This is a genomic window from Zhengella sedimenti (genome assembly GCF_046506625.1).
In the GTDB taxonomy this organism is placed as follows: domain Bacteria; phylum Pseudomonadota; class Alphaproteobacteria; order Rhizobiales; family Rhizobiaceae; genus Zhengella; species Zhengella sedimenti.
The window spans coordinates 1-57,671 of record NZ_JBKFFP010000008.1 but is presented as its reverse complement, the minus strand read 5'-3'; the positions used below and the strand labels follow the sequence as shown (position 1 = coordinate 57,671).

Genomic DNA, 57,671 nt, shown 5'->3' with positions numbered 1-57,671 from the left:
GCGCATCGACGTGACGGTCTCGTCGCTTGGCGATGCCACCTCGCTGGCCGGCGGGTCGCTGGTGATGACGCCGCTGCGCGGCGCCGACGGCGAGATCTACGCCGCCGCCCAGGGCCCGCTCATCATTTCCGGCTTCAACGCGCAGGGTGCGGCCGAACAGGTGACGCAGGGCGTGCCGACGTCTGGCCGCATCCCCAACGGCGCCATCGTGGAACGTGAGATCCCGGCCCGTTTCGAGGACGAGCACAGCCTCGAACTGATGCTGCGCAACCCGGATTTCTCCACCGCCGTCGCCATGACCGATGTCATCAACGCCTTCACCTCGAAGCGCTACGGCATGCGGGCCGCGCGCGAGATCGATTCCCGCACCATAGCGCTCACGCGGCCGAAAAAATCCTCCGCGGCGCGGTTCGTCGCCGAGATCGAGAACCTGCAGGTCGTTCCGGATGCGCCTGCCCGCGTCGTCATCGACGAGCGCACCGGCACCATCGTCATCGGCCAGGACGTCCGGATCTCCCAGGTCGCCGTCAGCCACGGCACGCTGACAGTGACCATCACCGAGACACCGGAGATCGTCCAGCCCAACCCCTTCTCCGAAGGCGTGACCGCCGTCCAGCCCTCCACCCTGGTAACAGCCACGCAACCCGATTCCGTCGTCGCCATCGTCAACGGCGCCAGCCTGCAGGCGATCGCCAGCGGCCTGAACCAGATGGGCGTCAAGCCCACCGACACGATTGCCATCCTGCAGGCGATCAAGTCGGCCGGTGCCCTCCAGGCGGAGCTCGTCCTGCAATGACGGCCGGCCTGCGCCCCTCCATCGGCTTGGCGGCCCTCCTGGCCGCGGGGCTTGCCGGTTTTCCCGGCGCCGCCCGGGCGCAGGAGATCCGCGATGTTTCGGTCGACGGCTCGCAAGCCGCAGGCGATGCGGCGCGCTATTGCACCAACATCACCCAGGAGATGCAGGAACTGCGCTACCGCATCAAGGAAGAGAAGTTGCGGCAGTTGCAGTCCGAGGTGGAAGCCAAGCTTGCCGAGCTGGACAGCAAGCGCCGGGAACTGGAGGAGTGGGTCGGCCTGCGCGACGGTTTTGCAAACCGCGCCACCGAGGCCCTTGTCGAGATCTACCAGAAGATGCGCCCCGATGCCGCCGCCGCGCGCCTTGAGGAGATTTCCCCGCAGCTTGCTTCCTCGATCCTGCTGGCCCTGCCTGCGGCAAAGGCAGGCGTCATCCTCAACGAGATGGAGCCGAAGCGCGCGGCTGCCGTCACCATGATCCTGGCCGCCGCCGCGCGCAAGGATGACGGAACATGACAAGCCGCCCCTTCCTGCTGATCCCCGTGCTCGCGGCCGCCCTGCTGGCTGTTTCCGGCTGCAGCCAGACGGTGCGGGAAATCGGGCGCGCGCCCGACATGACGCCTGTCGGCGCCGGGGTCGAGGACGGCATGCTGGCCTACAAGCCCTGGCCGGACAAGCCGGCCTCCAGCACCTCGCGTTATTCGCTGTGGGACGACCGCGCCCACAATCTCTACAAGTCCAGCCGGGCGCTCAGCGAGGGCGACGTGCTGACCGTGCTCATCTCGATCAACGACAACGCGAAGTTCCAGAACCGGTCGGAGCGGTCACGCACCAATTCCCGCGATCTCGGCCTGTCGGGCAGCTATGACGTCAGTGGCGCCGGAGGGTCGGCGTCGGCCTCGGGCACCGTGACCGGCGGTTCCGATTTCGCCGGCGACGGCAGCACCATCCGGTCCGAAAACCTGAACCTGTCGGTCGCCGCCCTTGTCACCCGGGTCCTCGCCAACGGCAACCTGATCATCCAGGGCAGCCAGGAGGTCCGGGTCAACCACGAGCTTCGCATCCTCACCATCGCCGGCATCGTCCGGCCCGACGACATCGGCCCGGACAACACGATCCGCTACGAGCGCATCGCCGAGGCGCGGGTGACCTATGGCGGCCGCGGCCGCCTCACCGAAGTGCAGCAGCCGTCATGGGGGCAGCAGGTCACCGACCTGATCCTGCCATTCTGAGGACGCGGACATGGATGCCGAAACCGCCCAGGAACCCAAGCCCTCCCTCGTCATGGGACTGATCGTCCCGCTGGTCGTCATCGTCCTGTTCGGCGCCGGTGCCGGCTGGGGTCTTGGAACCTTCATCCTCGCGCCCAACATGCCGGAACCGGCTGCGGCCGGCGCAGCGGACCACGCCGCCGGTGACGCTGCCGCGCATGACGGGGAGAAGGCCGCGGGCGCAACGGAAAAGGCGGGCGCGGGACCGCAGGTGCAGGTGCTCGATCCCATCGTCACCAACATCGCCGTGCCCTCCGAGACCTGGATGCGTCTCGAACTGACCCTGCTGCTCAACCAGCCGCTGGAGCCGCATGTGCAGGACTACATCCACCAGGACCTCCTGGCCTTCGCCCGCACCCTGCGGCTCGACTACATCGACACGCCGACCGGCTACCTGCAGTTCCGCAACGACCTTCTCGATCGCGCGCGCCTGCGCGCCGGGCCCGGAAAGATCGAGCAGGTGCTGATCAAGACAATGCTGTTTGAATGAAGCGCGCGCTGATCCCGGTCCTCGCCCTGTTCCTGGCTGTCCTGCTGGCCCCGCCCGCCTTCGCCCAGGACGGAGGGCTCGGCAATGCCCTGTCCAATCTCGCCCAGGCCAGCGAGATCGAGGGCCAGACGGCCGGCCAGATCATCCAGCTCTTCGGCCTGTTGACGGTCCTGGCGGTGGCGCCGGGAATCCTGATCACCGTCACCAGCTTCACCCGCTTCATCATAGTCTTCTCGATCCTGCGCTCCGGCCTTGGCCTGCAGACGACGCCGGCGAACCTGATCCTCATCAGCCTTGCGCTCTTCATGACCTTCTATGTCATGCAGCCGGCCGCCGACCGGGCCTGGAACGAGGGGCTTCAGCCCATGATGAACAATGAACTGTCACAGCAGGAGGCGCTGGAACGCATCAGCGCGCCGTTCTACGACTTCATGCTCGAGAATGTCCGCGACGAGGACATCGCCCTCTTCGTCGGACTGGCGCGCGAACGCGATCCGGCCTACGAGCCGGGCGACCGGCCCGGTTGGCGCGTGCTCGTTCCCGCCTTCATGGTTTCCGAACTCAGGCGGGGTTTCGAGATCGGTTTCCTGGTCATCCTGCCCTTCCTCGTCATCGACCTTGTCGTCGCCACCATCACCATGGCGATGGGCATGATGATGCTGCCGCCGACGGTCGTGGCGCTCCCCTTCAAGATCCTGTTCTTCGTCCTCATCGACGGCTGGAACCTGCTCGTCGGGTCCATGATCCGTTCGTTCAACTGACCCTGCCCGCCACGATTCCGTCACGAAATCGCCCCTATTCCTCGCCATTGGGTTGAGGCCCCGCGATCCCTTTCGCGGGTTTCGCCGCGCGGAAAAAGGCGGATTTCGGCTTTTTCCGGCATTTTCGGGTGCGTTACTGAAAAGTTTATTTTCCGGGCCTATTCTTCGGGGACCAGCATTGTAAGTGTGTAAGCCATGAGTTCCTCCGCACCCCGAACGGCGACCCTTCTGGCGACGGCCCTGTCGCTTGCGCTGCCCGCGCCCGCCTTGGCGCTGGAACTGTTCGGCGTGACCATCTTCCAGTCCCGCGCCGACAGGGACGAGGAGGCCGTGATCGGCGACCCGCAGTCCTATTCGGTCGATTTCGTGGTCGAGGGCGACGACGGCGACGTCGAGGAAGCTCTGAAGAACGCCTCGGGCCTGTGGCGCGGGCGCGAGGACCCGGCCTCGGGAGCGGCGGGCCTGATTGCCAAGGCCCGTGGCGATTACCGTGCCCTGCTCGGCGCGCTCTACCGTCAGGGCCGCTACGGCGGCGTCATCGCGATCACCATTGACGGGCGTGATGCCGCGCGGCTGGAACCGGATGCCGTGTTCCCCGATCCAGCCGCCGTTTCCGTGCGCGTCACGCCCGGTCCCGTCTTCACCTTTTCCGGCGCCGGCGTGATCAATGCCGCGCCCCCGCCGGTGGACGAGGGGGACGAGGTGGAAGCGCCTGCGCAACAAGGCTATGCGCCCGGCGAAGTGGCCCGATCGACCGCGGTCAAGGATGCGGCCGCCCTTTCGCTGGAAGCCTGGCGCCAGCAGGGCCATGCCAAGGCCCGGATCGCCGACACGGCCATCGTTGCCGATCACGATACCAACACGGTGGATGCGGCGCTGACCGTCGAGCCCGGGCCGAAGGCCTTCTACGGCATGCTCGCCGTGGAAGGGACGGGCCGCATGGACCCGGAATTCGTGGCCTGGATGGCCGGCCTCGAACCGGGGGCGGAGTACGACCCGGACGACCTTGCGCGCGCTTCCAAACGGCTGGCGCGTCTCGATGTCTTCACCTCGCAGCGTTTCGTCGAGGCCGACGCCATCGGCGATGACGGCATCCTGCCGGTCTCGCTCGTCGTCCAGGAGCGCAAGCCGCGCCGCATCGGCGTCGGTGCGACCTACTCGACGACCGATGGCCTCGGCGTGGAAGGCTACTGGCTGCACCGCAACCTGTTCGGCAGGGCGGAACGGTTCCGTGTCGAAGGCAAGGTCGCCGGCATGGGCCGCACCTCCGATCCGCGGGATTTCGACTACCGGCTGGCCGCGACCTTCACCAAGCCCGGCTTCATCACCCGCGACACCGATCTCTCCGTCACCGCCGAGGCCGAGCGCGAGGTCCTGCCGGCCTACAAGCGGACGGCCGGTGGCGGCGAGGTGCGCCTGACCCATCTCTTTTCCGAAACGCTGAGCGGTTACGGCGCCGTCTTTGGCGAATATGCCCGATACAACGACGTCTTCGGCACCCGCGACTTCACCACCGCCGGGGCGCGCGCCGGGCTGGTCTGGGATACCCGCGACAACGAGACCGACGCCACGAAGGGCTTCTACCTTTCCGGTGAAGCCGAGCCCTTCCACGAATTCACCTATGCCAACACGGCCGTGAAGGCGGTCGGCGAGGCCCGCGCCTATGTCGCGCCCGGCGACGGGCAGCGCGTCGTGCTCGCCGCGCGCATCAAGGCCGGAATGCTGGCAGGCATGCCCATTGCCGAAACGCCGCCCGACAAGCTGTTTTTTGCCGGTGGCGGCGGGTCCGTGCGCGGATACGGCTACAAGTCGATCGGCGTTCCCACGCCGCTCGGACTTGTCGGCGGCCGCTCGCTGTTCGAGACCTCGGCGGAAATCCGGTTCAAGGCCACCGACACCATCGGCATTGTCGCCTTCGCCGACGGCGGCGCCGTGGGACCGCGCGCGACGCCGGATTTCTCGGACATGCGCTTCGGGGCCGGCCTCGGCCTTCGCTACTACACCGCTCTCGGCCCGATCCGCCTCGATGCCGCCGTTCCGCTGAACCCGCGTCCGGGCGACAGCAGTTTCGCCGTCTATGCGGGGATTGGACAGGCCTTCTGATGCGCGCGCTTTTCATCGCCCTCTTCGCGGTTTTCGCGCTTGTCGCCGTCGCCCTCTCGCAGCAGTCGCCCGAGGAGGAGAAATCCTACTTCCTGCGCTATGTGGAGGACACGATCTCCAGCGACAACCGTCGCATCTCGATCACCGGCATCGATGGCGTCCTGTCTTCCGATGCCTCCATCGGCGCAATCACGGTGGCCGACCGCAAGGGCGTCTGGCTGACGATCACCGACGCGAAGATCACGTGGACGCGTTCGGCCCTGCTCACCGGGCGCCTGGTCATCGACCGGCTGTCGGCGGCCAGCATCGCCATGACGCGCATGCCGGTACCCGACGAGAGCCTGCCGTCGCCCGAGGCTGGCGGATTCAGCCTTCCGGAACTGCCCGTCTCGGTGCGTATCGGCAATCTCGCGGTGGGAGAGGCGACGTTCGCCGAGGCCGTTTTCGGCGAAGCCGCGACCCTCTCGCTCAACGGCGCGGTTGCCCTGGCCGATGGTTCGCTGGATGCCGGCCTCGCCATCGAGCGCCTGGACGGACCCGGCGGGACGCTGGCCCTCGACGCGTCCTTTTCCAATGACAGCCGGGTGCTCGCCATCGACCTCCGGGCCAGCGAACCGGCGGACGGCGTCCTCGCAAACCTGTTGAACCTGGAAGGCCGGCCCGCCGTCGATCTTTCCGTCAAGGGCGAAGGCCCGCTATCGGACTTCGCAGCCGACATCGCGCTTGCGGCCAATGACGAGGAAATCCTGCAGGGCCGCGTGGCGGTCAACGAAACCGGGGATGCGACCGGCTTCACCGCCGATCTCGACGGACGCGTCGCCGTTCTGGCGCCTGCCGAACTGCGCGCCTTCCTTGGCGAGCGCACCAGCCTTTCCCTGTCCGGAACCGTGCCTGCCGATGGCGGCGTCCTCGTCGAGCGCTTGCGCACGCGCGGCGGCGCCCTTTCGCTGGATGCCAGCGCACGGGTCCTGCCGGACGGATTCCTGCGCCGCCTCGATCTCACCGCCGCCATCGACCCGGTGACGGGCGACCGCGTCATCCTGCCGTCGGCCGGCAACGGCACCAGCATCGGCGGCGCACGCCTTTCCCTGACCTACGGCGACACCGCGGAGGGTCAATGGACCGGCGCGATGACCGCGCGCGCGATCCGAACGCCAGATTTCTCCATTGGCGGATTTCGCCTCGACATGGGCGGAAACGTCACCGCGCTCGACGATCCCGCCCGCCGCGCCGTCACCTTCGATGCCAATGGCCAGGCCGAGGCAGTGCGTTCCGACGACCCGGCCATCGCCGAGGCTCTGGGCACCTTCCTGAAGCTGGTGCTCGCCGGCGCCTACCGCGCGGGCGAACCCGTGCGCATCGACCGTTTCGCGATCACCGGCACGGCGCTTTCGGCGACCGCGCAGGGCGCGGTTGACGGCGCTGCCTTCGATGGCAGCCTGGCGCTCGTCTCCGACACTCTCGCGCCCTTCTCCTCCCTGGCCGGACGTCCGCTCACCGGTTCGGCGGATGTCGCCGCGCGCGGCACGGTCAACGCGCTGACCGGCGCCTTCGACCTCGCCTTGTCAGGAACGGCAACCGGCGTCACAACCGGCGATGCGCGCACCGACCGCCTGTTCCAGGGCGAAACCACGCTTGCCGGTCGCCTGGCCCGCGACGAGACCGGCTTCCGCGCCGAGGATTTCAGCCTCGGCAACGAACAGGCACGCCTGACAGCCGATGGCACCTTCTCCTCCGAAAGCGCCGACTTCGATCTCGACGCACGCATCGCCGACCTTGCCACGCTGAGCGACCAGCTTGCCGGGCCCCTGACCGTCACCGGCAGGGCAGAGGGCGAGAAGGGCATCATCGGCACGACGCTGGCACTGGCCTTGCCCGACGGCGAACTGGCGGGCCGGCCCGTGTCCGATGCCGCCCTGCAACTCGAAGGCGCCTTCCGCGAAGCCGGCTTTCGCGGGGTCGTCACCGGCGACCTTTTGCTGGACGGCGCGCCGACGGCGCTACGCAGCGAGATCGCCTACGGGGAGGGCAGCCTCGGTCTCGACGGCCTGTCGCTGACCACGCGCGGCGCCGAACTCACCGGCGCCATTGCCCGCAACGAGAACGGTTTTCTGAACGGCGCGCTCAAGCTCGATGCAACGGACATATCGCGTCTCGCGGCCCTGGCTCTGCGTCAGGCTTCGGGCGCGGCCACCGCATCGGTTACGCTCGAGCATGACGGCGAGACCCAGTCCGCCCGCCTGCAGGCTGACATTTCCCGCCTTGAACTCGCCGAACCGGCCCTCTCTGCGGCAAGTCTGTCGCTCGATGCGGATCTCGCCGACCTTTTCGGCGTGCCGGTGGTGCGCGCCGGTCTTGACGCCCGCGCGCTCACGCTGGCCGGTGTCGACATGCAGACGCTGACGGCGGCAGCCGAGGGTTCAGGCGACGCCACGGACTTCACCCTCGATGCCCGCCTTGACGATGGCGCGACGGCCCGCCTTGCAGGTTCCCTGGAACCGCGCGGCGAGGGGTTCCGGATCGCACTTCAACAGGCGTCCCTGGTCAAGGGAGGGCGCGGGCTCGACCTGAAAGCCCCGGCAACGGTAACCGTCCAGGGCGAGCGGATCGAACTGGACGGATTGCGGTTTGCTGCCGGCGACGGCGAGATCGCCGCCTCGGGCACGGCCGCGGATGTGCTGGCGCTGCAATTGACGCTCAACCGCGTCCCGCTGACGCTCGCCAACCTCGTCCGCCCCGACCTGGGCGCGGCCGGCACGATCGGCGGCGTGGTCGACGTAAGGGGGCGGCGCGAGCGTCCCGAGGCCGATTTCCTGCTCCGCGGCCAGGGCATCACGGTTGCGCAACTCGCCCGCGCCGGCGTCGCACCCGTCGCGCTCGACCTAGAGGGCCGGACAACGGGCCAGCGCGTGACCCTCGATGCGTCCGTCACCAATGCGCAAGGCATGGATGTGCGCATTTCCGGCACCGTGCCGCAAACAGCGGCGGGGCGCCTTGATCTCGACATTGCGCTGCGCGCCTTCCCGCTCGCCATCCTCAATGCCGCCGCCCCGGACGCCGGGTTGTCTGGCCGCTTGTCTGGCACCGCCAGGGTGACCGGTAATGCCGGACGGCCCGATGTCGCTTTTGCCATCAATGGTGAAAGCGTGAGCGCGCGCCAGCTTTCTGCCAACGGCATTACGCCGCTCTCGGTGGCACTCAATGGCCGCTTCGCCAACCAGACGGTGCGGCTCGAACGGGCCAGCGCCAGCGGCGCCGGCGGCCTGTCGGTCACCGCAGCGGGCTCGCTTCCCCTGACAGGAGCCGGACTGGCCGTGGATTTCAATGCAGCGCTTCCCCTCTCACTGGCCAACCGTTTCCTCGTTGATCGCGGCGCCCGCGCCGAGGGTTTGCTGCGGGTCCGGGGCCGCGCCGGCGGCTCGCTGTCGGCCCCGGTCCTGTCTGCCAGCCTTGCCACGGAAGGCGCCGGTTTCGTCGACCCCCAGGCGCGGCTGCGCCTCGACGACATCCGGCTTTCCGCCACCATCGCCGACAACACGCTGCGCGTCGAGACCCTGAGCGCGGCGCTCGCCACGGGCGGCAGTGTATCGGCGTCGGGAACCGTCGATCTCACCGGCGACCTGCCGGCCGACCTGTCGATCAACCTGAATGATGCCCGCTACGCAGATGGCGAACTCGTGACCGCGAACCTCGCGGGCCGCCTGACCGTCAACGGTCCGCTGTTGCGCGATCCCCTCATCGCCGGGACCGTTACTGTCAACCGGGCCGAGCTTACCGTTCCGGAAAACCTGGCCGCCGCCAATGACGTGGCCGACGTCACCCACCGCAATGCGCCGGGCGACGTGCGCCGCACCATTGAAAAGGCCCTGCCGGAACGTGGTGCCCCGGTGCCGACGGCCCGCCCCTCCGTGCCTCGGCTCGACGTGCGCATCAACGCCCCGGCGCGCATCTTCGTGCGCGGCCGCGGCCTCGATACCGAACTGGGCGGCACGGTGCGGCTCACCGGGCCGGTCACCAGCGTCTCGCCATCGGGCGGGTTCGAGATCATCCGCGGCCGCCTTTCCATCCTCGGCCAGCGCATCACCTTCGACAGCGGCCGCGTGACGCTGATCGGCGATCTCGACCCCTATGTGGACTTCACCGCCACCACGCCTGGAACAGACATAACCGTGACCATCCGCGTGACCGGACGTGTCTCCGACCTGTCGATCCGCTTCACCTCGCAACCGGAACTTCCGCAGGACGAGGTGCTGGCCCGCCTGATCTTCGGCAAGGGCATCACCTCGCTGTCGCCGCTGCAGGTCGCAAGGCTGGCGGCCGCCGCGTCGGAACTGGCCGGCGGCGGCCCCTCCATCATGGACAGCGTGCGCGAGGCGACCGGCCTGGACGATCTCGACATCGTCACCGACGAGGAAGGCAATACCGCCGCGCGGGCGGGCCGCTACATCTCCGACAATGCCTATCTCGGCGTGGAGGCCGGGTCCGGCGGGTCGGGCAAGGTGACCATCGACCTCGACATCACCGGCGACCTGAAGGCGCGCGGCGCGCTCGGCACCGATGAAAGCACGCTCGGCATCTTCTACGAGAAGGACTACTGAACGGCCGGCCGCTACGGCTGCGTCCCGGCGGGGCGTCCCGCAACGGCTGATTCGCCGGTCGCGAAGCCGGTGAGCTCGCCGCCTGAATTCTTAAAACGATTGAATTCACAATTGTTTACCGAAAACCGTTTTAGATCGGTTCAACCCGGCTGGCGGGTATGGAAACCGCGAAACTCCGTGGCTATAAGGCCAGCGAAACTGCTTCCCGGAGAGAGGGCCCAACGATGAATGTTTCGCCGCGCGTCAAGGAAATCCTGTCCTGGTACGAAGGGGAAAACCCCGGCGTGAAGACCAATCTTGCCCGCCTGCTGATGCATGGCAAGCTGGGCGGTACCGGAAAGCTGGTCATCCTGCCGGTCGACCAGGGCTACGAGCACGGACCCGCGCGCTCCTTCCAGCCCAATCCGGCCGCCTATGATCCGCACTACCTCTACCAGCTTGCCATCGACGCGGGCCTTTCGGCCTATGCAGCACCGCTCGGCTCGCTCGAACAGGGTGCCGACACCTTTGCCGGCGAAGTGCCGCTGATCCTGAAGGTCAACTCCGCCAATTCGCTGGCCACCGGCGTGCCGGACCAGGCCGTCACCGCCTCCGTCGACGATGCGCTCCGTCTCGGTTGCGTGGGCATCGGCTTCACCATGTATCCCGGCTCCGACCAGTGCTTCGCCATGCAAGAAGAACTGCGCGAGATGACCCGCGAGGCCAAGGCCAAGGGCCTGATGACCGTGGTCTGGTCCTATCCGCGCGGCGGCGCCGTGACCAAGTCGGGCGAGACCGCGCTCGACATCGTCGCCTATGCCGCGCACATGGCCGCCCTGATGGGCGCCACCATCATCAAGGTCAAGCCGCCCAAGGCCGGTGTGGACCTCAAGGCGGCGGAAAAGGCCTACGAGACGGTCAAGCAGGACACGCTGGCGGATCGTATCGCCCATGTCATGCAGTGCGCCTATGCCGGCAAGCGCATCGTCGTCTTCTCGGGCGGCGATGCAAAGGACGCCGACAGCCTTCTCAAGGAAATCGGCGAGATCAACGCCGGCGGCGGCTTCGGCTCCATCGTCGGGCGCAATTCCTTCCAGCGCTCCCATGACGACGCGGTGGACCTGCTCGGCAAGATCATCGGCATCTACAAGGGCTGACAAACCGCCCGAGGGGAGCGAAGTGGCCGGGTGCGCGCAGCACGCCGGCCATTTTCGTGGCAGTCAGTCCGCTTCCTCCCGCGCGCGCGCGGCACGGGCAAGACGGCCCTCCCGCGCTGCGATGCGCTCGCGGTTGATGACATAGAGGCCGGTCACGATGATGACGGCCGCGCCCGCAAGCGTCCAGAAATCCGGCAGCTGGTCGAACACCGCCCAGCCATAGAACGTGCCCCAGACGATCATGGTGTATTGCACCGGCGCCACCGCGACCGCCTGCGCCATCTCCAGCGCCTTGATCACCAGCAGTTCGGCGACGCCGGCCATCACGGCGATGCTGACGAAGATCAGCCATTGGCGCGGCTCCGTCGGCCATATCCACACGAAAGGCAGCGGCAGGGTGAGCAGGATGCTTCCGGTCAGCGCGGTGTAGGCCACCGTCGTGGCGGTCCGGTCGTCGGCGGCAAGCACCCGCGATATGACCTGGCGCAGGGCGAACATGACAGCCGCGGCGATGACCAGCAGAATGGCGGGATGCAGCACCCCGGCGCCGGGTCGGATGATGATCAGGGTCGCAGCAAAGCCGATGGCCACGGCCAGCCAGCGCCGGATGCCGACCGGCTCGCGCAGGATCAGCGCGCCGAACATCGTGACGATGAACGGGGCCACGAAACTGACCGCGACGGCGTCTGCCAGCGGCACGAACTGTAGCCCGAAGATGAAGGTGGTGGCTGAAACCACCGCCAGCGCGCCGCGCGTGATCTGCATGCCGGGCCTTGCCGTCCTCAGGACGGCGAAACCGTGCCAGCCGAGCAGGGCGAACATGCCCGCGAGCAGGCCGAGCTGGCGCACCCAGACCACCTGGATCGGGTGGAAGTCCTGCGCCAGCAGCTTCGCCTGCATGTCGACGGCCGAAAAGATGAAGAACCCGAGCGCGATGAGCAGGATGCCCCGGCCGTTCCGGACCGGCTTGCCCGCGCTGCTGACCATCACCGGTGTGGCAGGATTGATCGGAATGTCGGTGTCCCCTCGGTTCGCGCACGTTCCGGTTGGCGCGCCAGACACCGGATTGAATCGCCACGCTATCTATGGCGCGCACTGCCGGTGCGAATCAATTGTACGCACCGGGAATTTGGTTGCCTGTCGGTGAAACCCGGTTGAAGCGAAGGCACGCGCCCCGGGCTATCCCGCGACGGTCGCTTCGGCTTCCATGGCAAGCCTGCCCTGATGATTGGTCGCCCACAGGCGGATGCGCCCCTCCGCGTCCGGCGGATTGCCATTGACCGTCATCGTGTTGCCGTCGAAGAGCGGCGAGCGCGCCCGGAAGGAAAAGGCCGACAGCCTTGAGCCGGGCATCTGGCGGCCGACCAGGTCGACGAGCAGCGTCGCGGTCAGCGGACCATGGACGACGAGCCCCGGATACCCTTCCTCGCGGGTGACGTAATCCCGGTCATAGTGGATGCGATGGCCGTTGAACGTAAGCGCGGAATAGCGGAACAGCAGCACCGGATCGGGCACGAGGCTGCGCGACCAAGCACCGGGCGGCGGCGCTTCCGGCGCTGGCGTCGCGGCGGGCCCGGTCATGGCGCGGTAGACGATGTCATGGTCGTCCGTCACGAGGACCGGTCCGCCCGGCTCGGCGAAGGTGTGGCGCACGGTCACGAAGACGAGGTCGCCCGCGCTGCCGGATTTCTCCTTCACGCTCGTGATCGTGGAAACGCGCTCGACGGTCATGCCCGCCTTCAACTGGCCGGGAAATGCCAGCCGGCTGCCTGCCCACATGCGCCGGGGCAGGTGATGTACCGGCGGCAGGAAGCCGCCGCGTGCGGGATGCCCGTCAGGCCCGAGTCCGCTCTGGCGCGCGTCGGGCAGGAAATGCAGCCAGTGGGCAAGCGGCGGCGCGTCGTCGCCGTCCTTCACCCTTGGCCGGTCATGGTCCAGCGTCGCCGCCAGCCGGGTCAGGACATCCGCCGAGATCACATCCGTTCGCGTTTCGCTGCGTCCGACCCATGTTTCCAGCCCGTCACCCATGACGTCCCTTCCTCCTGCGCTTGATCCGTGCCGTGTTTTCCATGACCGCGGCGCCTTGTCCAGTGTCCGGCGTGATCCGCCCTGCCTTGCCGTGCCGGGACGCGGCGCGGTGAAAGGGTGCCAAATACTTGACTTTGATATATAAGCGGGATGAATGAAGTGAGGGATCCACCGGTGAAGGGGCGCGACGTCGCGCCATCTCGCCCAGGCAGGCAGCGCGCGCTGCGGTCGCGGGTTCCCGACGACGATCGACCGGGCAGGGGCAATTGATGGGCGACCGCCAGTTCACGCGGCAGATGGCGACGGTTCTATCCATCGATGCTGTCGGCTATTCGCGGCTGATGGCGGAGGATGACGAAACCGCGCTCGATGCGTTTCATGAACGCTCTGCGCTCATCACCACGGTTTGCGAGCAGCATCGCGGGCGCATGTTCGGCAAGGCCGGCGACAGCCTGATGGCCGAGTTCGGCAATCCCGTCGACGCCGTTCGCGCCGCCGTCGATTTCCAGGCAAGGCTTGAGGAACTGAACGCGGCAGCGCCGGACAATCGCCGGATGGCGTTCCGCGTCGGCATCAACACCGGTGACGTGATCGTCGATGGCGACCTTCTTTTCGGTCATGACGTCAACATCGCCGCGCGTTTGCAGGAACGGGCGCCTGCCAACGGTGTCGTCATCTCCCAGACGACCTTCATCCAGGTCGCTGGCAAGACCGGCTTCGAGATGGCATCGCTCGGCAGCCAGCAATTGAAGAACATCCGTGAGGCGGTGCCCGCCTTCGCGGTGGCAAGGCCCGGTGAGGCAATGGCCGGCGCGGCGGTCACCTCGGGCGCGCGCGAGGTGGTGCGGTCCGAAGGGCCTCCGGCGGTAACCGTCCTGCCGTTCCGCAACCAGAGCGGGGACGCCGATCTAGACTATCTCGGCGATGCCCTGGCCGAGGACCTGATCTTCGGCCTTTCCAATCTGCGCTGGCTTCCGGTGATTTCCCACGCGTCGAGCCAGCAGTTCGATGCCGACGATGTCAGTCCGCGCGATGCCGCCCGGTCGCTCGGCGCGCGTTATGTCGTTTACGGCAAGCTGACGCGGTCGGCTGAAAACCTGCGGCTCATGGTTCTCCTGGAGGATACCGAAACCCAGCGCGTCCTGCTGTCTCGCCGTTTCGACCGCACCGCGGCATTGGTGCGCGAACTGCAGGATGCCGCCGGGTCCGAACTCGTCGCCATCCTGTCGGGCGAACTGGACCGGGCAGAGCAGCGGCGAACCTTCCAGCTTCCCTGGGAGGACATGGAGACCTGGCAACTCGTCGCGCGCGGCCGCTTCCACATGGCACGCAGAACCAGCGCCGACACGAAACTGGCGCATGACTATTTCCTGCGCGCCTACGAACACGAGCCCGCATCCTCCAACGTGCTCAGCGAACTGGCCTGGTGGCATTTCTGGCAGGGTTTCGTCACCATGAGCGAGGAGCATTTCCGGAAGGTCATCGACCTGTGCCAGAAGGCGCTCTTCATGGACAGCCAGGATGCCCGTCCGCATGCCTTTCTCGGCCTCACCGACATCATGTTGCGCAGGCCGGAACAGGCGCGCAATCACCTTGCCGCCGCGATTCGCATCAATCCCAGTTTCGCCTTTGCCGCCTCGGGCTACGGCAGCGCGCTGTCGCTGCTCGGCAACCATCGCGAGGGCCTCGAATGGCTGCGCAAGGCCGAACGGCTGAGCCCGTTCGATCTCTACCAGTTCCACAATCTCGGCGAGATCGCGGCTGCGCATTTCGCCCTCGGCGAAGACCGGGAAACCGCCGAAGAGGCCCTCAGGTCGCTCAGCCTGTCGCCGGGCTACTGGTATGCCCGCATGCTTCTGGTCGGTTCGCTGGCGCGCCTGGGCCGCCTGGACGAGGCCCGCGAACACAGGGCGATCCTGTTCGACCGCTATCCCGGTTTCACGCCGGCCCGCATCGAGTGGATCCCCTTCGCGGACCGGGCCGTCAACCGGGCCATGGCGGAGGCCTGGGAGCTTTCCGCCTGAACGGGGACGGTATCGGGACGGACCTGTCTGTGAGCTTCTTCACAGACACTGGCCTTGCGCCGCCCTTAGCTGAATGCAGGGGTGGCCAACCCTTGGGGGCTGCGGACAGATGAAATATTTCGAGGCGATCCGCGAGGCGCAACGCAACGGGAAACCGGCTGCCGAACTGCCTCCCTTCGACATGAGCCGGCTGGAAACCCGGAGCCTGACAGGCCGGCTGGTCTCGCGTTTCCTGGAAAATCCGCGCTGGGCGCTGCGGTTGCTGCGCAGGTTCTGGCCCGTCGCCCGCATCGGCCCGGTCACCGTGGTCACGCGCCATGCCGACGTGATCGACGTGCTGGAGCGCCAGGACGAGTTCCAGACGCCCTTCGGCCCGGAAATGGCGGAAATGGCGCTCGGCTGCAATTTCATCCTCGGCATGCAGGACGGACCGGAATACCGGCAGATGAAGGCGGCCTGCCTCAAGGCCTTTCCGCCCGAAGAGGTCGAGCAGGTGGTCCGCCCCGTCTGCGCCCGGCTTGCCGGCGATGTGATGCAGCGCGCCGAACCCGGGTTCAACGCCGTTCATGACCTGTTGAAGATCGTTCCCGTCCGGATCTGCCGCGACTATTTCGGGCTCGTGATCGACGATGAGGAGCGTTTCGCCGACTGGTCGATCGCGCTTTCCTCCCTGTTCTTCGCCGATTACTTCGGCAACCGGGCAGTGCGCGAACTCGCCGTTGTCGCCGCCGATGGCATGAACCGGACGATTGCCGCCTCGATCGCGGAGGTCAGGCAGGGCCGTGGCCGGCCGGACACGCCGCTCGCGAGACTCGTTGCCCTTCATGAGGCCAATCCGGCGCGCCTGCCGGAAGAGGCCATCCATTCCATCATGATGGGCATGGTGTCGGGCTTCGTTCCGACCGACCTGCTGGCCGGCGGCAATTGCCTCGACGTGATCCTCTCGCGCCGCGAGGCGCAGTCGGCGCTGGAAGAGGCGGTTGCCGCGCGCGACGACAAGCTCGTGGATGCCGTGATCATCGAGGCCATGCGCTTCAAGCCGATCAATATCGGGCCGCTTCGCCACTGCCCGCGCGATGCGGTGATCGCGCCGGGCACGCCGCGCGAACGGGTGGTCAAGGCCGGGTCCATGGTCATGCCGGCGACGTTTTCCGCCATGTTCGATGCCGGCGCCGTGGACGACCCGGAGGAGTTCCGGCCCGGCCGCGATGCCGGTTCCTATCTCGTCTTCGGCCACGGCATCCACTGGTGCATCGGTTCGCGGATCGCCCGCGTCCAGATCGCCGAATGCCTCAAGGTCCTTTTCGCGCGCGACAATGTCCGGCGCATGCCGGGCCGGGCCGGGCGGCTCGTTCGGCGCGGTGCCTTTCCCCGTGCCCTGCATGTCGGTTTCGATCGCCCGGCGGCCGACCGCCTCGCCACCCAGACCATGGCCACGGTCGTCGTGCCGGTTGCACCGGGAACGCCGCTTGGCCCTCTGCGCGCCATGGCGGATGGCCTCGGCAATCCCGCCCGCGAGGACGTGGCGGCCGCCCTCGACGACACCGGGATCGTTCATTTCATGAGCCTTGCCGTCATCTGCAAGGCCGACGAGGCCGGGGAAACGCCGCAGGACAAGGCGCATCTCGTGCTGGAACTGTCCGCTGACGGCCCGCTGGACCGGATTTTGGAAAAACTCGCGGTCGCGAGCGAGGCTTTCCTCCGCCCGGTCTTCGAGGCCGCCGGTGCGCTTGGTCGCGGCGAGGATTTCCAGGCATTCCTGCGGCGCCACCACGTCCCGGTCGGGCCGTTTCCCGGAACGGCGTCCGGCCTTGTCTTCTCCGGCACGCCGGGCCATTCCGTGCGCCGCATCCGCGACGAGGCGCGTCTTTACGACACGGTCGAGGGCATGGTCCGTTCGATCACGGGAAGCAGCGCGGGCGATGCCTTGCAGATCATCGGCGAGGTTCGCCGGCGCCTGTCGGAAACCGCAGGCTTCTCATGGGCCCTGCGGCCTGCCGATTCGCTTCTGGAGCAGAAGGCGCCGGGCACCTGGTCGAAAGCGCTGCTGGGCGCCTCCGAGCCGCGCCGCGCCATCGTCGTCTTCCTGTTCCTTGCCGCCATCGGCACCGCGCTCAATTACGCTCTGGTGTTCGGCGCGCCGGGTTCGTTGGCATCCTTGGGTGCCGCGCTCAAGCTGGTCTCCTCCCTCGTGGCGGCGGCCGTGGTTGCCGTGCTCGGCCTTGCCATCATCCTGGCCCTTGCCGGCCTTGCCCTGTCGGTCGCGCTCAACCGTGCCGAGGCGCGCGACATGCCATCGGATGAACTGCCGCCCTTTCCCCGCTACGAGGCCGTTGTCGAACGCGAGAACCGGCTGGGAACGCAGAACCACCTGACCGGGCTGTCGGTCATGAAGGCCGGATGGTTGCGCCGCCTGGCGCTGCGGGTGTCCTTCTTCATCATCCGCTTCGCCGCCGTCTACGTCTTCCGGCCCGGCTATCTCGGCGGCATCAACACCATCCATTTCGCCCGCTGGGTGCTCCTGCCGGGAACGGACCGTCTGGTCTTCTTCTCCAACTATGGCGGCTCATGGGAAAGCTATCTGGAGGATTTCATCACCAAGGCCCATTACGGGCTGACCGGCGTATGGAGCAACACGCTGGGCTTCCCGCGCAGCCGCAACCTGTTCCGCGACGGCGCCAGCGACGGCGACCGCTTCAAGCGCTGGGCCCGCAACCAGCAGATCCCCACGCTGTTCTGGTACTGCGCCTATCCGGGTCTCGACACCCGCCGCATCCGCGTCAACTCGGCCATTCGCCAGGGGCTGGTCCATGCCGATACCGGGCAGGAGGCGCGCGACTGGCTGGCCAATTTCGGCTCGATCCCGCGTCCGGATGGCGTTCTGGAAACGCACGAGATCCAGTCGCTGATGTTCGGCCCCATGGGCCGGCTCGCCCATGGCCGCGCGCTCGCCTTCATGATCCCCGATGAGGCGCCGCGCGCCGGGCGCAAGGCCTTCCTCGAAATGCTGCTGGCCGGAACCCGCTTCGGTGACCGCCTGCCCGAGGGCGAGGCCGTGATCTGCGCCTTCGGCCCCGCCGGGCTCGAAAGGCTGGGCCTGGAACCGGGGGTGGGCGGGGAACCGCTTGCCGCCTTTCCGCCCGCCTTCCGCCAGAACATGGACCATCCCTCCCGCGCCCGCATCCTCGACGATGCCGGTCCAAACGCGCCGGGCGAATGGGAATGGGGCGACGCGCGGGCGCGTGCCGATGTGCTCCTCCTGCTGTATGCGGAAGACGAGGCCCGGCTTTCGGCGCTTTTGCGCCGCCATGACGAGGCCGCCCGCGATGCCGGGCTGTTGAAGACATGCGACGTTGCATTGGCCATCGACAGGCGCGATGGCCAGGCCGTGGAGCCCTTCGGTTTCGCCGACGGAATCTCGCAGCCGGTGATCGAAGGCACACCGCGCGCCCGCGCCATGAACAGCGATCCGATGCACCGGGTCGCGGCTGGCGAATTCATCCTCGGCTACCGCGACCAGCGCGGCCATGTGCCGCCGGCGATTGTGATCCCGCCATCCCGCGATCCCGGCTGCATCCTGCCTGTGGCGATGGAGCCTGCCGGCGCGCGCGATCCGGGCCCCGGCCTGCCGCGCGACTTCGGACGCAATGGCAGTTTTCTCGTCGTCCGCCACCTCGCGCAGGATGTCGAGGGTTTCGACGGCTATTGCCGCGAAGCTGCCGCAGGCCTTCGCCATACGAACGCCATGCCGGAAGCCACGCCGGAATGGGTGGCCGCCAAGATGATGGGCCGCTGGCAGAACGGCTCGTCGCTGGTGCGCAACCCGCATGCGCCCGGCGAGGAAGGCCGCGAACCGGACAACGGTTTCCGCTTCGGCCCGGAAGACCCCCAGGGCCTGCATTGCCCGCTGGGCAGCCACATCCGCCGGTCCAATCCGCGCGATTCGCTGGGCCTCGACCGCGAGACGATGATCGATATCGGCAAGCGGCACCGCATCCTGCGGGTGGGACGCAATTACCGCCGCCCGCACCAGGACGGCGGCGAGGAGCGCGGCCTGTTCTTCATGTGCCTGAATGCCGACATCGAGCGCCAGTTCGAGTTCGTCCAGCAGACCTGGATCTCGGCGCCGCTGTTCCATGGCCTGATGCGCGAGAAGGACCCTGTCATCGGCCGGCAGGACGCAGGCGCGCGCTTTACCATCCCGACCCTTTCGGGCGGGATCGCCCTGCCTCCGCTGCCCTCCTTCGTCAGCCTGCGCGGCGGCGGCTATTTCTTCATGCCGTCGCGCAGCGCGCTGGCCTGGATGGCATCGCGCCTGTGATGCGCCCTTGATGTCAGGTGTCCGCGCAATCGCCCGCCAGCCTTTGCAGCCGCGCCGCGTCGGCGATCTTCACCGCGCCGCGCCTGAGGTTGACGAGACCGCCGCGCATCCATTCCTTCAGCGTCTTGTTGACGGATTCGCGGGTGGCGCCGAGCCGTTCGGCAAGGTCCGATTGCGAGAACGGAATCCAGCCTTCGGTATCGGCGAGTTGGGCGCTGAGCGCGAGCAGGCGCTTGGCGAGCCGGGCGTCGATGTTGAGCAGCGCCTGGTCGCCCAGATCGCCGCTCACGCGGCGCAAGCGGTCGCAAAGCAGGCGGATCATGGCGGCCGCGATGGCCGGATGCTGTTGCATGCGTTCGAAAAGGCGTGCGCGTGAGATCGACAGCACCTCGCAGTCGGTGAGGCAGGTCGCCGCCGCCGTGCGCCGGCCGCCATCCAGCGTCGCGATCTCGCCGATCAGGCCGGACCTCTGGACATTGACCACCAGCTTGCGCCCGGACAGCGAGTAAATGCTGATCTCGACGCTGCCAGAAACCAGCCCGTAGAGCCGGTGGGCCTGATCGTCCTGCTGGAAGATGTTCTGACCGGCGGCCAGCGACTCTCGCTGCGCGCCTTCGAAAAGGACTGCAAAGAGCTCTGGATCGAGCCTGTCTTCGCTGATTTGCATGATTCCCGCCGCTCCCGCTTGCCCTCCGGCGCGCCGCGCCGGACAATTGCCCGCATCCGCAATCCTACGAAAAGGCGGTGCGGCAAGGCAACGGCCTGCAGCGGCAAAGCGACCAGGAAGGGAGCGTGGAACGGAATGCACGCCTTGATTTGCAAACCTTCATGGAATGAACACCATGTTGCGCGCCATGGCCTATGCAGCGGGATTCACCATGCTACAAATGAGATGTGTGCATTTTTGATTCGCTGTGAAACCGGGGGCGTTTCCGTGGCGGTTGATGGTATTTGCCGGTGCCTTGAGCGCCGGCATCAAGTCTTGCGATTGATCGCGGCAATGCTGGTCTGCCTGATGGCGGGTCTGGCAACAGTCGCGCATGCCCAGACGGTCGACACCGATGGTGACGGCGTTTCCGATGTGGTCGACATCGATGACGACAATGACGGGCTGAACGATGTTGTCGAGGGCAGTGCAGATGCCGATGGCGACGGGCTGCCCAACCATCGCGATCTCGATTCAGACAATGACGGCATCCCGGACAATGTCGAATGGCAGACGACGGCCGCGTATTTGGCTCCGGCAGGAACTGATGCTGACGGCGACGGACTGGACGATGCCTATCGTGTTCACCTGGCGGCATATGGGCCCCTCGTTGCCTATGATTTCGAGAATGGCACGGCGAATGTGACAGGTGCCGGGCCGTCATTGACCCTCCAGGGCGGCGCCTCAGTCGTGGCGGGTGAGGGGCGTGACGGTTCCGCCGCCCTCGTCTTCGATGGCGTGAACGACCATGGCGTTTTCGATTCGATGCTGGACTTCACTGCAAGCCAGGAGTTTTCCTTCACTGCCTGGGTTCGCTGGGATGCCAACAACCACTGGAGTCGTGTTTTCGATTTCGGAGGGGGGCGGGACAACAACAATCTCTTTATCGCAAACTATGTGGGCCTGGGCGAAATGGCGGTCGGGCTATATAGCGGCAGCGTTAGTCAAGGCTATCTGGCCAGGGCCGAGAGTATTGAAGCCGGAACCGATACATGGGTTCATTATGCCGTCACGCTCTCTTCTGGCGGTTTGAGAGTCTACAAGAACGGCGTGTTGGTCGACAGTAATCTCAGCGTAATTCTTCCTGATTTTGCCGCATGGACAAGACTGTATCTGGGCCGATCCAATTGGGCATCAGATGCTTATTTCGAAGGCGCAATGGATGATATCGCGGTTTTCGATCGGGAATTGAGTGCGGCGGAGGTGGCGAACCTTTTTGAAGCCGGCAATCGCGCGGTGGATACCGATGGCGACGGCACGCCGGACTACCTTGATACCGACAGTGACAATGACGGCGTGTCCGACGCGGCCGAAAGCGGGTTCACGCTGTCAGGCGCCTACGGTTCGAACGGTCTCGACAGCGGCGCGGAAGCGTTGGATGGCTATGCCGATGTGAATGGACTGGCGCATGACGGGACGTCTTTTGCCCTTCTGGATGCCGATGGCGATACCGCGGCCAACGGCTCGAATGCAGCGCCGCGGGCGACGGACTTCAGCTACCGCGACAATGCGGAAGGAATGGACCTCGTCACCGTCAAGACGTTGCAATCGGCGGATTCGACCCCGGCTGTGGGCGACACGGTCACCTTCCGCATCACGGTGACCAATGCGACCGCCGGCGCCACGGCGACGAACGTTGCGCTGACTGACCAGTTGCCCGCCGGGCTGACCTATGTCTCGTCCACGGCGAGCGCCGGCAGCTATGACGAGACGACCGGTGTCTGGACCATCGGCGATGTGGCCAATGGCACGCCGGTGACGCTGGACATTTCCGCCACGGTCGATGCCGGGCAGGCAGGCCAGACGATCACCAACACCACGACGGCCGCCACCGGCGACCAGACCGATCCGGGCACCACGGGCGACGACCTGGAAGAGGCGGTAGCGGCAGTTGTCGTCGCGCCGAACACGAGCCCTTTCTCGTGTGACGGTAATCCCTATCAGGTCGTCAATGGCGAGCTTGTCATATTCAACCCGCTCACATCGCGATATGATTCCGTCACGGCATCGCTTGGTTCCTTCAACAATATCAATGGCGTTGGCTTCAATATCAATGACAACTACGCTTACGCCACCACCGAGGGCAACCAGCTTGTCCGGATAGGCTCGACAGGCCCGGCACAACTGCTCGGATCGGCCACGTTCTCGCCCGCCGGAGACATGGATTCCTCCAACGGCCTCTGGACGCGGGAAACGAAGACGAAATTCACCCGTATCGATGTCAAGACCCTCCAGACCACGAGTTTGACCCTCAGCGGCAATTTCGATCCCGGCGACATGGTCCTGGTGACGAACGGAGGCACGCAATATGCCTTCGGCGTTCACGAGCGTCAGCTTTACCGCGTCAATCTGGCGACGGGCGCCCTTGCCCGCCTCGCACTGTCCGGCCCGATCAACAACGGATCCTACGGCGCCATCTGGCTCGACAGCACTGGCCGCGTTCTCACCTTCAACAATGATACCGGCGACATTTTCGAGCTGTTCGATATTTTCGGTTCCTCTCCGTCAGTGGTTCTCCGGACGCAGACCGGGCAGGTCAGCAACATGAACGACGGGTTCTCCTGCCCGCAGGCGCCCTTCCCGAACCTCGCGCCGCTGGCCCGCGACGATGCCTTTGCGCGCGCCTGGGATGCCAGCCTCACCGGCGAGGACCTCTTTGCTGACAATGGCAACGGCATTGACGAGGACCCCGAAGCCCTCGGTGTGACGGTGACGCAGGTCAACGGCGATGCCGCCAATGTCGGCACGCAGATCACGCTCGCTTCCGGCGCACTGCTGACCGTCAATGCGGCCGGGACCTTCGACTACGATCCGAACGGCTACTACGGCAAGACCGACAGCTTCACCTACCGGATATCCGACGCCGCCGGCCTGACGGCCACCGCCACGGCCACCATCACGGTCAACGAGGACGTCTACGACCTCGTCACCGTCAAGACGCTGCAATCGGCGGATTCGACCCCGGCGGTGGGCGATACGGTCACCTTCCGCATCACGGTGACCAATGCGACTGCCGGCGCCACGGCGACGAACGTTGCGCTTACCGACCAGCTGCCCGCCGGGCTGACTTACGACAGTCACACCGCGAGCGCCGGCAGCTATGACGAGACGACCGGTGTCTGGACCATCGGCGATGTGGCCAATGGCACGCCGGTGACGCTGGACATTTCCGCCACGGTCGATGGCGGGCAGGCAGGCCAGACGATCACCAACACCACGACGGCGGCCGCCGGCAACCAGACCGATCCGGGCACCACGGGAGATGACCTGGAGGAGGCGGCAACGGTCGACGCGGTGCCGGCGCCTCTGCCGTCCATGCAGCCCTTTACCTGCGACGGATCGCCGTACCAGATCGTTTCCGGCGTTCTCCGCCAGTTTGATCCCATCACGTCGACCTATTCCGATATCAACGCGGGCCTGGGTGGCGGCAACATCAACGGTGCTGGCTTCAACGTCAACGACAACTATGCCTACGGAACCGCCAACGGCAATCTCTACAGGTTCGGCCCATCAGGCTCAGCCCAGATCATCGGCAGCGCCGCCAGCGCCAATTCCGGTGACATGGACGATTCCAACGGCCTTTGGATCAAACCGAGTCCCGATAAGCTCACCCGCATCGACGTGACAACTCTGCAAGAGACCGAGTTGCCGCTCGATTCTCCGCTCTTCGGAACGGATATTGTGGTGACACAGGTTGGCGGCGTCCGCTACGCGATTTCGGTGCGCGACAACATCATCTATCGCGCCAACTTGTCGACCGGCAATGTGACCACGGCGCCTATTGGCGGTGCCATCGGTACCGGCAGCTACGGCGCGCTCTGGACGGACAGCACCGGGCGCCTGCTGGCCTATCTGAATGATCCAGGAGACATCTATGAGATCAAGGATTATCTGTCTGCATCCCCGACTGGCATTCTGAGGGCGCGCACAGGTCAAATCAACAACGCCAATGACGGCTTTTCCTGTCCGCTCGCAGCCTTTCCGAACCTCAGGCCCGTGGCTTCAGCAGATGCCTTTGCCCGTTCGTGGGCGGACAGCGTGTCCGGTAATCTCCTGGATGACAATGGCGACGGTGCGGATAGCGATCCCGAGGACCTGGAACTCGTTGTCGATCGGGTCAACGGCGATGCCGCCAGTATCGGCACGCAGATCTCACTTGCGTCGGGTGCGCTGCTGACTGTCAATGCGGACGGGACCTTTAACTACGATCCGAACGGCTACTACGGCAAGTCAGACAGCTTTACCTATCGGATTGCCGACCCTTCCGGCCTGACTGATACGGCCACGGCCACCATCACGGTCAACGAGGACGTCTACGACCTCGTCACCGTCAAGACGCTGCAATCGGCGGATTCGACCCCGGCGGTGGGCGATACGGTCACCTTCCGCATCACGGTGACCAATGCGACTGCCGGCGCCACGGCGACGAACGTTGCGCTGACCGACCAGCTGCCCGCCGGGCTGACTTACGACAGTCACACCGCGAGCGCCGGCAGCTATGACGAGACGACCGGTGTCTGGACCATCGGCGATGTGGCCAATGGCACGCCGGTCACGCTGGACATTTCCGCCACGGTCGATGCCGGGCAGGCAAGTCGGACAATCACCAACACCACGACGGCCGCCGCCGGCGACCAGACCGATCCGGGCACTACGGGAGATGACCTGGAAGAGGCGATCGTCGTGGAGAGCCTGCCCGCGTCCGGAACACCCTACTGCACAGGCGTGAATCTCTCGGCCAACGGTTCATTTGAAAACACCGTCATGGCAGGCAAAAATCAGAGGCTCCCCGACACAAATGTGGCGGAATGGACCAGCACCGAGGGAGTTATCGAATTTTGGCAGACCGTATTTCAAGGCAAGTCCGCCTATACCGGCAGCCAGTTCATCGAGATGGCTGCCAATACAACCGGCGGCACACTTACGCATGCAATCACTACGATCCAGCCGCGGGCAGAACTGAGGATTTATTGGGCACATCAGGGCCGAGTAGGTGATGATACGGCGCGTCTTGCCGTGTCCGACAACGGTGGCTCGACAACAGTTTACGGCAACTTCACCACTGGTCCGTCCGGCTGGGTTCTTCGCGGAACCACGCATGTCGCTGATGCCGCGGCGACCAGCGCAACGCTCGATTTCACGACCATCGCAGGTGCTGGCGGAGCCGGGGAGGGCAATCTGCTCGACGGCGTCGAGGTGTGCCAGACCTACGTGACGCTGACCAAGGCCGAAGGGACCCGCACGGATGTCGACGGCTCCGGCAGCAACAGCGCGGGCGACACCATCAGCTACACCTTCACCATCGCCAACCCGGCCGGTAACGAAGCGCCCCTGTCCGCCGTGCAGATTGTCGACGACAAGATCGGCACTGTGCCGGTTTCCGCACCAGACAGCGGCGACACCAACGGTAATGGCCAGCTCGATCCTGGAGAGACCTGGATCGTGACGGCCGACTATACGCTGGTGCAGGCTGATGTGGACACCGGAAACGTCACCAGCACGGCCCATGCCGAGGGCAATACCGGCTTGAACACGATCCGTTCAGGGGACGCGCAGGTCACCGCTACGCTCAATAACCTTGTCGCCAACGACGACGACTTTTCTGCCACGCCGATCGACAGCGAGACCGGCGGCACCACGGCGACCGTTTTCACCAACGACTTCTTCGGCGGAGTGGCCTTCGATCCAGCCGATGTCACGGCCACCATCACCAATCTCGACGGGATGGCCGGCGCGGTGATCAATGCGGATGGCACGATCACCGTGCCGCGCCTGCGAACAGCGCGTACCTACAATTTCCGCTACCAGATCTGTCTCGTTTCCGATCCCGCCGTCTGCGATACGGCAATCGCCACCGTCACCTTGTCCATGCCCGCGGTCACCGGCGTGGCGGCCTGTACCGGCACGAACCTGGCCACCAATGGCGGCATGGAAGACCCTGTCTATACCGATGATCCGCCCGATTTCCACAACACCGCGACGCTGCCCGGCTGGACGCAGTCCGGCGGCGGATTCGAGGTCTGGCAAACGGGTTTCAACGGCGTTCCTGCCCATACCGGCACACAATTGGCCGAAATGGGCAACAACATGGTGCAGGGTCCGCACGCCATCCAGCCCAGGGCTGAGGTTCGCGTCCACTGGGCCCATCGTGGCCGCGCGGGGGACGATACGGCCAGCCTGCTGATCAGCGACAACAGCGGTGGCCAGACGGATTTCGGCAACTTCACCTCCGGCCGGTTGGCCTGGCAGACCTATACGGCGACGCATGTGGCTGGCCCTTCGGCCGGCACGATCTCGGCCAGCTTCACAGGGGTTGCCACGACCGGCGGAAATCTCGGCAACGGCAACCTGTTCGACAGCGTCGAGATCTGCCAGACTTATGTGACGCTTGCCAAGGTGGAAGGCGCGCGCAGCGATGCCGACAATTCCGGCCATGACAGCGCGGGCGACACCATCAGCTACACCTTCACCATTGCCAATCCGGCCGGCAATGCCGCCGCGCTGACATCGGTGCAGATTGTCGATGACAAGATCGGCACGGTCACGGTTACGTCGCCGGACAGCGGCGATACGAATGCCAATGGCCAGCTCGATCCCGGCGAGACCTGGATCGTGACGGCGGATTACACGCTGGTGCAGGCGGACATCGAGGCCGGTGAGGTGACCAACACGGCTTATGCCGAGGGCAATACCGGCCTGAACCCGATCCGCTCGGACGATGCGCAAGTCACGGCGACATTGACGCAGCAGCCGGAACTGACGCTGGTGAAAAGCCATGTCTTCGTGACCGATGGCAATGGCGACGGGCAGGCCGGAGCGGGGGATGTGATCCGCTATTCCTACGCGGTGACCAATACCGGAAACACGGTCGTCAACAACGTGCAGGTGACCGACACCACGAACGGGACCGATCCGGCCTTCCTCGGTGGCAACAATCCGGGAAGCCCGGTCACTGTCTCCCTGACCAATGACGGCGGCGCGGCGGCGGGCGATTCGACCGATGCCGACGGCGCGGGACCAACATGGGATGTGCTGGCACCCGGCGACACCATCACGTTCACGGCGGACTACACGGTCCGAGTGCAGGATATCGAAACGCTTCAGAACTAGGAGGAGCGGCAATGATCAAGACCTTTTTGGGTGCGGCACCGGGCCTGTCCGGTATTGATGAGGGAAAACTGACCATGAATGCTGACAGAATCTGCATGACTCGAGGAAAGGGCCGGTTTGCCGTGGCATTCCTGCTCGCCACGGCTTCGGCTTCGCCTGCATGGGCGACGCTCGACAACACCGCGACCGTCAACGGTACGCTGCCGAACGGGAATCCCGTCTATAGCACCGGGTCCGAACCGTCCGATACGGTTCAGGTGAATGTCGAGGCTTCGACCCCGGAGTTCACGGTTACCAAGTCGGTCGTCGGCATATCGGTCGACCAAGGCAATGATGCCGACAGCATCGACGGTGGTGATGTTGTGACATACCGCGTTGTCGTGGCCAACAGTGGCAATGTCTCGCTCACCAACGTCGGGCTGGCGGATCCGGGACCGGCATTCGACGGCAATGCCCTGACCGGGACGGTACCTGTGGTTCCGACCACGCCGACGAGCGCGACCGAACCGGCGGCACCCAACCTGACGCCCGGGAATTCCTGGACATATGAATTCACCTACACGCTTACCCAGGAAGACGTTGACAATGCAGCCGGCATCACGGACGCCGTCGCCAACACTCTGACCTCTGTGTCCGCGCAAGACGTCAACGGCAATGCCGCGACGCAGAACGCGGCATCCGTCCTGACCGTGGCAACGACGATTCCGCTAGAACCCGGCCTGCAACTCACCAAGATCGCGACACGCGGTGACGGGGTTTCGGATGATGGCGGCACCACGCCCTACGCGATCGGCGACGTGATCACCTATGAGTTCGAAGTAGAGAACGTCGGCAACGTCACGGTCACCAACATCGACGTGACGGAAACGGCCTTCGAGGGCGGCACTGCGGTGACGATAACCTGCCCGGGCTTCACGGTCCAGGCGAACCGTATCGACACGCTGGCGCCGGGCGGGACGGTGACATGCTCCGGTACCTATACGGTGACGGAATCCGACGTCCTGAACGACGACTGAGTCTGAAACCTGCCGGAGCGGTCAACGGCCGCTCCGGCGTCCTCCGGCTCTGCAAGCCCATTTTCCATGGCAGACGACGTGGCGAGATCGATGCGAAAGAACAACGGAGCCTTCAGGCGTCTTGCGTCCAGAAGCCTTCTGGCATGCCTCCTGGCATTTGGCCCGGCATCGACGAATACTGCCACGGCAGCCATGTCCAACACGGCCCAGGCAAGGGGCGAACTGCCCGGCGGTTCGCCGGTGACGAGCCAGACATCGACAGTCGATGTCCAGCTTGTCGCGCCACGCCCGGGTCTTGACCTGCAAAAAACCGCCACGGTGGATGATGGCGGCGACGGCCGGCTCGATGCCGGCGATGTCGTCACTTATGCCTTTGTCCTGCGCAATACCGGCAACGTGACGCTCATCGATATCGCGATCGATGACCCGCTGGACGGGATCGAGGTGACGGGCGCTCCGGTCGCCAGCCTTGCGCCGGGTGCAACCGATACGTCGGTGACCGCGCGATATGTTCTCACCCAGGCGGATATCGACAGGGGATCGCTCTCGAACCAGGCCAAGGCCGTCGCCTACCTCCCCGACCGGAGCGACAGCGTCACTGCCGGTTCCGACGATGACAACGGCGCGACCGATGGCAATGGCGACGGCGACCCCGGCAACGACCCGACAGTGGTTTCGATCACGGGCGCCCCGGCAATGATCGTGGAAAAGACCGGAAAGACGGCCGACTACACAGCCATTGGCGACACGGTCGAATTCGAGATAACGATCACCAATACCGGCAACCAGACACTCCAATCCGTCACACCGGTCGATGCGGCCGCGCAGACCCTTGCCTGCCCGTCCGGAATTCCGGTTGCCGTCATGGAGCCCGGCGCGGAAGAGACCTGTACGGCGACACATGTCGTCACCCGCGAAAACATGGAAACCGGGAGCGTCACCGATACCGTCGAGGTCACCGCCCGCACGCCGTCCGGCGCGGTGCTCGGCCCGGTCTCCGACACGGCCGAGATCGGTGTGAGCAGGGCCACCGTCACGGGCTATGTCTATCGCGATGTGGATGGTGACGGCCGCTTCGATCCGCGATACGACAGCGCGCTTCCCGATTACACGGTTGATCTTGTTGATGCGTCCGGCAAGGTGATCATGTCGGTGAAAACGGGGCAGGACGGTGCGTATCGCATGACGGGTGTCCTGCCGGCCGACGGCTATTCCCTCGTGTTCCGTGATCCCGGCGGCAAGGTCATCGGCGGCATGGATGAACTGAGCGTGGCGCCCGGCGGCAATATCATAGACCAGAACATGCCGATTGATCCTTCCGGCGTGGTTTATGATTCCGTCAGCGGCGCGCCGGTTGCCGGCGCCCTCGTCACCATGACGAATGCTGCCGGAACGCCATTGCCCGCGGCCTGTTTCGTCGATCCTGCCCAGCAGGACACCATAACGGGCCCGGATGGCGCCTACCGGTTCGATATCTTCCCGGGCCGCGATGCGCTCTGCCCGGCCAATGAGACGGAATACCGCATCACCGTGCGTGCGCCTGCCGGCTATGCGTCCGCACCCTCTTCCACGCATCCGCCCCTCCCGGGCCCGCTGGATGTGACCGCATGCGTGTTCGACGCGACGCCGGGCGGCACCTGCGAGCCGGCGGCGCAGGCCGTGCCGCCGGCCGGAGCCGCGACGCTGCCCTACATTCTGGCCTTCCTGCTGGAACCCGGCGATCGCAATGTCATCCACAACCACATCCCGCTTGATCCCTTCGCGGCGACGGGGAATGTTTCGATCACCAAGGTCGCGGGTCAGCAGACGATCCGCCGCGGGGAGCGGGTGTCCTATACGATCCGTGTCGCGAACCGGTCGACCGATGATGCGGGCCAGGTCCGCATCGTGGACCGGACGCCGCCGGGATTTGCCTATGTGGCCAATTCGGCATCAGTGAACGGATCGCCTGCATCGCCGGCCGTGACCGCCGCGCGCATCGATTTCGGATTGCTCCCGCTCGGTCCGGACGCAACCATCGAGGTGACGCTGACCTTGCAGTCGCTGGCTTCGGCGGGTCCAGGCGCATATGTCAATCGCGCCGATGTCAGCGACCCGGGCGGCGTGCCGCTGGCGCCGACGGCGACGGCGACGGTCGAACTCACGGCAGAGCCGGTCTTCGATTGTTCCGACGTCATCGGCAAGGTCTTTGCGGATACGAATGGCAATGGCTACCAGGACGCCGGAGAAAAGGGGCTGGCCGGTGTCCGGCTGGCCACCGTTCGCGGCGTCCTGATCACCACGGACAGTCAGGGACGTTTCCATGTTCCCTGCGCCGACATGCCGGATCAGGACATCGGATCGAATTTCATTCTCAAGCTCGACGACAGGACGTTGCCGGCCGGCTACCGGCTGACGACGGAGAACCCGCGTGTCGTGCGGCTGACGCCGGGCAAGATGGTGGAGATGAACTTCGGCGCCGCCGCAGGCCGGCCGATCCGGCTCGATCTGAATGACGAGGCCTTCGCGGCCGGCAGCGAACGCCTGGCGCCACGCTGGCAGGCTGGCATGGAAAGGCTCATCGGTATCCTCAAGGGCGAATATTCCTATCTGACGATTGTCTACCGGACGTCGGAGGAAAGGGCGCTGGCAAGCGAGCGGATGAAGGCCCTTCAGGCGGAAATCCGGAAACGCTGGCGTGAAGCGGGGGCACCCTATGAACTTGAAATCGACATTCGCCGGGAAAGGAACTGAACCGGCAAAACGACCGGAATCGAACTCCTTAACGGCGATTTAACCCTGCCGGTTTAGGATAATGGGCAAATGACCAGTGTGCGGGTCGAAATATGGATGTGTGTGTTCGGGGGCGGGGGCTCCCCCGGCGGTCGCTGTCTTTACTGGCAGCGGTAAGCCTCACAGTATTGGCAATGGCGCTGCCCGTCGCGGCGGAGGATGATCCCTTCGTCATCACGGTGGGCGACAACGGTGCCATGGAGAAGTCGGGGCCAAAAGCGCCGGACGCTTCCGCGCGCGCCGTCGACGTGAAAGTGAACTTCGACGGGCTTTCGGTCGAACCGCGCCTCAATGTCTCCACCCAGCCGGTCCGCAGTTCTTTTCAGGCCGGCGAAACGGTCCGCTTCCTCGCCACCGCCAATTATCCCGCCTTCATCGAGCGTGGCGAGATCATCATCACCGGGATCGATGATGCCGGGCGCCGCGAGCGCGCGGCGACCATTCCCGTCGCGCCGAACGATACGGCCGGATGGGTCATGCCGGTCTACGGGCCTGGCCGCTATGAATATGTCTTCCGCGTCCATGACACGGCGGGGCGCTTCGATGAAACGGAGCCGCTGACGCTCAGCCGGACCAGCCGTGACACGGGCGCGGAAGCGAAGGACGCATCTGCGCCGGGTATGGGCGAAGACCGCACTGCGCGGCGCAACATCCGGGTGCATGGCGGTGCGATAACCGTGAGCGGCGAGCACGCACCGGCAAGCAGCGCCGTGGCGGTGATGGGCGAACGTGTGCCGGTGGACGGTGACGGCCGCTTCGTGGTGCAGCGCATCGTTCCGGCGGGCGAACACACGGTCTCCGTTGAGATTCCGCGCGCCAATGGCAAGTCGGTCTTCATCGAGCGCGATGTGTCCATTCCGGCGAGTGACTGGTTCTATGTCGGCCTTGCGGACCTGACCGTCGGACGCCGCTTTGGCGATGCCGGAATCGAGTCGGTCAGGGATGGCGAATTCGACAAGATCTATACGCGCGGACGTCTGGCCTTCTACCTGAAAGGCAAGGTCAGGGGCGATTACCTCCTCACCGCGGCGGCCGACACCGGGGAGGGCAAGCTGTCGACCCTGTTCAAGGGGCTGGACGAGAAGGATGCGCGCTCCGTCCTGCGCCGTCTCGACCCGGACGACTACTATCCGGTCTATGGCGACGGTTCGACCTATACCGAGGACGCACCGACCCAGGGCAAGTTCTACGTCCGGCTCGAACGCGGCGACAGCCATGTCATGTGGGGCAACTACCGCACCGCGATCGGGCACACGACCTTTCTGGCCAACAGCCGCGCCCTCTATGGGGCGCAGGCGCATTACCGCTCCGGCGACACGACCGCTTTCGGCGAACGCAAGACCGACATCATGGTCTACGCCGCCCAGCCCGGCACCCTGCCGCAGCGCGAGGAATTGCGCGGCACTGGCGGCTCGTCCTTCTTCCTGAAGCGCCAGGACATCACCACCGGTTCGGAAACGGTGACCGCGGAGGTCCGCGACCCGGTGACCGGCGTGGTGCGGGAACGCAAGCGCCTCGTCGAGGGCACGGACTACGACATCGACTACATCCAGGGCGTCCTGATCCTGCGCCGGCCGCTTCCGTCGATTACCGGCACCGCCGATCCCGTGCGCACGTCCGCCAATGGCGGGGACAATGTCTGGCTCGTGGTAACCTACGAATACACCCCTGCGGCGGCCGACCTTGACGGCTATGCCTATGGCGGGCGCGCCGAGCGCTGGCTGGGCGAGCATGTCCGCATCGGCGCGACCGGCATGAGCGAGACAACCGGAACCGCCGACCAGCAGGCCGCGGGCGCGGACATCCTGCTGCGCAAGTCCGACCGCACCTGGCTGGAAGCCGAAATCGCCACCTCCCGCGGTCCGGGTTTCGGCTCCACCGTGTCCACCGATGGCGGTCTGACCTCGTCTGACGAGACAGCGTCAGGCAATCGCAACGTCACGGCGCTGGCATGGCGGGTGAAGGGCGAGGCCGCGCTGGAGGAACTCACGGATGGCTCGGTGAAAGGCACGCTCGGCGGCTATTACGAGGAGCGCCAGGGCGGGTTCCAGACGCTTGGTTACAATACCGGTGTCGACGAGCGGATCTGGGGCGCCCATGCGGAGGTCGTGGTGACCGACCGGCTTTCCGTCGGCGCCCGCTATGACGAACGTGCCGATGACAATGGCCGGCGCGAGCGCGAGGGTCAGGCCACGATGACCCTCCGGCCGGACGAAGGCTGGAAGGTGGCGCTGGGACTCGCCTATACCGAAATGGCCAATCCGGCCGTGACCACCTTTGGCTACAATGGCGAACGCCTGGTGGCAGGGCTTCGCGTCGAACGGGCCTTCAGCGGTGATCTGACCGTTTACGGCTTCGGACAGGCCACGCTGCTGCGCCGCGGTTCGATCCGCGCCAATGACCGGGCCGGTCTGGGCGCAAGCTGGCGGTTGTCCGACCGGATAACCCTGACCGGTGAGGCATCCTATGGCACGACGGGATGGGGCGCGCTCGGCACCATCGGCTACGATCCCGATGCCGATACGCGCTATTATGTCGGCTACCGCCTGGACCCCGACCGGTCCTGGAGCCAGAGCGGCTCGATCCTGCAGGGCACGGACCAGGGAACCATCGTCGCTGGCATGCGCCGCAAGCTGTCCGATGAACTTTCGGTCTTCACCGAATCGAACCTCGATCTTTTCGGCCGCAACCGGTCCCTGGGACAGACCTACGGGGTGACATACCAGCCGACGAAGGCATGGACACTGACCGGCGGCTTCGAAAGCGGCCAGATCCGTGACGACCGCATCGTGAACGGCGCCAAGGCATCCGACTTCGACCGCTTCGCCGTGTCCGCTGCTGCGACCTACCGCAATGACGAGGACGGACTCACCGCGCGCATGCGCGGCGAATTCCGAAGCGAACGCTCCACCGACGGCACCCGCGACGCCGATACCTGGGGCGGCGGCGTCAAGATCGGCTGGAAGCCGGACGAGGCCTTGACCCTGCAGGCCGGCGCCGATGTCCTGTTCTCCAACGCGCCGGGATCGAGCATCCGCGACGGCGAGTATGCCGAAGCCTCCATTGCCGCCGCCTACCGGCCGGTCGACAACGACCGCTTCAACATGCTGTTCAAGTACACCTTCCTCCACGACCTGCCCGGCCCGTCACAGGTGAACGCCGCTGGCGATCTGGCGGGTCCCGCCCAGCAGAGCCACATCCTGTCGGCAGACGGCAATTACGACATCAACCGATGGCTCACCGTGGGGGCGAAATACGGCATGCGTCTCGGCCGCAGCCAGGACCGCCTGACGAAGATCTGGTCGAAGGCGGATGCCCATCTCGGCATCCTGCGCGCCGACATTCATGTCGTGAAGAAGTGGGACATCCTCTTCGAAGGCCGCGCCTTGCACCTGCCCGGATCCGGGACGACGGATTACGGCTTCCTGGCCGCCGCCTACCGGCATGTCGGTGACAATTTCAAGCTCGGCGTGGGCTACAATTTCGGGCGCTTCACCGACGACCTGCGCGACCTCACGCTCGACGACCAGGGCGCCTTCATCAACATGGTCGGCAAGTTCTGACTTGACCTTGCCCGGTTCGTGTGACGACATCGGCGCAACACGCGCCGGTCCCGTAACGGTTTATCCGGTCCCGTGACAACAGGACGATCCCGAGGGAGGATTTCATGGCGGAGCAAACTGTGCTCAGCGAGCGCAAGGATGGCTATACGGTCATCACGCTGAACAGGCCGGACAAGCTGAATGCGTTCAATGTCGCGCAGCACGAACAACTCAAGTCGGCGCTTTCCGAGTGCCAGGCCGATGCCGCGTGCCGCGCGGTCCTGCTCACCGGCGCCGGGCGCGGGTTCTGCGCCGGTCAGGATCTCGCGGACCGCGATTCCGACGTGCTGGGCGACGATCCGGACCTCGGAGCCGCAATAGAGGCGTATTACAATCCGCTGGTCCGCCAGATCAGGGCGCTGGACATGCCGGTCATCTGCGCGGTCAATGGCGTGGCCGCCGGCGCCGGCGCGAACATCGCGCTGGCCTGCGACATCGTGCTGGCCGCGAAATCGGCACGCTTCATCCAGGCTTTCGCGAAGATCGCCCTTGTGCCCGATTCCGGCGGCACGTTCTGGCTCACCCGTTTTCTCGGCGAGCCGCGCGCAAAGGCGCTGGCGCTGACAGCCGAACCCCTGCCGGCGGAGAAGGCGGCCGAATGGGGCCTGATCTGGAAGGCCGTCGACGATGCCGCGCTGATGGACGAGGCGCATGCCCTGTGCGCAAGCCTCGCCGCCGGACCGACCCGCGCCCTCGCTCTCACGAAGCAGGCAATCCAGGCGGCCGCGACCAATTCCCTCGACGCGCAGCTGGACCTCGAACGCGAATGTCAGCGCGAGGCGGGCCGCGCCGGCGATTACCGCGAAGGCGTGCAGGCTTTCCTCCAGAAACGCCCGGCCAATTTTTCCGGGCGCTGAAGGGCGTCCAGCCGGACAGCGGCGGGCGTTATCCCGCCGTGATCCGTTCGTTGAGATTGGAGAAGAACTGGCCTGCCAGTTTCTTGGTGGTCGAGACGATCAGGCGGCTTCCCATCTGGGCGATCTTGCCGCCGACATCGGCCTTGGCGACATAGGAAAGCAGCGTGCCGCCCTCGCCGTCCTCTTCCAGCTTGACGTCGGCGCCGCCCTTGGCGAAGCCGGCGATGCCGCCCTTGCCCTCGCCCTGGATGGTGTAGGAGTGGGGCGGCTGGAGATTGACGAGTTCGACCTCGCCGTTGAACCGCGCCTTGATCGGTCCGATCTTGAGCGCGACAACCGCTTCCATCTCCGTCTCGGATTTCTTGTCGAGCGACTCGCAGCCAGGAATGCACTCACGCAGGATGTCGGGATCGTTGAGCGCTTCCCACACGGTCTGCACCGGCGCCGCGATGCGCTCCTGCCCTTCCAGTTCGACGGCCATGGCCAATTTCCTCCCGTTCGAGATAAGCTGCATTCGAGCTAAGCCATGCCGGCGCGCTTGTCCATGGCACCAAAGTCCGCCCCTGCCTTTGGTTCAAGGAATGACTTCAATCGGTTTAAGAAGATGTTATGGTGCGCATGGCGGTCTTGTGTCCGGACCGGTGGCTGATCAGGAGACATGAACCGTGGATGAAACCCGCTTTGCCGAAGCCAGCGCCGCGCTGGCCCGTCATGCCGAACGGCTTTCGGCCATGAACCTGCGTGACGCTTTCGCCGCCGATCCGGACCGGTTCTCCCGTTTCAGCCTTGCATTCGATGATCTTCTACTCGACTGGTCGAAAAGCCGGATCGACGGGCCGGCCATGCAAGCCTTGTTCGATGCCGCACGCGCCGCCGGCCTGGAAGCCCTGCGCGATGCCATGTTCGCCGGACAGCCCGTCAACAACACCGAAGGCCGTGCCGTGCTCCATGTCGCCCTGCGCGGCGCGCCGGATGACGGATACACGGCCGGTGGCCGCGATGTGATGGCCGATGTCCATGGCGTCCTGGATGCGATGGCCGGGTTTGCCAGTGCGTTGCGCACCGGCAGGCTGACCGGCGCCACGGGCAGGCCGTTCACCGATATCGTCAACATCGGCATTGGCGGTTCCGATCTCGGCCCGGTCATGGTCACCCGTGCGCTTGCGCCATACCACGACGGGCCGCGCCTGCATTATGTGTCCAATGTCGACGGCGCCCACATGGCCGACACGCTGAAGGGGCTCGACGCGGAAACGACGCTGTTCATCATAGCCTCCAAGACCTTCACCACCGTCGAGACGATGACCAATGCCGCCACGGCCCGCCAATGGGTTGCCAACGCCCTGGGCGAAGAGGCCGTGGGCGCGCATTTCACCGCCGTATCGACCGCGCTCGACAAGGTCGCCGCCTTCGGTATCGATGCCGCCCGCGTCTTCGGTTTCTGGGACTGGGTCGGCGGCCGATATTCGGTCTGGTCGGCCATCGGCCTTCCGGTCATGATCGCCATCGGCCCGGAAAACTTCCGTGCCTTCCTGGCCGGGGCGCGCGCCATGGATATCCATTTCCGCTCGGCGCCGCTGGAGGCCAACATGCCGGCCATCCTCGGCCTTGTCGGCTACTGGAACCGCCGCGCCTGCGGCTGGCCCACCCGCGCCGTCATCCCCTATGACCAGCGCCTTGAGCGCCTGCCGGCCTATCTCCAGCAACTCGACATGGAATCCAACGGCAAGGGCGTGACCCGTGACGGCGATCCCGTCGACGGCGTCACCGGACCCGTCGTCTGGGGCGAGCCGGGCACGAATGGCCAGCATGCCTTTTTCCAGCTCATCCATCAGGGCACGGATGTCATTCCCGTCGAGTTCATCCTCGCCGCCGTTCCCCATGAGAGCGACAGCGGCGAGCACCATCCCCTGCTGGCCGCCAATTGCCTCGCGCAGGCCGAGGCCCTCATGCGCGGGCGCACCTTTGCCGAAGCCCTTGGGCAGGCGAAGGCGAAGGGGCTGGAAGGTGAAGAGGCGGAGTTCCTTGCCCGCCACCGCACCTTCCCGGGCAACCGGCCCTCCGTCACCATCCTGTACCGCCAGTTGACGCCCTTCGCGCTCGGCCGGCTGATCGCGCTCTACGAGCATCGTGTCTTCGTCGAGGCGGCGCTGTTCGGCATCAATGCCTATGACCAGTGGGGCGTGGAACTGGGCAAGGAACTGGCCACCGCGCTGCTGCCTGTTGTGAAGGGCGAGGCCCCGGCAAGCGGCCGCGATTCCTCCACCGCCGGCCTGGTCGAAGCGCTGGCCCGGCTGCGCGGGGACTGATCCATGGTGATTCGCGCGGTCCTGTTCGACAAGGACGGAACGCTGATCGACTTCCATGCTACCTGGGCAGGCTTTGCCCGCCGCGCCGCGCTGGATGCTGCGGGCCATGACGGAGCGCGCGCGGCGCATCTCCTGGAAGCACTTGGCCTCGACAGGCAAACCGCCCGCTTCCGCCCCGGCTCCGTTCTGGCGGCGGGAACCGGCGCCGATGTCGCGGCGGTTCTCTGGCCGGGCGAGGAGGGCGGGGCCTTGCAGCGCCGGATCGCCGCGCTGGACGATCTGGCCGCCGCCCATGCCCGCGACCACGCCGTTGCCCTCGCCGGCGTTCCCGAGGCGTTGCGGGGGCTTCGCGCATCCGGCCACATGCTTGGCATCGCCACCAATGATTCCGAACGCGGCGCGCGCGAGACCATGGCCATGCTTGGGCTGGACGGCCTGTTCGCCGAAATCCTGGGCTACGACTCCGTGCCGCGCGCCAAGCCCTGGCCCGACATGATTCATGCCTTCGCCAAGCGCACGGGCATGGCGCCCGGCGCGGTGGCCATGGTCGGCGACAACCGCCATGACCTCGAGGCCGCGCGCAGCGCCGGCGCGGGCCTTGCGATCGGCGTGCTCAGCGGCAACTCCACCCGCGCGGACCTTGCCCCGCTTGCCGATCTGGTCCTCGAAAGCGTGGCTGAACTGCCCGCCGGTCTCGCCGCCCTGTCCCGGGCATGAGAAAGGCGGCTTGCGCCGCCTTCCGTTGTTCCCGTCCTTCAGCCTGCCTCAATCGCGCAATTCGCGCCGCAGGATCTTGCCGACATTGGATTTCGGCAACTCGTCGCGGAATTCGACATGCTTCGGCCGCTTGTAGCCTGTCAGGTTCTCCTTGGCATAGGCCATCAGGTCCTCCTTGGTCACGGCGGGATCCTTGCGAACCACGAAGATCTTCGGCACCTCGCCGGAATGCTCGTCCGGCACGCCGATGGCCGCCACTTCCAGCACGCCCGGATGCTTGGCCATCACGTCCTCGATCTCGGTCGGGTAGACGTTGAAGCCGGACACGAGGATCATGTCCTTCTTGCGGTCGACGATCTTCACATAGCCCTTCTCGTCCATGAAACCCATGTCGCCGGACTTGAAGAAACCGTCTTCGGTGAAGACCCGCTCTGTTTCGTCGGGACGGTTCCAGTAGCCAATCATCACCTGCGGGCCGCGAATGCTGATCTCGCCGACATCGCCAAGTGCCACGTCCCTGCCGTCCTCGTCGCGGATCGCGATCTCCGTGCCCGGGATCGGCAGGCCGATGGTGCCGGAAAACTCGTCCGCATCGAAGCGGTTGGCGGTCGCCACCGGCGAGGTCTCCGACAGGCCGTAGCCTTCCGAGATCACGTTGCCGGTCACGTCCTTCCAGCGCTCCGCAACCGCCCGCTGCACGGCCATGCCGCCGCCCAGCGTCAGGATCAGGTTGGAGAAGTCGAGCTTGCGGAAGTCGTCATTGTTCAAAAGCGCATTGAACAGCGTGTTGAGGCCCGGAAAGACATGGAACCTGTACTTGCCGAGTTCCTTCACGAAGGCCGGAATGTCGCGCGGATTGGGAATCAGCACGTTGAGCGCGCCCTGCTGCATGCCCATCAGCGCATTCACGGTCAGCGCGAAGATATGGTACAGCGGCAGCGCGCAGATATAGATCATGTTGTCCGGCTTGGCCCGGCCGGCATAGGCGGATTTCAGCCACAAGGCGTTTTGCGCCACATTGGCCAGCACATTGCGGTGCAGGAGCTGCGCGCCCTTCGAGACGCCCGTCGTGCCACCCGTATATTGCAGGAACGCCGTGTCGTCCGGCCCCGTTTCGGCCGGCTTGAACTGGCCCTGCCCGCCGGCTGCGAGCGCCGCCTTGAAGGTGACATGGCCGGGCAGGGACCAGGACGGAACCATCTTCTTGACGCGCCGCACCACGAAATTGACGATAAGGCCCTTCAGCCCGCCAAGCATGTCGCCCATGCTGGCCACAACAACGGTCTTGACCTGCGTCCGCTTGATGACCTGTTCCAGCGTGGCCGCGAAATTTTCCAGGATGATGATGGCTTCCGCGCCGGAATCGTTGAGCTGGTGCTCCAGTTCGCGCGGCGTGTAGAGCGGGTTGACGTTCACGACCACGTAGCCTGCGCGCAGGACAGCCATCATGGCGACGGGATATTGCAGCACGTTCGGCATCATCAGCGCGACGCGCGCGCCGGGCTTCAGCCCCTGCTTCTGCAGATAGGCCCCGATGGCCGAGGACGCTTCCAGCAACGCGCCATAGCTGATCGTCTTGCCCATGCAGGCAAAGGCGGGCCGGGCCGCGTAGGTCTTGCAGGCCTTTTCGAGCAGGTGGCCCAGCGAGCGGTCTTCCAGCGGGCCGATATCACCCGGAATTCCGTCCGGATAACTGGCGAGCCAGGGTTTTTCTGCGGCCTTCGCGGCTGTCATGGGTTCTCCTCCCCGGAGTTGAGCCTGGATTCGGTCGTTCGCGGCAGGACCGCGCCGCGACGGACAGGTTGCAATTGCTCGGTTCTACGTCAAACTTACATTGACGTAAAGGTCAAAATTCCGTGCGCTTCACTGGCCATAGCGCTCCGCGTTTTCCAGGTAGGCGGCCTCCTCCGCCGTATTCTCGCGTCCAAGCGCCTCGTTGCGGTGCGGAAAGCGGCCGAAGCGGGCTATGACATCGCGATGCTCGCGCGCGAATTTCAGATTTTCCTCCCGGCCCAGCGCCTCGAAGAGGCTGACGCAGCGTTCCTGGTCGTCAAGGCGCTCCGAATGCATCAGCGGCATGTAGAGGAACTGCTTGCGGACGTCGTCAAGGCCGGCGTGAAGCCCCTTGTCCACGGCGTTCCTGGTGATCTGGACAGCGAGCGTGTCGGTGGCAAAGGCCCGCGGCTGGCGCCGGAACATGTTGCGCGGGAACTGGTCAAGGGCAATGACGGCGGCCAGCGCCGCATCCGCGTCGGTCCAGACCTCTCCCGGTACCCCGTTGGCCAGCCGTTCATGGAGCGTCGCGAACCGGTTGGTGATGGTCATGTCCAGCGTATCGGTGCTGTTGAACCAGTCCTTTGGCGTCAGTTCGCCGAACCAGAAATCGAGAACCGCGTTCTGCCAGCCTGCGGGCAGGGCCTGTGCATCCATTGTCGCTCCTTTCACTTCCATCGTCTGTGGCAGGATATAGGTGTTTTCCGCGCCGGTTCGAGCGTTGCAATGCAAATCGCTTGCTGTCTGGACACGCCGTCTGCTCTCGGCAGGAACCGGACGGGCGGCTGGCAGGCGCCCGCCTGCTTGATCTGCGTCAATGTCGCATTGGGAATAATCCATATACATATGAAATGATGAAAATGTATAAGTACGTGGCCCGATACGGCCCGGCGAGGAGGTGATGATGAGAGCAAGCAGAAGACAATTCCTGGGCCTTGCGGCTGCGGGTGCCGCAGGAGTTGCGCTTCCCATGGCTGCCCCGGGCAAGGCCGGAGCGGCAATGGTCAGGACATCGGCAAGCATCGTCATCATCGGTGCGGGGGCAGCCGGTACGGCTTTCGCCAATCGCCTCGTGCGGCGGCTGGAAGGGGCGTCCATCACGCTCATCGATCCGCGCAAGGAACACCTCTACCAGCCTGGCCTCTCGCTCGTCGCGGCGGGGTTGAAGCCCGCCGGATATGTCGTTTCCCAAACCACCGACTGGCTTCCATCCGGCGTCAAGCTGATTGCCGAGGCAGCAACGGCCATCGACCCCGTTGCAAGGACGGTGTCGACCGCAGGCGGGCAGACAATTCGCTACGATTTCCTGGTCCTGGCACCGGGCCTCGTGCTCGATCACGACGCCATCGAGGGCTTCTCTCTCGACATGGTCGGCAAGGACGGCATTGGCGCGCTTTATGCCGGACCGGAATACGCGGCAAAGACCTGGCAGGCGGCATCCAGGTTCACCGATGACGGCGGCGTCGGCCTGTTCACACGGCCGGCGACCGAGATGAAATGCGCGGGTGCGCCGCTCAAGCACACCTTCCTGATCGACGATATCGCGCGCCGCAAGGGCAACCGCTCGAAGATGGAAATCACCTATGCCAACAATTCCGGCGCCTTGTTCGGCGTGCCGATCGTGGCCGAAAAGGTGAGGATGCTCTTTGGCGACCGTGGCATTGCGCCGGCCATGTCCCATGTGCTCAAGCGCATCGATGCTGGGCGGAAGGTGGCCACCTTCGACACGCCGGACGGCGAGAAGGATATGGGCTATGACTACATCCACGTCATCCCGCCCCAGCGTGCGCCGGCCGTAATACGCGAAGCCGGCCTGTCCTGGGCCGACAAGTGGACGGACCAAGGGTGGGCGGAAGTGGACATGAAGACCCTGCGCCATCTGCGCTACCCGGAGATTTTCGCGCTCGGCGACGTGGCCGGGGTGCCGAAGGGCAAGACCGCGGCAAGCGTGAAATGGCAGGTGCCGGTGGTCGAGGATCATCTTGTCGCGGCCATTGGCGGCGGCGAAGGCACTGAAGCCTACGGCGGTTACACGTCATGTCCGATGATCACGCGCGTCGGCCGCGCCATGCTCATCGAATTCGACTACAACAACAATCTCGTTCCCTCCTTCCCGGGCATCATCGCGCCATTGGAGGAACTGTGGATCAGCTGGCTCATGAAGGAACTGGCCCTCAAGCCGACCTACAATGCCATGCTGCGCGGCGAAGCCTGAGGAGAACCGGCCATGAAGGAACTCACACTTGAAACATTGCTGGCCGTCTTCGAGGAGATGTTTGGCGGCCTGTTCTTCTGGTTTCTGGTCATCGCCGCCGTGATCGTCACCGCGGCCTATCTCTTCGTGCTTGTGCGGGACCGCTCGGTGTCCATGAGGAAGTTCCTGTGGGCGCAGGTCTCCATGCCTTTTGGCGCGGTGGCGGCGGTCGCGCTCGTGCTTGGCGTCACCAATTCCAGCCTTGCGGATCTGGGCGGCCCGATCGACGTGATCGTCTTCCTCGGCATCGCGGCGCTGGGCGCCGTGGGCATTTCCATCCTCGTCTATACGGTGCAGTCGCTGATCATGCCGCCAAAGGCACAATAAGGCATGTCTTCCACTGACTGAGAGGCGCCCGCTCCGGCGGGCGTTTTCATGTGCGCATCCGGCACATTCGGCGACGCCTTGAAAGACCGGCCGACAATTGGCACACCCCGTCTTGCCGGGCGGCGTGGGCACAGATTGCTTGAACGGAGAAGTGGTGCCGCTTGCGTGACTCGAACACGCGACCTACGCATTACGAATGCGTTGCTCTACCAACTGAGCTAAAGCGGCCCGCGGCGATGCGCCGGAACTGAGCGCGTGATACCGTCAAAGCGCGGCGATTTCAAGCAGCAGTTTTGCTTATCGTGAACAAGAAGCGCGCCGGCGTCCGGCCTTGTTCTTTCGGTCACAGGCCGGGGCGTTTTCTGGACAATGGCGCCGGTCCGCGCCATGCTCCCCCAAGGGACCTTTTGCCGCCATCGAAGGGCGGAAGGCCGAGCGGGAGGAAAACGAATGTACGATACCACCTATCATCGCGCGTCCTCTGTGGAAGAGGCGGCCCGTCTGGCCAAGGACGCGGCGGAAGCGAAATACGTGTCCGGCGGACAGACGCTGATCCCGGCCATGAAGACGCGGCTTGCCGCGCCGTCCGACCTCATCGACCTGCGCCACATCGCCAGCCTGAAGGGAATCACGGTTTCCGGCGGCACCATCACCATAGGCGCGGCGACGCCCCATGCCGAAGTCGCCGCATCCGCGGATCTCGCCGCCGCTTGCCCGGCCCTGACATCGCTGGCCAGCCATATCGGAGACCCGCACGTGCGCCACATGGGCACCATCGGAGGGTCGATCGCAAACAATGACCCGGCGGCGGACTATCCTGCCGCCATGCTGGGTCTCGGCGCCACCATCGTCACAGACCGGCGCGAGATCGCCGCCGACGATTTCTTCACCGGCCTGTTCGAGACCGCGCTTGAGGATGGCGAGATCGTCACGGCCGTGACATTCGAGGCGCCCGATGCCGCAGGCTATGCCAAGTTTCCCAACCCGGCCTCGCGTTACGCGATGACCGGCGTTTTCGTTGCCCGCCGCGGCGGCGACGTCCGCGTGGCTGTCACCGGGGCGGGCAATGACGGCGTGTTCCGCGCCAGCGAACTGGAAGCGGCGCTTGCCGGCGATTTTTCGCCCGCCGCGCTGGAGGGCAAGAGCGTGCCGGCGAGCAGCATGATGAGCGACATGCATGCCAATGCCGAATACCGGGCCAATCTCGTGACGGTCATGGCCAAACGCGCGGTGGTCGCGGCCGGCAGCGGTCCGGTTGCCACCGTGCGCCCCGATGGCGACCTGACGAAGGCGGCGGAGGCCGTGGTGGACGAGGCGCAGAAGGCAGGCCAGGCAGCACGCGCAGCCGTGGAGGAAACTGTCGAAGAGGCGCGCGATACCGCCGGGCGGGTGGCCGAGCAGGTCAGGGAAACCGTTCGCTCCGCGCCGCCGGTCAAGAAGCGCGGCTGGCTTGCCCGCCTGTTCGGCTTCGGCAACTAGAGCAATTCCAGCGAAAGTGGACACCGGTTTCGCGTCCGGAATTGCGTAAAAAACATGTCGCATTGGAGCGGTTCAACGAAAAGCGGAACTGCCCAGGGTCATCAGCGATGCCGGGAACTTAAACGGGCGCCCGCCGGGCGCCCGTGGCCGTTCTGAAAGCCGGAACCGGCTCAGCCGCAGATGCGCGCCTTGGCCTCGGCATATTCCTTCGCCAGCCGGTCGACCAGCGCGGCGGCGGGAACGATTTCCTTGACCGCGCCGATGCCCTGGCCGCAGCCCCAGATGTCCTTCCAGGCCTTCGACTTGTCGCCGCCGAAGTTCATTTTCGACGGGTCGCTCTCCGGCAGGTTGTCCGGGTCCATGCCCGCATTGCGGATGGAGCCCTTCAGGTAGTTCCCGTGCACGCCGGTGAACAGGTTGGAATAGACGATGTCGGCGGCATTCGAGCCGACGATCATTTCCTTGTAGGCGTCGACCGCGCGGGCTTCCTGCGTGGCGATGAACGGCGAACCGATATATGCCATGTCGGCGCCCATGGCCTGCGCGGCCAGCACGGCGCCACCATTGGCGATCGAGCCTGACAGCAGGAGCGGCCCGTCGAACCATTCGCGGATTTCCTGGACGAGCGCGAAGGGCGACAGCGTGCCGGCATGGCCGCCGGCGCCGGTGGCAACGGCAACCAGCCCGTCGGCGCCCTTCTCGATGGCCTTGCGGGCATGGCGGTCGTGGATGATGTCGTGCAGCACGATGCCGCCATAGGAATGGATGGCCTCGTTCACCTCCGGCACCGCCCCGAGCGAGGTGATGACCACCGGCACCTTGTATTTCACGCACATCTCCAGGTCGTGCTGCAGTCGCGTGTTGGTCTTGTGCACGATCTGGTTGACCGCGAAGGGTGCGGCAGGCCGGTCCGGGTGCGCCCTGTCATGGGCGGCCAGTTCCTCGGTGATCTGCGCCAGCCATTCGTCAAGCTGTGCCTCCGGCCGCGCATTGAGCGCGGGAAACGAACCCACGATGCCCGCCTTGCACTGTTCCAGCACCAGCGGCGGATGCGAGATGATGAACAGCGGCGAACCGACGACGGGAATGCGCAGGTTCGTCTTGAGAATGTCAGGCAGAGCCATCCGGGAATTCCCTCCAATTTACGTTATCGTAAAGTGCTGCTCTTTTCCCGCCTGCGGACGGCGCCGTCAAGGCTTGGTTTGACCTCCCGGTTTTACGGATCTGATTCGCGGCAGGACCCTTGGGCGATGCCCGTGCCAGTTTCGCATTTGGCAAAAGGCGCCATCCCCTTGCGGGCCGGAATGCGAAAAAGCCGCCATGCTGCTTGCCATTCCGCGAAAACAACCAAAAATTTAGACAAAATCGGAAATACAACCGTTTACTTTTCGTCAATCATTCGCATAGATAGTGGCCAAATCAGAATGCAACCATAGAGGGTTATCATGGCGGCCAAGCGCGTTCGGGGGACCGGCAGGACACACCAGGGCAAAAACCGCACGGCGGGCAAGCCGCGCAAGGCAATCGAGTTGCCGGAAGCGCTGGAGCCGCGCGTCCTGCTCGATGCGGCCATGGTGGAGACGGCCGCCGATCTCGCACGGGATGCCGCGCACGACAGCGCCCCGGTCCACGATGCGGGAGACATCGCGGAACTGGCTGCCGCGCTGGCCGCGCCGGCACGGGAGACGCGAACGCAGGTCTATTTCATCGACGCCGGAGTTGACGGTGCGGACGCCCTCCTGGCCGCACTGCCGGAAAACGCCGAAGTGCATACGCTCGCCGCTTCCTCCGACGGCGTCGCGCAGATCGCATCGGTGCTGGAGGGCCGCTCCGGCATCGATGCGATCCACATCCTCTCGCACGGGCGGCCGGGCGAATTGACGCTTGGCAATGCCGTGCTCGACGCGCAATCCATCAGAGGCGACCATGCCGATGAACTGGCCGCCATCGGCGCGGCGCTGTCGGCCGATGCCGACATCCTGATCTATGGTTGCGATTTTGCGGCGGACCTGACGGGGGCGTCAGCCGTCGAGGCGCTGGCCAGGGCGACGGGGGCAGATATCGCCGCTTCCGACGACCTGACCGGCGCCTCATCCCTTGGTGGCGACTGGGTGCTGGAGCGTCACGTCGGCGCGGTCGAGGCCGAAGGCCTGGGCGCTGCGTCCTTCGAGAGCACATTGGCGGTGGAAACGGCGCCGGTCGATCTCGACGGTCCGGAGGCGACCGTCAGCACGGTCAGCAGCACGACGGTCACGTCCGCCACCCCAAGCGTCACGGGAACCCTGACCGACGGTTCCGCAACCGCGACCTACACGCTGACGCGCACGGCCCATTCGGGCGCAGGCAACACGACCGGTTTCACCGCTGGCGCCAACGGTGTCGAGATCCGGAACCAGGACCTGAACGCCGACGGCACCAATACCTTCACGTGGAACTTCGCTGTCGCGCCGGATGCGGGCAGCGCCGTCCGGACTGTCAGCGTCTATCGCGCCGGATACACCACGAGCGGCTTCGAAGAGAGTTCCGATCTGACTCTGACATGGACAGGCGGCGGACAGGCCGTCGTGCACGACCCGGACGACCAGATCGCCAACTATGCCGACGGCGATATCATCGCCTCCGGCGACGTGCTGCAATTGCGATTCAATGCTGGCCCGGGTGGAAACAGCGGCGGCATGGCCGACAGTACCTGGCGCGTCGATGTCGCAGCCGACAGCGTGACGGCCCGGATCGCCGATCTTTCGGACGGCAGCATCATGGGTAACGAATGGCTGACCTTCAATGCCGCGCTCAGCGAATCGCTGGATCGTGAAACCAGCTTCATCGAAGGCGCCGGGCCGGTGAACATCGCGGCGGCGGACGCTTCCATATCCGGCGTCCGTGCCGGTGACATCACGTCCCTGACCATCGCGGCGGGCGGTTTGATGGACGGTGCAAGCGAAACCGTCACCCTTGCCGGTCAGGCTTTTGACCTGTCGGTCGATGGCAGCGCCAGCGGCCTGACCGTTGGCGCCAGCCAGGTGGACATTTCATATGTCGCGGCCACGGGCACGTTCACTGTCACCAATACCACCGGCGCGGCCAATCCCCTTCCAGCCGTCGATCTGGAAGCGTTCGTGCGCGCGGCGACCTATGAAAACACGGATTCCGCGCTCACGCCCGGCGCGCGAACCTTCCAGTTCCAGACCACCGACAGCACCGGTGCCATGTCTGAAGTGGCGGCGAGCACAGTCAACGTCTTGAGGGACACCGACGGCGACGGCGTCGATGACGAAAACGACATCGACCGCGATGGCGACGGCATCATCGATATCGAGGAAGGCACGGTCCCCGATCCGCTTCCGCATGCTGCCGTCAACGATGGCGCCGCTGTGTTCGATACCGCGACCCTAGGCAATCCGGTTTCCTACTCATGGACCTCGGCGCTGGGCGACACGACGCTCACCTTCACTTTGAGCGATACCCGGTTCACCGACCCTTTCATCAGCCCGACACCGGACCTGCCAATTGCGGATTCCGGCGTTTTCCGCGCCGGCCATTTCACGTTCACGTTCAGCGAGCCGGTCGTCAATTTCTCCCTGGACTTCTATCACATGTCGCGGGCCCAGGAGTATGTCCACAACTTCTCCATAGCGCCTGACGTGGTGAACCTCGACCAGGATGGCAATGGCGCCAGCCACGAATGGGCGGCGGGATATGACGAGACCAATCCCGCATACAATGACAACGGCATTCTCTATTCCGTGGGCGCGGACCAAGAGTTCACGACCAGCAGCGACATCACGCGGCTCACCTGGAACGGACCGCTGACCGAACTGTCCTTCTCGCTCGCCCAGAATGCCAGCGCGGAATTTTTCGAAACGTTCATCACCGCGGGATTCGGCATTTCGGGCGGCGCGGTGGAAGTGCCGGCCGATGATGATGGCGACGGGATCATCAACCTCCTCGATACCGATTCCGACAAGGATGGCATCACCGACAATGTCGAGATCCAGTCGACGGCAGGTTACGTGCCGCCATCCGGTATCGATGTGGACGGGGACGGCCTCGACGACGCCTACGACCAGGATACGACCTCAACCGATCCGCTGCTCTCCAAGGGCCTGACGCCCGTCGACACGGATGGCGACGGAACGCCCGATTTCCGGGATGAGGACAGTGACAATGATGGCACGCCCGACATTGCCGAGCGCGGCGACGGCGCGCCGACCAGCGTTACCTCGACCGTCGATACGGACCAGGACGGCCTTTATGATATTTTCGAGGGTTCAGATGCCGATGATGGTCCGCGGCCCTTTGACGAGAACATCGACGGTTCGGGCAATTTCAATCTGGCAGGCGTCCCCGCGCTCAATGCGGACGGTTCCAATGCCGTGCCGCTGACCACCGACCTGCTGTTCCGCGACGTCCCGCAAGGCGCCACATTGCCCGCCTCCATCACGGTCAGCACCGTGGCCGGCCAACCCGTCAATGCCGATCCGCTGGCCGGCGCCACCGATCCGGAAGGCGATACCTTCGCCATTACAGGGATTTACGACCCTGCCGACCCCGCCACGCGCATAGCTTTGGCCGTTGATACGCCGGTCACGCTGGCTTCGGGCACGAAGGTCACGCTGAAGGCCGATGGAACGCTGGATATCGAAAAGGCCGACGGTGCGCCGGTTGTCGAGGCCATCACCTATGAAGTGACGGATTCCACCGGATTGGTCTCCTCGAGCACCATGAACGTCATCCTTGATACCGACGGCGACGGCGTCGATGACGACACCGACATCGACGACGACAATGACGGCATTCTCGACACGGCGGAAGAGCCGCCCTTCGACATCGGCGCGGCAACTTATGATGGGGCCGACCCTGTTACCGAGGAATCCATTCCGACAGGCATCACCTTTTCCCCCGACGGCATGACCATGTTCGTGGTCGGGACTTTCCAGGACAACGTCAATCAATATTCATTGACGGAACCGTTCAATCCCACCGCCGGCCACACGCTCGTCGGCCAGTTCTATGTCAATGCGCAAGCACCTCGGGCGGAGGACGTGCATTTCAGTCCCGATGGACTGCGCATGTTCCTGGTCGATTCGGCAAACGATTCCGTTCACCAGTATTCTCTCGATACGGCATTCGACGTGGTCAATGGGACCATCCAGTATGATGGCTCCGTCGCGGCAGGCGACTCAACGCCCACCGGCGTCCGTTTCAATGCTGACGGCACGCGCATGTATGTGAGCGGACAGTTAGACAAGACCGTGCTTCAGTACAGCCTCGCCACGCCCTATGACGTGACTGGCAGCGTCACATTGGAAGGGGAGACCGGTTCACTGACACCGACAGTGGGGGCAATTAGGGGTCTCGCGCTCTCTGGTGACGGCAACTATCTCTTCCTGCTTGATGATTTGAATGAGCTGGTCCACACATACGCCCTGGAAACACCCTTCGACGTGTTGTCGACGCGGACCTATGGCGGCAGTTATTCCATTGCTGCGCAGGAGGTTGGCGCGACTGGCATTGCCTTCAGCAATGATGGTTCGAAACTCTTTATAATCGGCGGGCAGCGGCAGGTATTGCAGTATTCGCTGCCGGTCTCGGTCGATTTTGACGGCATCCCGTCCAGCCGCGATCTCGATTCCGACGAGGACGGCATCACCGACAATGTCGAGGCGCAGACGACCGCCGGCTACATCGCGCCCTCCGGCGTGGATACCGACGGCAATGGCCTCGACGATGCCTATGAAAGCGCGCCCGGCGCGGGCGAGGGCCTGACGCCCGTCGATACCGACGGCGACGGCACCGCCGACTTCCTCGACACCGACAGCGACGGCGACGGCAATCTCGACATCAACGAGCGCCGCGACGGCGCGCCCAGCTCCGTCACCGACACCACCGACACCGACGGCGACGGCCTCTACGACATTTTCGAGGGCGCGGACGCCAATGACGGCTTCGATGTCAACGACGGGAACATCGACGGCTCCGGCAATTTCAACCTTGCCGCTTCGGCCGGTGTCAACGCGGACGGCTCCAATGCCGTGCCGCTGACCGGCGACCTGAATTTCCGCACCTTTGTCAGCAACACCGCGCCGGTCCTGCCGGCCGCCGGCGGACCCGTCCCCGTGTCCGAGGACGGCATCGTCACCGGGAACGTGCTGACGGGCGTCACCGATACCGATGGCGACACCGTCACCGTGTCGGAATTCTCCATCGCCGGCGACCCCGCCACCTACGGGCCGGGCGAGACCGCGCATATCGACGGCGTCGGCGCCGTGCGCATCAATGCCGATGGCGGCTATGTCTTCGCGCCGGCACCCGACTACCAGGGCCCGGTTCCGGCCATCAGCTTCACCGCGTCGGACGGCAATGGCGGCACCGATGCCGGCACGCTGCAATTCGCCGATGTGACCGGCAATGACGACGCCCCGGTCATCGACCTCGACGTGGCCGATACAACCGCCAATCCGCCGAGTGTCTTCCCGACGACCCAGATCACCACCGAGACCGATACCGAAGCGACAGGGCGCATCGGCGACGGCGCGACATGGGCAGCGGGATGGACGCTGACCCGCACCGGTGCGACCGGATATTCCCCCGCGATGGATGCCTTTGCCTATGAAGGCGGAATCGTGGCCCGCGCGCAGGAGGATGCCGCCACGGGCGATTCCTTCGCGGTCGAGTTCACCGCGACGGCCGAATCGACCAGCGTCATCGAAGCCGTGGTCGTCGGCGGAAAGGATGCCATTTCCACCGAACCCGGCAACTACACGATCACCTGGACCGGCGGCGCGGCCGGCGCGGTGCTTTCGGATCCCGACGGCCAGATCGACAACTTCAACGATGGCGACATCATCATGTCGGGCGATGTGCTGCATCTCGCCGCGCAGACGACCGCTGCAAGCTGGTCGGTCCGTGTGCCCAGCGACAATGTCGCGGTCGAGTATGTCGCCGACAGTGGTGCCGACACCACGAACGAGGATGTCATCTTCCGCGTGATCGGGCACGGCACCGGAACGTCCGGCACCTTCACCGAGGGCGGGTCGCTCGTTGCGGGTGCCCAGCCCGACGCCATCGTTTCCTCGCTTGGCGAGAACGATATCACTAGCCTTTCCATCCAGGTGACCAACAGGCTGGATGGCGCCCATGAACTGATGACAATCGGCGGGCACACCTTCGACCTGTCGGTGAACGGCAGCGCCGGCGCCGTCGATATCGGCGGCAGCCAGGTGGACATCGCCTATGTTGTCGCCGGAAACGCCGGCACATTCACCGTGACCAATACCACCGGCGCGGCCAATCCCCTGTCCGATGCCGACCTGAGCGCGCTGATCCGCACCATCACCTACGAGAACACCAGCGAGAACCCGCAAGGCACTGTCCGCAACGTGTTCATCACGGCAACCGATGCCACCGGCCAGGTGTCGAACACGGGGCGTGCCCGGTTCGACATTGTTGCGGTCAACGATGCGCCGGTCATCGATCTTGACGGCGACAACAGCACCACCAATCCCGGAACCTTCCCCGGCGATGCCGTGACGAGCAATGACGGTACCACCGCTACCGGCACATTCGGCGACGGCACCACGTGGGGGGCGGATTTCACGCTTCAGGTTACCGATTCACACGGATACAACCCATCGTTCGGACCCTTGGTTGAACCCACGGGTGGCGTCTACGCCAGAATGTTCTTCGACGCGGACGTGGGTGACGACCGATACAGCCTTTCCCTTGATGTGTCGGCCCAACCCAATAGCATAGTGGACTCCATCACTGTCATATCCCGTCCCGGCGTGGAAATGAGCGAAGGCACATTCACGTTCACCTGGGAGGGGGGCGGTTCGGCGGTCCTGTCGGATCCCGATGGCCAGATTTCCAATTTTGCCGATGGCGATACGATTCGTCCGGGCGATACGATCATCATGTCGATTTCAACCACAACGCCTTCCTGGTCGGTGACGATCGAAGGGTCGAACGTCGCGCTCGACTATGTTTCGACAAAGCCCCCGACCAATGAATCGGCCAATGAACAGCTGATCTTCCTCGTCAACGGCCGTGCGGCCGGTGCATCCTCCACCTTCACCGAGGATGGCGGCGCGGTGGCCATTGCCGACAGCGACGCGACGCTGTCCGATCTCGGCGAGAACGACATCACCGCGCTGACCATCGTCGCCTCCGGTATCGCCGATGGCGCGGCGGAACAGGTCACGATCGCGGGCCAGACCGTCGACCTGTCGCAGGATGCCAGCCTGAACGGCATCACCGTGGGCGGCACGCAGGTCGACATCGCCTATGTTGCGGCCAGCGGCACCTTCACGGTCACGAACACGGCGGGCGCTGCGACAGCCATACCGGTCGCCGATCTCACCGCGCTGATCGCCGGCATGACCTACGAGAACACCAGCCAGGATCCGACCGGCGGCGTGCGCAGCTTCGCCTTCACGACCACCGATTCCGCCGGGCTTTCCTCCAACACGGCTTCTGCCGGCGTCACTGTCGTGCCGGTCAACGATGCGCCCACGGGCACCGCCGATCCCATTGCAGTGACGGAGGACACGACCGCCGGCCCGGTCAACGTGCTCGCCAATCTGAGCGACCTGGAAGGTGACACGATCACCATCGCCTCGGCCACCATCGACACGAATGGCGACGGAACGCCCGATGCCCTGACGCTGGGCACGGCCACGCCGATTACCGATGCCGGCGGCAATGCCATCGGGACCATCACCGTCGCGGCGGATGGCAACGTTACCTTCGTGCCGGCGCCCGATTATGACGGCGCCGTCCCTGACCTCACCTTTACGCCGACCGACGGAACGGATGACGGCGCGCCTGTCACCGTGTCCTTCGGCACCGTGACCGGCGTCAACGACGTTCCGGTGACCGTGACCGACACGATTCCGGTGACCGAGGACACGACAGCCGGCCCGGTCAACGTTCTCGCCAACGACACCGATGCCGACGGCGACACGCTGACCATTGCATCGGCCTCCATGGACATCGACGGCGACGGCACGCCCGACGCCCTGACACTCGGCACGGCCACGCCGGTCACGGATGCCGGCGGCAATGCCATAGGCACCATCACCGTGACGGCTGATGGCAATGTGACCTTCGTGCCGGCGCCCGATTATGACGGAGCGGTTCCGGACCTCACCTATGTTGCCACCGACGGCACGGTGAACAGCGCCCCGGGCACCGTTTCCTTCGGCACGGTCACGGGCGTCAACGATGCGCCGGTGATGAACCTCGACCCCAACAACGATTCCGGCACGCCGGGCGACACCTCCGATGACGGTGCCGACGATGGCGGCTATCTGATTACCTTCACCGAACACGACCCGCGTTTCCCGATTGTCGACACCGACTTTGTCCTGACCGATGCCGAGGACAACATCGCGGAAGTCGTCATCACCCTGACCAACGGCCTGGTCGGTGACATGTTCTTCATGCCCGGAGCCTTGCCCGGCGGCATTACGGGAACCGTCGTCCCGCCCACGCCCTTGGCCGCTGACGGCACGGTCACGATTACCCTGACCGGAGCGGCAATGACCACCAGCGCGGACTGGACAGCGGTCATCAAGGGTATCTTTTTCATTCCCAGCGCCACGAACCCGGAGAACCCGGACCCCGCCGACCGGACGATCACCTTCAAGGCGACCGATTCGTCGCTGGCCTCGAGTGCAACGCTGACGACGACGATCCATGTCGTGCCGCTCAACGATGCGCCTGTGCTGGATCTCGATGACGACAACGGCTCCGGTGTGCTCGCCGGCCACTACAATGGCGCCTACACGGAGAACGGAGCACCGGCCGCGATTTCCGGCGGTGTCCTGATTACCGATTTCGACGATACCATGCTCGAAGGCGCCACCATCGAGCTGACCAACGGCTTTGCCGGCGATCAGCTCACGGTGGGCACATTGCCGGCCGGCATATCGCTGGTTGGCGCTGCGCCCGGCAACCTGACGGGCGCCGGCACGATCACCATCGAACTGACCGGCACGGCCACGCTGGCCGACTACCAGGCGGCCATTGCGGCGATCACCTATTCCAGCACATCTGAAAATCCGAATGAAACGACGCGCGAGATTTCGGTTTCCGTGAATGACGGCGGACTGGATTCGGCCGTCCGTACCGCCTTCATCACCGTCACCGCTGTCAATGACGTGCCCACCGGCTCCATCGCACCGGTGACCGTGACCGAGGATACGCCGGCCAGCGGCAATGTCCTGACCGATGTCACCGATGCCGAGGGCGACACGATTACGGTGGCTTCCGCCTCCATCGACCTCGATGGCGACGGCACGCCCGACGCCCTGACGCTCGGCACGCCCAGCGACATCGTGGATTCAGGCGGCAATCCGGTCGGCACGATCCAGGTCGATACGGATGGCGCCTACACGTTCACCCCGGCGCCAAACTATGATGGTCCTGTCCCCGACCTGACCATCGTGCCCACCGACGGCACCGGTGACGGCGCGCCACTGACCCTGAGCTTTGGCACCGTGCAGGGGGTCGACGACAACCCCTTCATCGACCTGGATGGCGATGACAGTTCCGGCGCGGCCGGCACGGGCTTTGCCGGAACCTTCACGGAAGGCCTGCAGGGCGGCACGCCGCTGCAGGATGCGACGGATCTGGTGATCTCCGATGTCGATGGCGTCGGCATCGCCTCGCTGACCGTGGAATTCGACGGCACGTTCCCGGACAGCGGGCACGAAAAGCTCTACCCGATGAACCGGACCACCACGAGCGCCATCTTCACGCAGGGCGGCAACCCGGTTGACGTGAACATAGCTTTTCAAGGAACGAACTACCGCTTCGTGTTCGATGGCAATGGTTCCGTGACGATTTCCAATGCCGATACGGGACAATCCCTGAGCGAGGCGCAGGCGCGCGCCGCTCTCAACATCCTGCGCTACGGCAACACGTCCCAGGCGCCGACCGAAGGCGACCGGTCGTTTACGATCACCGTCACCGATACGCGTGGCTTCACGGCACAGGCAACGGCGTCCATCTCGGTCGCAGGGGTCAATGACGCCGCGCATATCTCCCTGGATGCCGACAATTCCACGGGTGCAACCAATGACGCCACCATTGTCGAGCCGTCCACCGTGTCCGGTTCGGCCGGCTCGCTGACAGGAACCTTGCCCGATGGAACCGCCTTTACCGTCACCGGCGCGTCCGTGACGGTCACCGGAACAGCTCCGGTCGAGAACCCGAATTTCACCGATGCCTATGCGGATTCGCTGACCGAAATGCGCCTTGGTGCGGAAAACCAGCCGTCGATCATTTCCTTCAATGGCGGAATCATCCCGGAAGGCACCTACCTGGTGCTGAAGGATGTCGACGGCGCCGAAAGCATCACCATGACCGATGCCAATGGTCAGACGCCGGACATCGTCGAGCAGACCGACCGCTATCTCGGCGCGGTTACGGTGGACATTCCCTATGACCCGGCGACCGGCGAACTCAGTGGGCTTGGCGCGCCATCGGGCTTCCAGTCGGACCAGTTGATCGTCTTCGACATTTCGGGAATGCAGGACCTGCAGATCACCGCGCATTCCGGTCTCTTCTTCCAGTTCGCCATCATGGGGACGGTGCCGGAGGCGCTGAATGCGTCAGCCACCTTCACGGAAGACGGTGGCGCGGTGGCAATCGCCGACAGCGACGCGGCGCTGTCCGATCTCGGCGAGAACGACATCACGTCCCTGACAGTCGTGGCGTCCGGCATGGCTGATGGCGCCGCGGAACAGATGACCATTGCCGGCCAGACCGTCGACCTCTCGCAGGATGCCAGCCTGAACGGCATCACCGTGGGCGGCACGCAGGTCGACATCGCCTATGTCGCGGCCACGGGCACCTTCACGGTCACCAATACGGCCGGTGCAACCACGCCCATGGCCACGGCGGACCTTTCGGCCATCATCGCCGGAATGACCTATGAAAACACCAGCCAGAATCCGACCGAAGGCGCACGCACCTTCGCCATCAGCGCGACCGATGCCGATGGGCTGGAGTCCGATCCGGCTTCGGCGAGCGTATCGGTGGTCGCGGTCAATGATGCACCTGTCGCCAATGATGATGCCCTGGCATCCGATGAGGACACGCCATTCAACGGCAATGTGTTCGACGACAATGGCAATGGCGCCGACATCGATGTCGATCTGGACACCTTCACCGTGACCCGGGTCACCGGCGCAACGGATGTGGCCGCGCTGACCGGGCTCGCCGATGGCGCCAATGTCGGTACGGCCATCGCCGGTTCCAATGGCGGCACCTTCACGTTGAACACGGACGGAACCGTCAGTTTCGATCCGGGCGCCGATTTCAACGATCTGGATACGGGTGAAAACCGCACGACATCCATCGTCTACCAGGTCGATGACGGCAATGGCGGCACGGCAACGGCCGTTGCAACCATGACCGTCGGCGGCGTAACCGAGGATCTCGTCGTCTCGACCACGACCGCCAACCCGGATGGAACCGTGACGGTTTCCGGCACGGGTGAACCGGGCGCAACGATCGACGTGACATTCGAGGATGGCACCACCGGAACCACGACCGTCCAGAACGATGGCACCTATTCGGTGACATCGACGACGCCCCAGACCACGGGCAACCTGTCTGTCCAGCAGACCGACTCCCAATCCAATATCGATGGCCCGGAAACCGTTCTTTATACAGACACGACCGCGCCGCTGGAGCCGACCGGCGTCACCGCGACACCCAACGATGACGGCACGCTGTCGGTGACGGGTTCCGGCGAGCCCGGGTCGCAGGTCACCGTGACCTTCCCGGACGGTTCGACGGGCACCGCGACGGTGAACCCGGACGGGACCTGGGGCCCGGTCACCTCGACCGCGCCGCAGACCTCCGGCGACGTCACCGCGAGCCAGGAGGACGAGGCGGGCAACGTGTCGGGCGAGACGACCGTGCCCTACAGCGACACGACCGCGCCGCTGGAGCCGACCGGCGTCACCGCGACACCCAACGATGACGGCACGCTGTCGGTGACGGGTTCCGGCGAGCCGGGGTCGCAGGTCACCGTGACCTTCCCGGACGGCACGACCGGCACCGCGACGGTGAACCCGGACGGGACCTGGGGCCCGGTCACCTCGACCGCGCCGCAGACCTCCGGCGACGTCACCGCGAGCCAGGAGGACGAGGCGGGCAACGTGTCGGGCGAGACGACCGTGCCCTACAGCGACACGACCGCGCCGCTGGA

27 protein-coding genes, 1 tRNA gene and 1 pseudogene (1 of these 29 running past the window's edge) are annotated in these 57,671 nt (G+C 65.2%); 21 read left to right on the top strand and 8 right to left on the bottom strand.

The annotated features are described in order from the left end of the window. The 8 genes from ACLB6G_RS18270 to ACLB6G_RS18235 form a co-directional block, all read left to right on the top strand. Positions 1-796, top strand: partial view of a flagellar basal body P-ring protein FlgI gene (locus ACLB6G_RS18270; protein WP_410357660.1) — the 3' portion only. The gene continues 311 nt to the left of window position 1, outside the view; 796 of the gene's 1,107 nt are visible here — the last part of the coding sequence; its start codon lies off the left edge, out of view; it ends in the stop codon at positions 794-796. Further along, positions 793-1,311: a MotE family protein gene (locus ACLB6G_RS18265; protein WP_410357659.1), complete on the top strand. Its 519-nt coding sequence runs from the start codon at positions 793-795 to the stop codon at positions 1,309-1,311. The genes ACLB6G_RS18270 and ACLB6G_RS18265 overlap by 4 nt, the downstream gene beginning before the upstream one ends. Then, positions 1,308-2,027, top strand: coding sequence for a flagellar basal body L-ring protein FlgH (gene flgH, locus ACLB6G_RS18260; protein ID WP_410357658.1), 720 nt, complete (start codon positions 1,308-1,310; stop codon positions 2,025-2,027). The genes ACLB6G_RS18265 and flgH overlap by 4 nt, the downstream gene beginning before the upstream one ends. Positions 2,028-2,037: 10 nt before the next feature. Beyond that, on the top strand, positions 2,038-2,556 hold the full coding sequence (locus ACLB6G_RS18255) for a flagellar basal body-associated FliL family protein (protein ID WP_410357656.1): 519 nt from the start codon (positions 2,038-2,040) through the stop codon (positions 2,554-2,556). Further along, the gene (gene fliP, locus ACLB6G_RS18250) at positions 2,553-3,317 is read left to right on the top strand and encodes a flagellar type III secretion system pore protein FliP (RefSeq protein WP_410357655.1); all 765 of its coding nucleotides are present in this window, start codon (positions 2,553-2,555) and stop codon (positions 3,315-3,317) included. Before ACLB6G_RS18255 ends, fliP begins: the two co-directional genes overlap by 4 nt. Before the next feature lie 195 nt (positions 3,318-3,512). Further along, the gene (locus tag ACLB6G_RS18245) at positions 3,513-5,420 is read left to right on the top strand and encodes an autotransporter assembly complex protein TamA (RefSeq protein WP_410357654.1); all 1,908 of its coding nucleotides are present in this window, start codon (positions 3,513-3,515) and stop codon (positions 5,418-5,420) included. Next, positions 5,420-10,018, top strand: coding sequence for a translocation/assembly module TamB domain-containing protein (locus ACLB6G_RS18240; RefSeq protein WP_410357653.1), 4,599 nt, complete (start codon positions 5,420-5,422; stop codon positions 10,016-10,018). Before ACLB6G_RS18245 ends, ACLB6G_RS18240 begins: the two co-directional genes overlap by 1 nt. Positions 10,019-10,242: 224 nt before the next feature. Further along, the gene (locus tag ACLB6G_RS18235; RefSeq protein ID WP_410357652.1) at positions 10,243-11,154 is read left to right on the top strand and encodes a class I fructose-bisphosphate aldolase; all 912 of its coding nucleotides are present in this window, start codon (positions 10,243-10,245) and stop codon (positions 11,152-11,154) included. A 63-nt stretch (positions 11,155-11,217) separates the two neighbouring features. Here the strand turns inward: ACLB6G_RS18235 and ACLB6G_RS18230 are convergent, their stop codons facing one another. Both ACLB6G_RS18230 and ACLB6G_RS18225 read right to left on the bottom strand, forming a co-directional pair. After that, positions 11,218-12,141 (bottom strand): DMT family transporter, encoded by a 924-nt coding sequence (locus ACLB6G_RS18230; RefSeq protein WP_410357651.1) that lies wholly within the window; start codon positions 12,139-12,141, stop codon positions 11,218-11,220. Positions 12,142-12,333: 192 nt separating this feature from the next. Beyond that, the gene (locus ACLB6G_RS18225; RefSeq protein WP_410357650.1) at positions 12,334-13,182 is read right to left on the bottom strand and encodes an HTD2 family dehydratase; all 849 of its coding nucleotides are present in this window, start codon (positions 13,180-13,182) and stop codon (positions 12,334-12,336) included. A 269-nt stretch (positions 13,183-13,451) separates the two neighbouring features. On the opposite strand from ACLB6G_RS18225, the gene ACLB6G_RS18220 reads away from it, so the two are divergent. After that, on the top strand, positions 13,452-15,206 hold the full coding sequence (locus ACLB6G_RS18220; RefSeq protein ID WP_410357648.1) for an adenylate/guanylate cyclase domain-containing protein: 1,755 nt from the start codon (positions 13,452-13,454) through the stop codon (positions 15,204-15,206). Between the two features lie 109 nt (positions 15,207-15,315). Further along, on the top strand, positions 15,316-19,527 hold the full coding sequence (locus ACLB6G_RS18215) for a cytochrome P450 (protein WP_410357647.1): 4,212 nt from the start codon (positions 15,316-15,318) through the stop codon (positions 19,525-19,527). A gap of 13 nt (positions 19,528-19,540) precedes the next feature. Here the strand turns inward: ACLB6G_RS18215 and ACLB6G_RS18210 are convergent, their stop codons facing one another. Continuing rightward, on the bottom strand, positions 19,541-20,194 hold the full coding sequence (locus ACLB6G_RS18210) for a Crp/Fnr family transcriptional regulator (protein ID WP_410357646.1): 654 nt from the start codon (positions 20,192-20,194) through the stop codon (positions 19,541-19,543). A 315-nt stretch (positions 20,195-20,509) separates the two neighbouring features. Here ACLB6G_RS18210 and ACLB6G_RS18205 point away from each other — a divergent pair, with 315 nt between their 5' ends. The 5 genes from ACLB6G_RS18205 (at position 20,510) to paaG (ending at position 35,590) form a co-directional block, all read left to right on the top strand. Then, the gene (locus tag ACLB6G_RS18205; protein ID WP_410357645.1) at positions 20,510-27,343 is read left to right on the top strand and encodes a DUF7507 domain-containing protein; all 6,834 of its coding nucleotides are present in this window, start codon (positions 20,510-20,512) and stop codon (positions 27,341-27,343) included. 74 nt (positions 27,344-27,417) lie between these two features. Beyond that, positions 27,418-28,359 carry a DUF7507 domain-containing protein gene (locus ACLB6G_RS18200; RefSeq protein ID WP_410357644.1) on the top strand — a complete coding sequence of 314 codons (942 nt, stop codon included), beginning with the start codon at positions 27,418-27,420 and terminating at the stop codon, positions 28,357-28,359. Between the two features lie 192 nt (positions 28,360-28,551). After that, complete coding sequence (locus ACLB6G_RS18195; RefSeq protein WP_410357643.1) at positions 28,552-31,092, top strand: DUF7507 domain-containing protein; 2,541 nt, start codon at positions 28,552-28,554, stop codon at positions 31,090-31,092. A 173-nt stretch (positions 31,093-31,265) separates the two neighbouring features. Beyond that, the gene (locus tag ACLB6G_RS18190; RefSeq protein ID WP_410357642.1) at positions 31,266-34,694 is read left to right on the top strand and encodes a TonB-dependent receptor; all 3,429 of its coding nucleotides are present in this window, start codon (positions 31,266-31,268) and stop codon (positions 34,692-34,694) included. Between the two features lie 104 nt (positions 34,695-34,798). Continuing rightward, on the top strand, positions 34,799-35,590 hold the full coding sequence (paaG, locus tag ACLB6G_RS18185) for a 2-(1,2-epoxy-1,2-dihydrophenyl)acetyl-CoA isomerase PaaG (protein ID WP_410357641.1): 792 nt from the start codon (positions 34,799-34,801) through the stop codon (positions 35,588-35,590). 28 nt (positions 35,591-35,618) lie between these two features. Here the strand turns inward: paaG and ACLB6G_RS18180 are convergent, their stop codons facing one another. Next, positions 35,619-36,071: an SRPBCC family protein gene (locus tag ACLB6G_RS18180; RefSeq protein ID WP_410357640.1), complete on the bottom strand. Its 453-nt coding sequence runs from the start codon at positions 36,069-36,071 to the stop codon at positions 35,619-35,621. Positions 36,072-36,255: 184 nt separating this feature from the next. Between ACLB6G_RS18180 and pgi the strand changes: the two genes are divergently transcribed. Both pgi and ACLB6G_RS18170 read left to right on the top strand, forming a co-directional pair. Further along, a complete protein-coding gene (gene pgi / locus ACLB6G_RS18175; RefSeq protein WP_410357639.1) occupies positions 36,256-37,899 on the top strand; it encodes a glucose-6-phosphate isomerase in 1,644 nt (547 codons plus the stop codon). Between the two features lie 3 nt (positions 37,900-37,902). After that, positions 37,903-38,616, top strand: coding sequence for an HAD family hydrolase (locus ACLB6G_RS18170; protein ID WP_410357638.1), 714 nt, complete (start codon positions 37,903-37,905; stop codon positions 38,614-38,616). A 48-nt stretch (positions 38,617-38,664) separates the two neighbouring features. On the opposite strand, the gene ACLB6G_RS18165 is transcribed toward ACLB6G_RS18170, so the two are convergent. Both ACLB6G_RS18165 and ACLB6G_RS18160 read right to left on the bottom strand, forming a co-directional pair. Beyond that, complete coding sequence (locus tag ACLB6G_RS18165; RefSeq protein ID WP_410357637.1) at positions 38,665-40,350, bottom strand: long-chain-fatty-acid--CoA ligase; 1,686 nt, start codon at positions 40,348-40,350, stop codon at positions 38,665-38,667. A gap of 129 nt (positions 40,351-40,479) precedes the next feature. After that, the gene (locus ACLB6G_RS18160) at positions 40,480-41,046 is read right to left on the bottom strand and encodes a DUF924 family protein (protein WP_410357636.1); all 567 of its coding nucleotides are present in this window, start codon (positions 41,044-41,046) and stop codon (positions 40,480-40,482) included. 247 nt (positions 41,047-41,293) lie between these two features. Between ACLB6G_RS18160 and ACLB6G_RS18155 the strand changes: the two genes are divergently transcribed. Continuing rightward, positions 41,294-42,604: an NAD(P)/FAD-dependent oxidoreductase gene (locus ACLB6G_RS18155; protein ID WP_410357635.1), complete on the top strand. Its 1,311-nt coding sequence runs from the start codon at positions 41,294-41,296 to the stop codon at positions 42,602-42,604. Between the two features lie 12 nt (positions 42,605-42,616). Then, positions 42,617-42,970 carry a DUF5368 domain-containing protein gene (locus ACLB6G_RS18150; RefSeq protein ID WP_410357634.1) on the top strand — a complete coding sequence of 118 codons (354 nt, stop codon included), beginning with the start codon at positions 42,617-42,619 and terminating at the stop codon, positions 42,968-42,970. Between the two features lie 152 nt (positions 42,971-43,122). Here the strand turns inward: ACLB6G_RS18150 and ACLB6G_RS18145 are convergent. Beyond that, positions 43,123-43,198: transfer RNA gene (locus ACLB6G_RS18145), tRNA-Thr, on the bottom strand. Between the two features lie 222 nt (positions 43,199-43,420). Here ACLB6G_RS18145 and ACLB6G_RS18140 point away from each other — a divergent pair. Continuing rightward, positions 43,421-44,212: pseudogene (locus ACLB6G_RS18140) on the top strand (FAD binding domain-containing protein); the annotation flags it as partial. A gap of 407 nt (positions 44,213-44,619) precedes the next feature. On the opposite strand, the gene ACLB6G_RS18135 reads toward ACLB6G_RS18140, so the two are convergent. Further along, positions 44,620-45,573 (bottom strand): NAD(P)H-dependent flavin oxidoreductase, encoded by a 954-nt coding sequence (locus tag ACLB6G_RS18135; RefSeq protein WP_410357633.1) that lies wholly within the window; start codon positions 45,571-45,573, stop codon positions 44,620-44,622. Between the two features lie 321 nt (positions 45,574-45,894). Here ACLB6G_RS18135 and ACLB6G_RS18130 point away from each other — a divergent pair. Further along, the coding region (locus ACLB6G_RS18130; protein ID WP_410357632.1) for a DUF4347 domain-containing protein at positions 45,895-57,671 on the top strand (11,777 nt) is incomplete at its 3' end.

Bases quoted from the DNA above. Each gene is read 5' to 3' on its own strand.
- ACLB6G_RS18190 (WP_410357642.1), top strand. From the start codon at position 31,266: ATGGCGCTGCCCGTCGCGGCGGAGGATGATCCCTTCGTCATCACGGTG.
- ACLB6G_RS18155 (WP_410357635.1), top strand. From the start codon at position 41,294: ATGAGAGCAAGCAGAAGACAATTCCTGGGCCTTGCGGCTGCGGGTGCC.
- ACLB6G_RS18200 (WP_410357644.1), top strand. From the start codon at position 27,418: ATGAATGCTGACAGAATCTGCATGACTCGAGGAAAGGGCCGGTTTGCC.
- ACLB6G_RS18245 (WP_410357654.1), top strand. From the start codon at position 3,513: ATGAGTTCCTCCGCACCCCGAACGGCGACCCTTCTGGCGACGGCCCTG.
- ACLB6G_RS18240 (WP_410357653.1), top strand. From the start codon at position 5,420: ATGCGCGCGCTTTTCATCGCCCTCTTCGCGGTTTTCGCGCTTGTCGCC.
- ACLB6G_RS18165 (WP_410357637.1), bottom strand. From the start codon at position 40,350: ATGACAGCCGCGAAGGCCGCAGAAAAACCCTGGCTCGCCAGTTATCCG.
- ACLB6G_RS18220 (WP_410357648.1), top strand. From the start codon at position 13,452: ATGGGCGACCGCCAGTTCACGCGGCAGATGGCGACGGTTCTATCCATC.
- ACLB6G_RS18265 (WP_410357659.1), top strand. From the start codon at position 793: ATGACGGCCGGCCTGCGCCCCTCCATCGGCTTGGCGGCCCTCCTGGCC.
- ACLB6G_RS18215 (WP_410357647.1), top strand. From the start codon at position 15,316: ATGAAATATTTCGAGGCGATCCGCGAGGCGCAACGCAACGGGAAACCG.
- paaG (WP_410357641.1), top strand. From the start codon at position 34,799: ATGGCGGAGCAAACTGTGCTCAGCGAGCGCAAGGATGGCTATACGGTC.
- ACLB6G_RS18135 (WP_410357633.1), bottom strand. From the start codon at position 45,573: ATGGCTCTGCCTGACATTCTCAAGACGAACCTGCGCATTCCCGTCGTC.
- ACLB6G_RS18225 (WP_410357650.1), bottom strand. From the start codon at position 13,182: ATGGGTGACGGGCTGGAAACATGGGTCGGACGCAGCGAAACGCGAACG.
- ACLB6G_RS18170 (WP_410357638.1), top strand. From the start codon at position 37,903: ATGGTGATTCGCGCGGTCCTGTTCGACAAGGACGGAACGCTGATCGAC.
- ACLB6G_RS18195 (WP_410357643.1), top strand. From the start codon at position 28,552: ATGTCCAACACGGCCCAGGCAAGGGGCGAACTGCCCGGCGGTTCGCCG.
- ACLB6G_RS18160 (WP_410357636.1), bottom strand. From the start codon at position 41,046: ATGGATGCACAGGCCCTGCCCGCAGGCTGGCAGAACGCGGTTCTCGAT.
- ACLB6G_RS18180 (WP_410357640.1), bottom strand. From the start codon at position 36,071: ATGGCCGTCGAACTGGAAGGGCAGGAGCGCATCGCGGCGCCGGTGCAG.
- ACLB6G_RS18210 (WP_410357646.1), bottom strand. From the start codon at position 20,194: ATGCAAATCAGCGAAGACAGGCTCGATCCAGAGCTCTTTGCAGTCCTT.
- ACLB6G_RS18150 (WP_410357634.1), top strand. From the start codon at position 42,617: ATGAAGGAACTCACACTTGAAACATTGCTGGCCGTCTTCGAGGAGATG.
- ACLB6G_RS18255 (WP_410357656.1), top strand. From the start codon at position 2,038: ATGGATGCCGAAACCGCCCAGGAACCCAAGCCCTCCCTCGTCATGGGA.
- fliP (WP_410357655.1), top strand. From the start codon at position 2,553: ATGAAGCGCGCGCTGATCCCGGTCCTCGCCCTGTTCCTGGCTGTCCTG.
- ACLB6G_RS18235 (WP_410357652.1), top strand. From the start codon at position 10,243: ATGAATGTTTCGCCGCGCGTCAAGGAAATCCTGTCCTGGTACGAAGGG.
- flgH (WP_410357658.1), top strand. From the start codon at position 1,308: ATGACAAGCCGCCCCTTCCTGCTGATCCCCGTGCTCGCGGCCGCCCTG.
- ACLB6G_RS18230 (WP_410357651.1), bottom strand. From the start codon at position 12,141: ATGGTCAGCAGCGCGGGCAAGCCGGTCCGGAACGGCCGGGGCATCCTG.